Here is a 54,455-nt window from a genome sequence, read left to right on the forward strand (position 1 = left end):
ACTGGCTGATCGAGTCCTTGCGCTGCTTGATCAGCTTGTCGACGATGGCCACCAGGGCGGCATCGTCCACGACGATGCGCTCGTCCACTTCCTTCTGCTTGACGGCAGCCAGCAGCATGCGGATGGTCAGCAGACGGTCGCTTTCCTTGGCGCGCATGGCGGCCTTCATGTCTTCGGTGATGCGGTCTTTCAGGCTCATGGGGAGATCCGGTTCAAAAAGACAAAAACCCGCGACAGCGTCCTGTGGCGGGTTTCGAGTTCAGCCGGAGCGCGAGGCTCCGGATCGCGTCAGAGCCGATCAGTACAGCTTCTTGGGCAGCTGCATGCTGCGCACGCGCTTGTAGTGGCGCTTGACGGCGGCGGCCTTCTTGCGCTTCCTTTCGGCGGTGGGCTTCTCGTAGAACTCGCGGGCGCGGAGTTCGGTCAGCAGGCCCAGCTTTTCGATGGTGCGCTTGAAGCGACGCAGAGCGACGTCGAACGGCTCGTTTTCCTTGACGCGGATGGTGGTCATGTATTTCCTTCAAATTGCGCTCGGTGTTCGCGGCTGGGATCAGCAGCAGGTTCCGGATTACTGCTTCTCACGAGAAGAACAGCGAATCGACGCGCGGGTTTGCTAGCAAAGCCGAGGATTGTAGCCGGGAAATCAAGGACTTGCCAAGATTTGCTCAGGTAGAGGCCGAGGCCGTCGTCGACGCTTGTGCCATAGCTTGCGCGCAGGCGGCCGCACTGGCCCAGGCCCACTGGAAGTTGTAGCCCCCCAGCCAGCCCGTCACGTCGACGACTTCGCCGATGAAATACAGGCCCGGCACGCGCCGGCTCTCCAGCGTCTGCGAGCTCAAGTCGCGCGTGGAAACGCCGCCGCGCATGACCTCGGCCTTGCGCCAGCCTTCGTCGCCGCTGGGCATCAGCTGCCAGTCGTGCACGCTGCGGCCCAGGCGCTGCAGGTCGGCGTCACGGCATTCGGGCAGCGGGCGACTGGCATCGAGCTTCGCCCGCTCCAGCCAGGCTGCGGCCAGACGCTGCGGCAGTCGGGCACCGAATTCGTTGCCAAGCTGGCGGCGCGATGCGGCCTTGGCTTCGATGAGCTCCTTGTCCAGCTGCAGCTCGGGCGCGAGATTGATCTGCAAGGGCTGATCGCTGGCGGTGCGGTAGCTGGAGATCTGCAGGATGGCCGGGCCGCTGAGGCCGCGGTGGGTGAACAGCAGGTCTTCCAGGAAACGCCCGCGCGCCTTGCCGCTGCCGACCGACACCTCGACGGGCAGCGACAGCCCGGCCAGCGCTGCAAACGGTGCCCAGGCGTCGGCGTCGAAGGTCAGAGGCACCAGTGCCGGGCGGGGCTCAACGATGGCGTGGTCGAGGCGCTTGGCCAGGCGCAGGCCCCAGTCGCTGGCGCCGATCTTGGGCACCGGCAGGCCACCGGTCGCGACGACCAGGCGCGGTGTGCGGACCGGGCCATGGCTCGTGTCCAGATCGAAGCCGCCTTCGGGCAGCGGGTGCACGTCCGCCACCGTACAGGGCTGCCAGCGCGTGACGCCGCCCGCCTCGCACTCATTCAGCAGCATCTGGATGATCTGCTCGCTGGAGCCGTCGCAGAACAACTGGCCCTTGTGCTTCTCGTGGAAGGCGATGCCGTGCCCCTGCACGAGCTTGATGAAGTCCGCCGGCGTGTAGCGGGCCAGGGCCGAGCGGCAGAAGGCGGGGTTCTCGGACAGGAAATTCGCCGGGCCGGCCTCGCGATTGGTGAAATTGCAACGCCCTCCGCCCGAAATGCGGATCTTTTCGCCCAGGCGCGCCGCGTGGTCGATCAGCAGTATCCGCAGGCCGCGCTGCCCGGCCTGCCCGGCGCAAAACAGGCCGGCCGCACCCGCACCCACCACCACCGCATCGAAAGCCTGCATATCCCTCCCTTGAATCGGGCGGCATTGTCGCGGGTGACGCGGTTGAAACTCGGTAGGATGCAGCCGTCCTGACTGGCGGGCCTTCTAGGGGGGGAGGCCCGATTCGTGGGGTGAGGCGACCTTGCTGGGCCCGCTGACGCCCCACTACAGTCCCCCGATACCCTCGAAAGTGTTCTGGCTCCGCGCCAGTCCCGCGCGTTCCGATCAAAACGATTTCATGCACATGACAGCTGCCCCGACCGCGATGCAGCCGCAGCCCGGCAGCCTGGCCCAATGGCTGGCAGATCATGCCGAACTCGGAGGGGAGGCGCTCGAGGGCCTGGTGGCGCTGATCGAGCCGCTGGGCAGCCAGGCCGCGATCAAGACGGTGGCCAACGGCCGGTATGTGTTCGCCAGCGCCGGTCTGGCGCAGATGTTCGAGCACGATGCCGTGCTCGGCCACACCGATGCCGAGTTGCTCAGGCCCGATGAGACGACTGCCTTGCGTCGCGTCGAGCAGACCGTCATGGCCCAGCGCCATCCGGTCGTTTCCGAGCACAAGCTCGAGATCAACGGCCGCCGTCGCGAGTTCAGCGTGACGCGCCTGGCCATGGGCCAGGATTTCCTGCTGTCGGTCTGGCATGAGCGCACCGAGGAGCGCCACCGCGAGGCCCATTTGCAGCGGGCGCTGGCCCAGATCGAGCAGCAGCAGAGTTCCATCGAGCAGATCCGCCGCGAGCTGCAGCAGGGCTCGGGCCGCGACGATGTCTCCGGCCTCTATATGCGCGCGCAGTTCGACGACCAGCTGCTGCGTGAGATCGACCTGTCCACGCGCGAGCACCGCGAGTTCGCCCTCGTCGTCATCGCACTCGACACCAGCCAGGCCGTCAACAGTCTCGGCGAGGAGGCCCAGCAGCGCTTGCTCGAAGGCGTGGGCCGCATGCTGCGTGCCAACACGCGGGCCATGGACTCGGCCTGCCGTATCGGCGCGCAACGCTTCGCCGTGTTGCTGTCGGGCGTGGGCTTGGCGACGGCGCATGCGCGCATGGAGCAGTTGCGCCGTCAGTGCGCAGCCCAGATCGTCGTGCTGAATGGCCAGGACCTGGGGCTGTCGATCTCGATGGGCGTGTCCAGCTTCCCGCACACGGCCTCGCGCCAGGACGAACTGATGACGGCCAGCGAAAGCGCCGTACACGAGGCCCAGCGCCGCGGCGGCAACCAGGTCGTGCTGGCGTCGATCGCCTTCGGCTGAGGTTTTTCAGGCGGCGTGCAGCCGCTTCAGCACAGCCTGCCATTCGGCCGGTGTGACCGGCGTGATGGACAGTCGGCTGCCCTTCTCCAGCACCCGCATCGATGCCAGTTCGGGCGCCTCGCGCATTTCCTTCAGGCTCAGCAACCGCGTCGTTTCGCGCCAGCGCACATCGACATGCACCCAGCGCGGCGCTTCGCGTTTGGACTTGGGGTCGAAGTAGTGGTTGGCGGGGTCGAACTGCGTCGCATCCGGATAGGCTGCGCTGCAGACCTCGGCAAGGCCTGCGATGCCGGGCTCGGGGCAGGACGAGTGGTAGAACAGCACGCCGTCGCCGAGCCGCATGTCGTCGCGCATGAAGTTGCGCGCCTGGTAGTTGCGCACGCCCGTCCAGGGCAGGGTGCCGGAGCGCTGCAGATCGAGGATTGAAGCCTCGTCAGGCTCAGACTTCATCAGCCAGTAGTTCATGCGCTGATGCTATCGGGGGAAAAGGTGTCCACCGCAATCCTGGGGGCCGAGATCCTGAACACCCAGGGGTAATCAGGTGGGCAAGGTCAGCCGGACTTCGGGTTCATCTGACGCGAGACGATCACGCCCGTCCGGAATTTTCCAAGCCCTTGCTCATAGAGCATCGGATGAAGGAAATTAAAGCCCCAGAGGAAAGCGATGGACAGGCGGATTCTACGTCTTCATGCCCTCCGCCCCCGCATGGCGGAGGGCCTTCCGCCGGCGTCGAAGCAGCCGCAGCGGTTTGTCCTCCGTCCGGCTTCAGAGCAGTTGCCCGTCGTGTCCGAGCGCTTCGTCCAGACGCTTGATGAGGGCATCCATGTCAGGGCCCGCTGCGGCCGGCGCCACCGCCACCTCGCGCGGTGTTTCGGCGAGTTGGTAGGCCAGGTTCAAAGCCGCCAGCACGGCGATGCGCTCGCGCGCCTTGACCTTGCCGGCGTCCCGGATGGCGCTCATCTCCCGGTCCACCTGGCCCACTGCCGCGGTCAATGCGGCCTCGCCGCCCTCCGGGCAGCCGAGCAGGTAGCTCTGGCCCATGATGGTCACTTCCATCTGCTTCATGGCTGTTCTTCTTCCTTGGGCGTCTCGGCCGGCAGGCGCTCCAGAAGCGCCTCGACGCGGGCGCGCGCTGCGTTCAGGCGCGAGCGCAGGCTGTCGCGCTCCTGCGTGATGGCAGTGAGCTGCACCTGCAGCAGCAGGTTGGTGCGCAGGATTTCGTCGTGACGCAGGAGCAGGCGCTCCACGCGGTCGGTCAGGTCGGTCAGGCTGGCCATGGATGGGCTCGTATCAGGCGGCAGCCGATTTTAGTTGGCGGCCGGTATCGCATTCGCTGGCGACGGCACAGGCGTTGCAAAGCGGCTTGCGCGCCTGGCAGACATAGCGACCGTGCAGGATCAGCCAATGATGGGCATCGACGAGATAGGCCTCGGGCACGCGCTTGAGCAGGCCGAGCTCGACGGCCAGCGGCGTCTTGCCCGGCGCGAGGCCGGTGCGGTTGCTGACGCGAAAGATATGCGTGTCCACGGCCATCGTCGGCTCGCCGAAGGCGACGTTGAGGACGACATTGGCCGTCTTGCGGCCGACGCCAGGCAGGGCCTCGAGCGCCTCGCGCGAGCGCGGCACCTCGCCGTCGTGCTGGTCGATCAGGATCCGGCAGGTCTGCAGCAGGTGCTTGGCCTTGCTGCGGTAAAGGCCGATGGTCTTGATGTAGCTCTCCAGCCCCTCGACGCCGAGCGCGAGAATCCGGGCCGGCGTGTTGGCGACGGCGAACAGCCGCCGGGTGGCCTTGTTCACGCCAATGTCGGTGGCCTGGGCCGACAGCAGTACGGCCGTCAGCAGCTCGAAGACGCTGGAGAACTCCAGCTCGGTCTGCGGCGCCGGGTTGGCAGCCTTCAGGGTGGCGAAGAAGCGTTCGATCTGCACGGCGTTCATGCCGGCATTGTCAGGTCCGTTTGGCGCGGGCACGGGCGAGGGCGGCCTCGATGACGGCGCGCTTGGCTGAGAGCTGGGCAGGGTCGGTGATGGCGGACGCCGCGGGCAGGTCGGCCAGCTTGGCCTCGGCCTTGGCCATCAGCCGGGCCTCGTTCTCCTCGGCCTCGCGGTGGCGGCGGAACTGGCGGAAGGCGTAGCGCTCGCGGGCCTCGTCGGCCTGGGGCTGGCTCCAGGCGGCCCAGCCGGTGGTGCTCGTCACTTCGGGCATCGAGATGCAGTCCACCGGGCAGGCCGGCACGCACAGCTCGCAGCCGGTGCACTGCGCCGCGACGACGACGTGCATGGCCTTGGGCGCTCCGACGATGCAGTCTGCCGGGCAGGCCTTGATGCACAGCGTGCAGCCGATGCACCAGGCCTCGTCGATGACGGCCACGCCGCGCGTGGCTTCGATGCCGTTGGCAGGGTTCAGCGCCGGGGCCGGGCGGCCGGTGAGGGCGGCCAGGCGTGCCACGCCCTCGGCGCCACCGGGTGGACATTGGTTGATCTCGGCCTCACCTGCGGCGACGGCGTCGGCGTAGCGGCGGCAGTCCGGATAGCCGCAGCGGGTGCATTGGGTCTGCGGCAGTGCGGCGTCGATGAGCTCGGCGAGGTTCACGCCTTGCTGCGGCTGCGCCTGGGCGCGGGCTTGGCAGTGGCCTTGAGCGGCGCGGCCTTGGGTGTCTTTTTCAGTGGCGCGGCCTCGTACTTGGCGATGAAGTCGCGCACCTCGGGATAGACCTTCTCGCGCCAGCGACGGCCCGAGAAGATGCCGTAATGGCCGGCGCCGGTCGCGTCGTAGTGGTATTGGTGGACCTTGGGCACGCCGGAGCAGAGGTCGTGGGCGGCGCGGGTCTGGCCGGCGCCCGAGATGTCGTCCAGCTCGCCTTCGACGGTCAGCAGCGCGGTCGTCGTGATGTCCTGCGGGCGCACGAAGGCGCCATCGACTGCCCAAGTGCCGTTGACCAGCGCGAAGTCCTGGAAGACGGTCTTGATGGTGTCGAGGTAGTACTCGGCCGGCATGTCGAGCACGGCGTTGTACTCGTCGTAGAACTTGCGGTGGGCCTCGGCGCTGTCGTCGTCGCCGCGCACCAGGTCCAGGAAGTAGTCGTAATGCGAGGACAGGTGGCGGTCCGGGTTCATCGCGACGAAGCCGGTGTGCTGCAGGAAGCCCGGGTAGACCTCGCGGCCGGCGCCGGGGAAGTTGGTCGGCACGCGGTAGATGACGTTGTTCTCGAACCAGCTGTGACTGCGGTTCATGGCCAGGTTGTTGACGGCCGTCGGGCTCTTGCGGGCGTCGATGGGGCCGCCCATCATCGTCATGCTGCGCGGCGTGGCCTCGCCGGCGCTGGCCATCAGCGAGATGGCGGCCAGCACGGGCACGGTGGGCTGGCAGACCGACATCACATGGCAATCGGCGCCGCCGACGTGGCGGATGAACTCCTGCACGTAGTGGATGTAGTCGTCCAGGTGGAAGGGGCCGACTTCCAGCGGCACCATGCGGGCGTCGGTCCAGTCGGTGATATAGACCTTGTGGTCCTTCAGCAGCTGCTTGACGGTCTCGCGCAGCAGCGTGCTGTGATGGCCGGACAGCGGCGCGACGACCAGCACCGTGGGCTGGTCCTTCATCTTGGCCAGCACGGCCGGGTCATCGGTGTAGCGCTTGAAGCGCAACAGCCGGCAGAAGGGCTTCTCCAGCGCCACCAGCTCCTGCACCGCGACGTCGACGCCATCGACCTCGACCGACTTGATCTCGAACTCGGGCTTCTCGTAGTCCTTGGCCAGGCGGTGCATCAGGTCCAGGCCGGCCGACAGGCGCTGTGACACCGGCGTGTGGGCGAAGGGCGACAGCGGATGGCTGTAGAGCTTGGCCGACGCGGCGGCGAACTCGGAGAAGGGGCTCAGCAGCGCGCGCTGGGTTTCGAAGAACTGATACAGCATGGCAAGCCTTGAACTAGGGGCCGGAATGCCTCGATGGTGCCAGAAAACGCTTTCGTGGTTGTGCGCTGCAACATCGGATTGGCGGTCAAACCGCCAATCCTGCGCATTTCAAAGCGGCGTTTCAGCCCCGGATGACGGCGGCCATGGCGGCAGCCACGGTGGGCAGATTGCCCTCGTTCAGCGCCGCCACACAGATGCGCCCGGAGTCCACGCCGTAGACGCCGAACTCGTTGCGCAGCCGCTGCATCTGGGCCGCAGACAGGCCCGAGTAGCTGAACATGCCCAGCTGCTCGGTGACGAAGCCCAGATCCTGCGTGACGCCGGCGGCCTTCAGCGCGGCGACGAGGGCGGAACGCATGGCCTTGATGCGGGTGCGCATGCCGGCCAGTTCCTCTTCCCACAGCGCGCGCAGCTTGTCGTCGGCCAGCACCTGGGCGACGACCTGGGCGCCGTGGGTCGGCGGGTTGGAGTAGTTGGTGCGGATCATGATCTTCAGCTGCGACAGCACGCGCACGGCCTCTTCGTCGCTGGTGCAGACGACGCTCAGCGCGCCGACGCGTTCGCCATACAGCGAGAAGCTCTTGGAGAAGCTGGTCGATACGAAGAAGCCGACGCCCGCAGCCAGGAACTGGCGCACGGCCTCGCCGTCTTCCTTCAGGCCGAAGCCGAAGCCCTGGTAGGCCATGTCCAGGAAGGGCGTCAGCCCCTTGGTCTTGACGACGGCGACCACCTGAGCCCATTGTGCGGCCGAGATGTCGTAGCCCGTCGGGTTGTGGCAGCAGGCGTGCAGCACGACGACGGTGCCGGCCGCGGCGGCGTTCAGCGCGGCCAGCATGCCGTCGAAGTTCACGCCCTTGTTGGCGGCGTCGTAGTAGGGGTAGGTCTCGACCGTGAAGCCGGCCTGGGTGAACAGCGCGCGGTGGTTTTCCCAGCTCGGGTCGGAGATCAGCACCTTGGCGTTCGGGCTGATGTGCTTCAGGAAGTCGGCGCCGATCTTCAGCGCGCCAGTGCCGCCCAGGGCCTGCACGGTGGCGATGTTCTTCAGTTCGCTGCCGAAGACCAGCTTCTGCACGGCCTTGTCGTAGGCGGCGATGCCGTCGATGGGCAGGTAGCCGCGCGGCTTGGGCGCCGCGGCCATCAGGGCTTCGGCTTCGCGCACGCACTTCAGCAGTGGCAGCTTGCCGGCCTCGTCGTAGTAGACGCCGACGCCGAGGTTGACCTTGCCCGGGCGGGTGTCGGCGTTGAACTGCTCGTTCAGGCCGAGGATGGGATCACGGGGGGCAAGGGCGACATCGGCGAAAAGCGACTGGGACATGGCGGATTCCTGAAAGGGCGTTGGCAGCAGGGGAGCGCGGTCAGCGGGGCGCTGCGCTTAAGCTGACGGGTTGCGCAGAGCAGCAATTTTGCCCGTGAACCCAGGGAATTCCCCATGCAAGAAGCCTTGAACGCCATTCCCGCCCCCGAGGGCGACGCCGCGGAGCGCAAGGGCGAATTCGTGAGTTTCGAAGGCTCGCCGTTCCAGCTGTTCCAGCCTTTCCCGCCGGCGGGGGATCAGCCGACGGCCATCGCCCAGCTTGTCGAAGGCATCAACGACGGCCTCAGCTACCAGACCCTGCTGGGCGTGACCGGTTCGGGCAAGACCTTCACGATGGCCAATGTCATCGCCCGCCTGGGCAGGCCGGCCATCATCTTTGCGCCCAACAAGACGCTGGCGGCCCAGCTCTACAGCGAGTTCCGGGACTTCTTTCCGAACAATGCCGTCGAGTACTTCGTCAGCTACTACGACTACTACCAGCCCGAGGCCTATGTGCCGCAGCGTGACCTTTTCATCGAGAAGGACAGCGCCATCAACGAGCACATCGAGCAGCTGCGCCTGTCCTGCACCAAGAGTCTGCTGGAGCGGCGCGACGTGGTCATCGTCGCGTCCGTGTCCGCCATCTACGGCATCGGCTCGCCCGAGGACTACCACCAGATGGTGATGACGCTGCGCGTGGGCGACAAGATGGGCCAGCGCGACGTCATCGCCCAGCTCATCCGCATGCAGTACACGCGCAACGAGATGGAGTTCGTGCGCGGGCATTTTCGCGTGCGCGGCGACACCATCGACGTGTTTCCGGCCGAGCATTCGGAGCTGGCGATCCGCATCGAGCTGTTCGACGACGAGATCGACGGCCTGGCGCTGTTCGACCCGCTCACGGGCCAGGTCCGCCAGAAGATCCCGCGCTTCACGGTCTACCCAAGCAGCCATTACGTGACGCCGCGCGAGCGCGTGCTGGCCGCGACCGATGCGATCAAGGAGGAGCTGCGCGAGCGCGTCGGCTTCTTCGTCAAGGAAGGCAAGCTCGTCGAGGCCCAGCGCATCGAGCAGCGCACCCGCTTCGACCTCGAAATGCTGCAGGAGGTGGGCCACTGCAAGGGCATCGAGAACTACACGCGCCACCTGTCCGGCGCACAGCCCGGCGACCCGCCGCCGACGCTGGTGGACTACCTGCCCAAGGACGCCATCATGTTCCTGGACGAGAGCCATGTGCTGATCGGCCAGTTCGGTGGCATGTACAACGGCGACCGGGCGCGCAAGACGACACTGGTCGAGTACGGCTTCCGCCTGCCGTCGGCGCTGGACAACCGGCCGCTGAAGTTCGCCGAGTTCGAGCGCAAGATGCGCCAGGCCATCTTCGTGTCGGCCACGCCGGCGCAGTACGAGCAGGACAACGCCGGCCAGGTGGTCGAGCAGGTCGTGCGGCCGACCGGCCTCGTGGACCCACTCGTGGAGGTGCGGCCGGCCACGCACCAGGTGGACGACGTGCTGCAGGAGATCCGCCTGCGCGTCGAGGCCAACGAGCGCGTGCTGATCACGACGCTGACCAAGCGCATGGCCGAGCAACTGACCGACTACCTCAGTGACAACGGCGTCAAGGTGCGCTATCTGCACTCCGACGTCGACACGGTGGAGCGCGTCGAGATCCTGCGCGACCTGCGCCTGGGCGCCTTCGACGTGCTGGTGGGCATCAATCTGTTGCGTGAAGGCCTGGACATCCCCGAGGTGTCGCTGGTCGCCATCCTGGACGCCGACAAGGAAGGCTTCCTGCGCGCCGAGCGCAGCCTGATCCAGACCATTGGCCGAGCCGCGCGCAACCTGAACGGCAAGGCCATCCTCTACGCGGACCGCATCACCGAGTCCATGCGCAAGGCCATCGGCGAGACCGAGCGTCGCCGTGCAAAGCAGATCGCCTTCAACGAGGCCCATGGCATCACGCCGCGCAGCGTGCAAAAGCGCATCAAGGATCTCATCGACGGCGTCTACTCCGAGGAGTCCGGCCGCGACGACGCGAAATTGCTGGCCGCGGCCCGGGTCGAGGACTTGTCGGAGAAGGATCTGGCCAAACGTATGGCCCAGCTCGAAAAGCAGATGCTGGAACATGCCCGCAACCTGGAGTTCGAACAGGCGGCCCGCCTGCGCGACCAGCTGGCCCAGTTGCGCGAGCAGGCCTTTGGCGCGGCCGTGCACGACAACATCGTGCCGCTGGACGTCGCCCGCCGGGCCGGCGCGGCGCGCTGATGCTGCTGCGGCGCAGCAAAAGCCCCGCCTGAGCCTGGGGCTACCGGTCGGTGCTGGGATGCGGTCGATTAGTCGAGTAAAATCATCGGAAATGATTCGCTCGGCTATTGTCCCGGCCGTCCCGGGTTAACCCGAAATCATTTGTTCTGGACAAAACCTGTCCGGTCGCCTCGCAAAGGAGTTTGTATGCGTCTCACCACCAAAGGCCGGTTTGCTGTCACCGCGATGCTGGACCTGGCGCTGCGCGAGAATACGGGCCCCGTGGCCCTGGCGGCGATCAGCCAAAGGCAGCAGATTTCGCTCTCCTACCTGGAGCAGCTTTTCGGCAAGTTGCGCCGCCATGAACTGGTGGAAAGCACCCGCGGGCCGGGTGGCGGTTACTCGCTGGGCCGCAAGGCCGAGGACATCACCGTCGCCGACATCATCGTCGCGGTGGACGAGGCGCTCGACGCCACCGGCTGCGGCGGCAAGGAAAACTGCATGGGCGAGGACAGTGGCCGCTGCATCACCCATGAACTCTGGACCAATCTGAACGCCAAGATGATCGAGTACCTCGACTCCGTGTCTCTGCGCAAGCTGGCCGACGAGCAGCTGGCCAAGGGCTTCGAGGTCGAGGCTGCGCCGGTCAAGCGCGCCATCTCCAGCCAGCCCGTGCTCAAGCCCATCCGCGTGACGGCACCGAATTCGGTGTTCGCCCTGGGTGGAAATATCAGCGGCGCGTTCAGCAAATAAGAAGACGAGCCTTTCCCATGGACATGACCCCGCACTTCCCGATCTACCTCGACTACGGCGCGACGACGCCGTGCGACCCCCGCGTGGTGGACGCGATGATCCCCTGGCTGCGCGAACACTTCGGCAATCCGGCGTCGCGCAGCCACGCCTGGGGCTGGGAGGCGGAGGAGGCGGTCGAGAAGGCGCGCGTGCAGGTGGCCGAGCTGATCGGCGCCGACCCGCGCGAGATCGTCTGGACCTCGGGTGCCACCGAGTCCAACAACCTCGCACTGAAGGGCGCCGCGCAGTTCTACAAGACCCGCGGCAAGCACCTGATCACCGTGAAGACCGAGCACAAGGCCGTGCTCGACACGATGCGCGAGCTGGAGCGCCAAGGTTTCGACGTGACCTACCTCGACGTGCTGGAGAACGGCCTCGTCGACCTGGAGGCCTTCAAGGCCGCCCTGCGCCCGGACACCATCCTGGCCTCGGTCATGTATGTGAACAACGAGATCGGCGTCATCCAGGACATCGTCGCGCTGGGCAATCTCTGCCGCGAGCGCGGCATCATCTTCCATGTCGACGCGGCCCAGGCCACCGGCAAGGTCGAGATCGACCTCGCCAAGCTGCCCATCGACCTGATGAGCCTGGCCTCGCACAAGACCTATGGCCCCAAGGGCATCGGCGCGCTCTACGTGCGCCGCAAGCCGCGCGTGCGCCTGGAAGCCCAGATGCACGGCGGCGGCCACGAGCGTGGCATGCGCTCCGGCACGCTGCCGGTGCATCAGATCGTCGGCATGGGCGAGGCCTTCCGCATCGCACGCGAGGAAATGGGCGACGAGGGCGATCGCATCCGCGCGCTGCACGAGCGCCTGGTGAAGGGTCTGTCGGGCATCGAGCAGACCTTCATCAACGGCGACCTGGAGCGGCGCGTGCCGCACAACCTGAACATCTCGTTCAACTATGTCGAGGGCGAGTCGCTCATCATGGGCGTGAAGGGCCTGGCGGTGTCGTCGGGCTCGGCCTGCACCTCGGCCAGCCTGGAGCCCAGCTATGTGCTGCGCGCGCTGGGCCGCAGCGACGAGCTGGCGCACAGCTCGCTGCGCATGACCATCGGCCGTTTCACGACCGAGGAAGAGATCGACTATGCGATCAGCGTGCTGACCGACCGCGTCGTCAAGCTGCGCGAACTGTCCCCGCTGTGGGACATGTACAAGGACGGCATCGACCTCAGCACGATTCAGTGGGCTGCGCACTGAGCCCCTCAGGAGAACACCATGGCATACAGCGAAAAGGTCGTTGACCACTACGAACACCCCCGCAACGTCGGCAATTTCGACAAGGGCGACGAGGACGTCGGCACCGGCATGGTCGGCGCTCCGGCCTGCGGCGACGTGATGAAGCTGCAGATCAAGGTCAATCCGGCGACCGGCCTCATCGAGGACGCCAAGTTCAAGACCTATGGCTGCGGCTCGGCCATCGCCTCCAGCTCGCTCGTGACCGAATGGGTCAAGGGCAAGAGCCTGGACGAGGCGCTGACGATCAAGAACACGCAGATCGCCGAAGAGCTGGCCCTGCCGCCGGTCAAGATCCACTGCTCCATCCTGGCCGAAGACGCCATCAAGGCCGCCGTGGACGACTACCGCGCCAAGCACTCCAACTGATATGTCGGTCACGCTGACTGAAGCCGCCGCCCGCCATGTCAAGCGCTATATCGCCAAGCGCGGCAAGGGCGTGGGCGTGCGCCTGGGCGTGAAGACGACCGGCTGCTCGGGCCTGGCCTACAAGCTGGAATACGCCGACGAGGTCGCGCCCGAGGACGTCGTCTTCGAGGGGCATGAGGTCAAGATCCTCATCGACCCCAAGAGCCTGCCCTACCTCGACGGCACCGAGCTGGACTTCGTCCGCGAAGGCCTGAACGAAGGCTTCAAGTTCCGCAACCCGCGCGAGAAGGACCGCTGCGGCTGCGGCGAATCCTTCCGTGTCTGACCGACACTGATGTTTTGCTGAGCGCGGCACCGGCCGCGCTTTTTGCTTTTTCACCGCACCATGCGCCTGACCGACAACGACTTCCAGCTCTTCGGCCTGCCCCAGACGCAGGCCCAGGCGCGCGCCGACATCGATGCGCGCTGGAAGGCGCTGCAGGCCGAGGTCCACCCGGATCGTTTCGCGGCCGAAGGCGCCGCGGCCCAGCGCGTGGCCATGCAATGGGCCATGCGCGTGAACGAGGCCTACCAGCGCCTGAAGGACCCTCTGAAGCGCGCCGCCTACCTGTGCGAGCTACGCGGTGCGCCGGTGCAGGCCGAGAACAACACGCGGATGCCGGCGGCCTTCCTGATGCAGCAGATGGAATGGCGCGAGGCGCTGGACGACGCGAGCAGCGAGTCCGCGCTGGAAGCCCTCGACGACGACGCGGCGCAAGCCGAAACCGCGGCGCTGGCCCAGGCCCAGTGCCTGCTCGACGACAACAACGACGCGCCGGCCGCCGCCGCGCAGGTGAGGGCGCTGATGTTCATCCAGCGTTTTCGCTCCGATATCGACCAGCGCCTTGCGACGCAAGAGGACATTGCGGGACAGACCGCCCGAACGAAGTGAGTAGCTCTGTCCCCAACTGACTAGAACATGGCTCTTCTCCAGATTTCCGAACCCGGCGCCTCGCCCGATCCGCACCAGCGCCGCATCGCCGTCGGCATCGACCTCGGCACGACGCATTCCCTCGTCGCCGCGGTACGCCACGGTGTGGCCGAATGCCTGCCCGACGCGCAGGGGCGGGTGATCCTGCCGTCGGCCGTGCGCTACCTGCCCGAAGGCCGCCGCCAGATCGGTGCCGACGCGCTCGCTGCCCAGGCCGAGGACCCCGAGAACACCATCGTTTCGGTGAAGCGCTTCATGGGCCGGGCCATCGCCGACATCGCCAACCGTGAGCGCCTGCCCTACCGCTTCGAAGACCGCCCCGGCATGCTGGCACTGGCGACGCGCGATGGTGTGAAGAGCCCCGTCGAGGTGTCTGCCGAGATCCTGGCCACGCTGCGCTTCCGCGCCGAGGACAGCTTCCTCGACGACCTGTTCGGTGCCGTCATCACGGTGCCGGCCTATTTCGACGACGCCCAGCGCCAGGCCACCAAGGATGCCGCCGAACTGGCCGGCCTCAAGGTGCTGCGCCTCATCAACGAGCCGACGGCCGCGGCCATCGCCTACGGCCTGGACAACGCCAGTGAAGGCCTCTACGCCGTCTACGACCTGGGCGGTGGCACCTTCGACATCTCGCTGCTGCGCCTGACGCGCGGTGTTTTCGAGGTCGTCGCGACCGGTGGCGATGCGGCGCTGGGCGGTGATGACTTCGACCGCGTGCTGGCCGACTGGGCGCTGGGTGGCCGTGTCGTCGAATCGGCCCACGACAAGCGCGCCGTTCTGGTGGCTGCACGCGCCGCCAAGGAAGCCCTATCCGATGCCGACTCGACCGAGCTGGTCGCCGCGCTGGATGCCGGTGAACTGCGCGTGGCCGTCAGCCGCGCTCAATTTGAAGAGCTCGCCCAGCCGCTGATCGCCAAGACCTTGTCCTCCGTGAAGCGCGTGCTGCGCGATGCCAAGGTCAAGGCGGCGGAAGTGCAGGGCACGGTCATGGTGGGGGGCTCCACGCGCATGCCCGTCGTGCGCCGCGCGGTCGGCGAGCTGTTCGGCCGCGAGGTGCTGACGAATCTGAACCCCGACGAGGTCGTCGCGCTGGGCGCGGCCATCCAGGCCAACCAGCTGGCCGGCAACGCGGCCGATGGCGAGATCCTGCTGCTGGACGTGATTCCGCTGTCGCTGGGTTTGGAAACCATGGGCGGCCTGGTCGAGCGCGTCATCGAGCGCAACTCGACCATCCCGGCCGCCAAGGCTCAGGACTTCACGACCTTCAAGGACGGCCAGACTGCGATGGCCGTCCATGTCGTGCAGGGTGAGCGCGAGCTGGTCAGCGAATGCCGCTCACTCGCGCGCTTCGAGCTGCGCGGCATCCCGCCGATGGCGGCCGGCGCGGCGCGTATCCGCGTCAGCTTCCAGGTCGACGCCGACGGGCTGCTCAGCGTCTCGGCCGAGGAGCTGACCTCGGGTGCGCAGGCGGCCATCACCGTCAAGCCCAGCTACGGCCTGTCCGACGAGCAGATCGCCGGCATGCTGAAGGACGGCTTCGCCAGCGCCGAGGGCGACATGGCCGCGCGCAAGCTTCGCGAGGCGCGCGTCGAGGCCGAGCGCATGATCCTCGCCACGCGCAGTGCGCTGGCCGCCGATGGCGACCTGCTGCCCGAGGCCGAGCGCGAGGCGCTGGAGGCTCGCCTGTCGGCCCTGGCCGCGATGGAAGGCGATGCCGATGCCATCGACGCCGCCGTGAAGGCGCTGGCCGAGGCGACCGAAGGCTTTGCCGCCGAACGCATGAACCGCAGCATCGCCCGTGCGCTGACCGGCCGCAATGTCTCGGCTCTCTGAAGGAACACCATGCCCGTCATCAAGATCCTCCCGCATGCCGAATACTGTCCCGAGGGTGCCAGCATCACGACGGCGCCCGGCACGTCGATCTGCGAGGCCCTGCTGGCCAACGACATCCACATCGAGCACGCCTGCGATCAGGTCTGTGCCTGCACGACCTGCCACGTCATCGTGCGCGAAGGCGGCCGCTCGCTGAGCGAGATGGAGGAGGACGAGGAGGACATGCTGGACCGCGCCTGGGGTCTGGAGCCCGACTCGCGCCTGTCCTGCCAGGCGCTGCTGCGCCAGCAGGACATCACGGTCGAGATCCCCAAGTACTCGATCAACCACGCCAAGGAAGGCAAGTGAAACCGGTCCAGCGCGTTCTCGGCTTCGAGTCGTCCTGCGACGAGACCGGGGTCGCGCTTGTCGAGGTCCATGGCGACGCGTCGCCCAAGCTGGTGGCGCAGGCCCTGCATAGCCAGATCGCCATGCACCAGGCCTATGGCGGCGTCGTGCCCGAGCTGGCCTCGCGTGACCACGTGCGCCGCGTGCTGCCACTGACGCGCGAGGTGCTGTCGCAGGCCGGCCTGGCACTGCATGACGTGGACCTGATCGCCTACACACAGGGCCCCGGCCTTGCCGGCGCGCTGCTCGTCGGCGCCGGCGTGGCCGTGTCGCTGGCCGCGGCGCTGGACGTGCCGGCTCTGCCCATCCATCACCTCGAAGGGCATCTGCTGTCGCCCTTCCTGTCGGCCGATCCGCCGGAGTTCCCCTTCGTCGCGCTGCTGGTCAGCGGCGGCCACACGCAGCTGATGCGCGTGGACGATGTGGGCTCGTACGAGATCCTCGGCGAGACCATCGACGACGCGGCCGGCGAGGCCTTCGACAAGAGCGCCAAGCTGCTGGGACTGCCGTATCCGGGCGGTCCGCACCTCGAGCGCATGGCCGAGTTCGGCAACCCGGAGGCCTTCGATCTGCCGCGCCCGCTGCTGCACAGCGGCCGGCCGGATTTCAGCTTCGCCGGCCTGAAGACGGCGGTGCTGACCCAGGTGAAGAAGATCGGCGACAGCCCTTGCGAACAGACGCGTGCGGATCTCGCTGCGTCCACGCAGGCCGCCATCGTCGAGGTGCTGGTGAAGAAGTCGCTGCTGGCATTGAAAGAGACAGGCCTGAAGCGCCTCGTCGTCGCCGGCGGCGTGGGCGCGAACGCCAGGCTGCGCGAGCAACTGAATGCCGTGTGCGCCAAGCGGGGCGTGCGCGTGCACTACCCTGAGCTGTCGCTGTGCACGGACAACGGCGCCATGATCGCGATGGCCGCCGCACTGCGCGTGCAGCGCGGCATGGCCAATGCCAGACTGGACGGCGGCTTCGAGGTCAGCCCGCGCTGGGAGCTTGGCAGCTGACGCACCAGCGTCAGCGAGCGCGGCTCAGTTGATCGTCAGCTGGCCGCCGTTCTCGGCGACGCGCTTGACCAGGTTCAGCGACAGCACGCCGTTCTCGAAGCGTGCCTGCGATTGCCCCTGGTCGATCTCGACGGGGAGCGAGAAGCTGCGGGCATAACGGGCGGCGCGGCGCTCGCGGTAGAGCAGGCGCGAACCGTCGGTCGGTGCGGCGGCCTCTTCGGCGGCGGTCTCGATGTTCACGCGGCGGCCTTCGATGCTGACCTTGACGGCCTCCTTGGCGACGCCGGGCATGTCGACGGTGACGCTATAGGCCTTGTCGTCTTCGCTCACGTCCAGAGCCGGAGTGCGGGTCGTGTCGGTGTCGAACTGGCGCAGCACGCGGGTGACATGGCGGGGGTGGGTCAGGTAGAACATGGAAAAGACTCCGTTGGTTTGCGCTGCTGAACCAGTCGGGAGCAGCACCCGATGACTCGGAGATAAGGCGGTGGCAATGCGCTTCAAGAGCCTTTGTCGTGCCGGTGAAGAGAAGTCACGCATTTGCAGGGCAGGGCGGTCCGGGCTCTTGAAAGCCGGGGTGTCCGGCCCTACGTTGGCCCGCCTGGTGCCTTGCGGTTTGGCCCGTCTCTGGCTTTGCGCTAGAATCCGCAGGTTTTGCGCTTCAGGGCGCAGAGCAATCCAGCACGGCTCGGGGTGGTTTCCCCCGTGTCCGCAAGTCAACCCCGGAAACCGTCTGCGGCAGCGCCATCAGTTGCGTCTCGCCCGGCCGGACTTCCGAAACCCTTTGGAAAACAAAATGTCCGTCGCCGATCTGAACAAGGCCGAAATCGTCAAGGCCAATGCCCGCAGCGCCAACGACACGGGTAGCCCCGAAGTCCAAGTCGCCCTGCTGACCGCCCGTATCAACGAGCTGACCCCCCACTTCAAGCTGCACGCCAAGGACCACCACGGCCGCCGCGGCCTGCTGAAGATGGTCAACACGCGCAAGAGCCTGCTGGCCTACCTGAAGCGCGTGGACTCCGCCCGCTACGTCGCGCTGATCGCCAAGCTCGGCCTGCGCAAGTAAATCGCTGAATCCGACACGGAGCCTGTCTGGTCCTCAAGCCCAGTACAGGCTCTTTGTCCATCTGCCGGAACCGAGCTGACGTGGTGTCGGATCATTCCAAGACGGTTTGCTGAACCGCCCTGGAATGGCATCTGGACCAAACCCAGCCTCGTTCCCGGTTCACTCGAACGCTGAAGCGTTCACAACAACCAGGAGATGAGCATGTCCATGTTCAACAAGGTCACCAAGTCCTTCCAATGGGGCCGCCACAACGTCGTGCTGGAAACGGGCGAGATCGCCCGCCAGTCCAGCGGCGCCGTCCTCGTCAACATCGAAGGCACCGTCGTGCTGGCCACCGTGGTCGCCAAGACCGAAGCCAAGGCCGGCCAGGACTTCTTCCCGCTGACCGTCGATTACCTCGAGAAGACCTATGCCGCGGGCAAGATCCCCGGCAGCTTCTTCAAGCGCGAGGGCCGCCCCTCCGAGCACGAGACGCTGACCAGCCGCCTGATCGACCGCCCGATCCGCCCGCTGTTCCCCGAAGGCTTCTTCAACGAAGTCCAGGTCGTCATCCACGTCGTCAGCCTGAACCCCGAAGTGCAGGCAGACATCGCCGCCATGATCGGCACGTCCGCCGCGCTGGCCGTGTCCGGCATCCCGTTCAACGGCCCGATCGGCGCCGCCCGCGTCGGCTATGTCAACGGCGAGTACCTGCTGAACCCCAGCAAGTCCGAGCTGGCCAACAGCCAGATGGACCTGGTCGTCGCCGGCACGCAAGCCGCTGTGCTGATGGTCGAGTCCGAGGCCTCGGGCCTGTCGGAAGAAGTGATGCTGGGCGCCGTCGTCTACGGCCACGAGCAAGGCAACGTCGCGATCGCCGCGATCAATGACCTGGTCAAGGAAGCCGGCAAGCCTTCCTGGAACTGGGCGGCCCCCGCCAAGGACGAGGCCTTCATCGCCAAGGTCAACAGCCTGGCCGAAGGCCCGCTGCGCGAGGCCTACCAGATCCGCTCCAAGCAGGCCCGCACGCAAGCCTGCCGCAGTGCTGCCGCGAACGTGTTCGCTGCGCTGGCCGCTGAAGGCGTCGCCTTCGACAAGGTCGAGGTCGAGGGCCTGCTGTTCGAGATCGAAGCCCGCATCGTCCGCAGCCAGATCCTGGCCGGCGAGCCGCGCATCGACGGCCGCGACACCCGCACCGTGCGCCCCATCGAGATCAGCAACGGCCTGCTGCCGCGCACCCACGGCTCGGCGCTGTTCACGCGCGGCGAGACGCAGGCCCTCGTGGTTGCCACGCTGGGCACGGACCGCGACGCGCAGCGCATCGACGCGCTGGACGGCGAGTTCGAAGACCGCTTCATGATGCACTACAACATGCCCCCCTTCGCCACCGGCGAGACGGGTCGTGTGGGCTCGCCGAAGCGCCGCGAAATCGGCCATGGCCGCCTGGCCAAGCGCGCGCTGATCGCCGCGCTGCCGAGCAAGGAAGACTTCCCCTACTCGCTGCGCGTCGTCTCCGAGATCACCGAGTCCAACGGTTCCTCGTCGATGGCCTCCGTCTGTGGCGGCTGCCTGGCGCTGATGGACGCCGGCGTGCCGATGAAGGCCCACGTGGCCGGCATCGCGATGGGACTGATCAAGGATGGCAACCGCTTTGCCGTGCTGACCGACATCCTCGGTGACGAGGATCACCTCGGCGACATGGACTTCAAGGTGGCCGGCACGACGACCGGCATCACCGCCCTGCAGATGGACATCAAGATCCAGGGCATCACGAAGGAAATCATGCAGGTCGCGCTGGCTCAGGCCAAAGAGGCCCGCCTGCACATCCTGGGCAAGATGGTCGAGGCCATGGGCACGGCCAACACCGAGGTGTCGCAGTTCGCGCCGCGCCTGTACACGATGAAGATCAACCCGGAGAAGATCCGTGACGTCATCGGCAAGGGCGGCTCCACGATCCGCGCGCTGACCGAAGAGACCGGCACCACCATCGACATCGGCGAAGACGGCACCATCACCATCGCCTCGACCGACGCAGAGAAGGCCGAGATGGCCAAGAAGCGCATCGCCGAGATCACGGCCGAGGTCGAAGTGGGCAAGGTCTACGAAGGCCCGATCGTCAAGATCCTGGACTTCGGCGCCCTCGTGAACCTGCTGCCCGGCAAGGATGGCCTGCTGCACATCAGCCAGATCGCCCACCAGCGCGTCGAGAAGGTCACCGATTTCCTGCAGGAAGGCCAGGTCGTCAAGGTCAAGGTGCTGGAGACCGACGAGAAGGGCCGCATCAAGCTTTCCATGAAGGCCCTGATCGACCGTCCGGAGCGCGAGCCCCGCGAAGCCGCCCCGGCTCCGGCCGCCGAGAACGCCGCGGCGCCCGCCGCGGAGTAAGCCACGCAGCATGCGTGCCGTCGCGATCACCCGCCCCGGCGGGCCCGAGGTGCTGGAACTGGCCGAGCGGCCGGATCCCATCGCGGGCCCGGGTGAGTGCCTGATCCGCGTTGCAGCCTCGGGCATCAACCGCCCGGACGTGCTGCAGCGCAGGGGCGCCTACCCGCCGCCGCCGGGCGCGAGCGAGTTGCCGGGGCTGGAGGTCGCGGGCGAGATCGTCGCCGGCGATGATCAGGCCCTGGCCGCGCATGGCTTCAAGCTGGGCGACAAGGTCTGCGCGCTGGTCAATGGCGGCGGCTATGCAGAGCTGTGCGTGGCGCCCGTCGGCCAATGCCTGCCGGTGCCCAGGGGTTGGACGCCGACGCAGGCGGCCACGCTGCCGGAGACCTGCTTCACCGTCTGGGCCAATGTGTTCGACCGCGCCGGCCTGCAGGCCGGTGAGACGCTGCTGATCCATGGCGGCTCCAGCGGCATCGGCGTGACGGCCATCCAGATGGCCAGGGCGCTCGGCGCACGCGTGCTGGTGACGGTGGGCGGCGCCGACAAGGCCGAGGCCTGCAAGGCGCTGGGCGCGGATGTGGCGATCAACTACCGGGAACAGGACTTCGTCGCCGAGGCCGCGGCCGCGACCGGCGGCCGTGGCGTCGACGTGATCCTGGACATGGTGGGCGGCGACTACATAGCCCGTGGCGTGCAGGCGCTGGCCGAGGATGGCCGCCTGGCGCTGATCGCGGTGCAGGGCGGCGTGAAGTCGGAAATTGATGCCGGCCTCGTGCTGCGCAAGCGCCTGACGATCACCGGCTCGACGCTGCGCCCGCGCTCTGCAGCCTTCAAGGCGACCGTGGCGCGCTCGCTGCGCGACCGGGTCTGGCCGCTGATCGAGGCCGGCCGGATCAAGCCCGTCATTTACCGCGAGCTGCCCGCTGCGCAAGCGGCCGAGGCGCACGCACTGATGGAATCCAACCAGCACATCGGCAAGATCGTGCTGAACTGGTGATGGAGTGGAGATGAGAAAGAAACTCGTCGTGGGCAACTGGAAGATGCATGGCAGCCGCGCTGCCAACGCCCAGCTGCTCGCCGGCCTGAAGGAGGCTGGCCCCTGGAATGCCGACGTCGCCGTCTGCGTGCCCTTCCCCTACATCGCCGAGACGGCGCTCGGGCTGACCGGCACGACGATCGCCTATGGCTCGCAGGACTGCTCCTCGCACGAGCAGGGCGCTTACACCGGCGAGGTGTCCAGTGTGATGCTGGCCGACATCGGTTGCCGCTATGCCATCGTCGGCCACTCCGAGCGTCGGGCCTACCACGCGGAGAGCGACCAGCTCGTCGCCGACAAGGCTAAGGCGGCGCTGGCCCACGGCGTGACGCCCATCGTCTGCGTCGGCGAAACCCGTGCCGAACGCGAGGCCGGCCAGACCGAAGCCATCGTCAAGCGCCAGCTCGCCGCCGTCATCCACACGCTGGGCCACTGTTGCGGCGAGATGGTTGTGGCCTATGAGCCCGTCTGGGCCATCGGCACCGGACTGACCGCGACGCCTGCCGAGGCCCAGGCCGTGCATGCTGTGCTGCGCGCCCAGCTGCACGCGGCGACCGATCGTTCCGGCGTCATGCGCATCCTGTACGGCGGCAGCGTCAAGGCCGACAACGCCGCCGAGCTGTTCGGCCAGCCCGACATCGACGGCGGCCTGATCGGCGGCGCGTCGTTGAAGGCGGCCGACTTCGCCGCCATCTGCCGCGCGGCAGCCCACTGAATTTTCCCGGCGCCCGGCCGCAGGGCAGGGCGCCATCGAGTATTGATGGAGTGTTTGGAATGCAGTTCTTTGCGAATCTGGTGTTGATCGTTCAGTTGCTCTCGGCCCTGGCGATCATCGGTCTGGTGCTGGTGCAGCATGGCAAGGGAGCCGACATGGGTGCCTCCTTCGGCAGCGGTGCGTCGGGTAGCCTGTTCGGCGCCACCGGCAGCGCCAACTTCCTGTCGCGTAGCACGGCCGTCGCGGCGACGCTGTTCTTCGGCTGCACGCTGGGCCTAGCCTATCTGTCCAATGGTCGCACGTCGGCGTCGAGCGCCTCCGACAGCGTGCTGGACCGCGCCGCCGTCGTCGCGCCGGTCCAGGCCGCTTCGGGCGCTGCCGCCATCCCCGGTGCCGCCGTCGTCGCGCCGATCGCTGCGCCTGCCTCTACCGCTGCTTCGGCTGCGGCGAACTGAGGCCCGACCAAAAACCTCGCTTGCTCGCCGGACGTCACCAAAATCCGGTATAGAATGCGAGGCTGTCTGGCAAGCAAACCCTCCCTGGTTGCCAGGCATATTTAAGTACCTGCCGTCGTGGTGAAATTGGTAGACACGCTATCTTGAGGGGGTAGTGGCGAAAGCTGTGCGAGTTCGAGTCTCGCCGACGGCACCAGACAATCGGCTAGCATTCCCGTTGGTCCTGATGCGGGAATCGGCCAACAGCGGCCTGTCGCCAAGGCCATCCAGCCTGAAGCTGGGTGTTCCGGGGCAAGGTTCAAGGCGGGCGCGATCCGCGAGCGATTCATTCGATTCGCTGGTGGCGCGCCTGTTTGCTTTTGTGGTTGGCTTGTGCAGCGATCACGTTGACGAAGACACATAGTCGACCTGAGAAAGCCCAAATGAATCTCGATCAATACCTGCCCGTCATCCTCTTCATTTTGGTCGGCGCAGCGGTCGGGATCGCACCCCAGGTGCTCGGCGCTCTGCTGGGCCCGAACCGGCCGGATCAGGCCAAGAGCTCCCCCTACGAATGCGGCTTCGAGGCCTTTGAAGACGCGCGCATGAAATTCGATGTGCGCTACTACCTCGTCGCCATCCTGTTCATTCTTTTCGACCTGGAAATTGCCTTCCTGTTTCCCTGGGCCGTGGCGCTCAAGGAAATCGGTGCGACGGGCTTTTGGGCGATGATGATCTTCCTCGGCATTCTGGTCGTCGGCTTCGCCTACGAATGGAAAAAAGGCGCCCTCGACTGGGAATAAGCGTCCGCCGACACAAGCTGGGAATTCCAAATGGGTATTGAAGGCGTCTTGAAAGAGGGCTTCGTCACCACGTCGGTCGACAAGCTCATCAACTGGTCCAAGACGGGCTCGCTGTGGCCGATGACGTTCGGCCTGGCCTGCTGCGCCGTCGAGATGATGCACGCGGGCGCTGCGCGCTACGACATCGACCGCTTCGGCATGCTGTTCCGTCCGAGCCCGCGCCAGTCCGACCTGATGATCGTGGCCGGCACGCTGTGCAACAAGATGGCGCCGGCCCTGCGTAAGGTCTACGACCAGATGGCCGAGCCGCGCTGGGTGCTTTCGATGGGCTCCTGCGCCAACGGCGGCGGCTATTACCACTACAGCTATTCCGTCGTGCGCGGCTGCGATCGCATCGTGCCGGTGGACGTCTATGTGCCCGGCTGTCCGCCGACTGCCGAGGCGCTGCTCTACGGCATCCTGCAGCTGCAGGCCAAGATCCGCCGCGAAAACACCATTGCCCGCTGAGCCTAGGCATGAGTCAAAACCTCGAAATCCTGGCCCAGCAGATTGGTGCCATCCTCGGCGAGCGTGTCGTCGAGTTGAAGAATGCCCTCGGCGAGCTCACGCTGACGGTTCGCGCCGCCGACTACCTCGAAGTGGCGACCACGCTGCGCGATCACCCCGAGCTCAAGCTCGAGCAGCTGATCGACCTCTGCGGTGTCGACTACAGCGACTACGGCAATGGCGGCCGTGAAGGTCCGCGCTTCGCGGTCGTCAGCCACCTGCTGTCGGTCAGCAAGAACTGGCGCCTGCGGCTGAAGGTCTTCGCGGCCGATGACGACTTCCCCTGCGTGGCCTCGGTCACGCCGGTGTGGAACTCGGCCAACTGGTTCGAGCGCGAGGCCTTCGACATGTACGGCGTCATCTTCGACGGCCACAACGACTTGCGCCGCATCCTGACGGACTACGGCTTCATCGGCCACCCGATGCGCAAGGACTTCCCGGTGTCGGGCCACGTCGAGATGCGCTACGACGCCGAGCAAAAGCGCGTGGTCTACCAGCCGGTGACCATCGAGCCGCGCGAGATCACGCCGCGCATCATCCGCGAAGACAAGTACGGCGGTCTGTAATGGCAGAAATCAAGAACTACACGCTGAACTTCGGCCCTCAGCACCCGGCCGCGCACGGCGTGCTGCGCCTGGTGCTGGAGCTGGACGGCGAAGTCATCCAGCGCGCCGACCCGCACATCGGCCTGCTGCACCGCGCGACCGAGAAGCTCGCCGAAAGCAAGACCTTCATCCAGTCGCTGCCCTATATGGACCGTCTCGACTACGTGTCGATGATGTCCAACGAGCATGCCTACTGCCTGGCCATCGAGAAGATGCTGGGCATCGAAGTGCCCATCCGCGCGCAGTACATCCGCGTGATGTTCGGCGAGCTGACCCGCATCCTGAACCACCTGCTGTGGCTGGGCGCGCACGGCATCGACTGCGGTGCGATGAACATCCTCATCTACTGCTTCCGCGAGCGTGAGGACATCTTCGACATGTACGAGGCGGTGTCGGGTGCGCGCATGCACGCGGCCTATTTCCGTCCGGGCGGCGTCTACCGCGACCTGCCGGACAGCATGCCGCAGTACCAGGTCAGCAAGATCAAGAACGCGAAGACCATCGCCCAGCTCAACGAAAACCGCCAGGGCTCGCTGCTGGACTTCATCGAGGACTTCTGCCGGCGCTTCCCGAAGAACGTCGACGACTACGAGACGCTGCTGACCGACAACCGCATCTGGAAGCAGCGCACGGTCGGCATCGGCGTCGTGCCGCCCGAGCGCGCGCTCAACCTCGGCTTCAGCGGCCCGATGCTGCGCGGCTCGGGCATCGCCTGGGACCTGCGCAAGAAGCAGCCCTACGACGTCTACGCCAAGATGGACTTCGACGTGCCGGTCGGCACCAACGGCGACACCTACGACCGCTACTGCGTGCGGGTCGAGGAGATGCGCCAGTCCAACCGCATCGTCCAGCAGTGCGTGCAATGGCTGAAGGCCAACCCCGGTCCGGTCATCACCGACAACCACAAGGTGGCGCCGCCGGCGCGCGTGGACATGAAGTCCAACATGGAAGAGCTGATCCACCACTTCAAGCTCTTCACCGAAGGCTTCCATGTGCCCGCGGGCGAGGCCTATGCAGGCGTCGAGCACCCCAAGGGCGAGTTCGGCATCTACATGGTCAGCGATGGCGCCAACAAGCCCTATCGCCTGAAGATCCGCGCGCCGGGCTTCCCGCACCTCGCGGCCCTGGACGAGATGGGCAAGGGCCACATGATCGCGGACGCCGTGGCCATCATCGGCACGATGGACATCGTGTTCGGCGAAATCGATCGTTGACAGGCAGACGATGACGAGCAGCACCGACTACACCCTGAGCGACGCAACCCGCGCTCGCTTCGACCGCGAGGTCGCCAAGTACCCCTACGAACTACGCCAGTCTGCCGTCATGGCCTGCCTGGCCATCGTGCAGCAGGAAGAGGGTTTCGTGTCCCGCGCCGCGGAAGACGCGATCGCCGCCCACCTCGGCATGGCGCCCATCGCCGTGTACGAGGTGACGACCTTCTACAACATGTACAACCAGAAGCCGGTCGGCAAGTTCAAGCTGAACGTCTGCGCGAACCTGCCTTGCCAGCTGCGCGACGGCCAGAAGGCGCTGGACCATCTGTGCAGCAAGCTCGGCATCGAGCAGGGTGGCACGACGGCCGACGGCCTGTTCACCGTGCAGAAGAGCGAATGTCTGGGCGCCTGCGCCGACTCGCCGGTGATGCTCGTCAACGATCGCCAGATGTGCAGCTTCATGACGACCGAGCGCCTCGACGAGCTGGTCGACACGCTGCGTGCGCAAGCGACGAAGGCCTGAGGAAGACGATGCTGGACCTCTCCAAATTCCAAAGCACCGGCGCCGAGACCTGCTTCCACGGCCGCCACATCAGCCCGCAGATCTATGCGGACCTGAACGGCAGGAACTGGTCGATCAAGGACTATGAAGCCCGCGGCGGCTACGCGGCCCTGCGCAAGATCCTTGGCAAGGACGGCGGCGAAGGCCTGACGCCCGACCAGGTCATCGCCGAGGTTAAGACCTCGGCCCTGCGCGGCCGCGGCGGCGCCGGCTTCCCGACCGGCCTGAAGTGGAGCTTCATGCCCCGCCAGTTCCCGGGCCAGAAGTACCTCGTCTGCAACTCCGACGAAGGCGAGCCCGGCACCTGCAAGGACCGCGACATCCTGATGTTCAATCCGCATCAGGTCATCGAGGGCATGGCCATCGCCGCCTACGCGATGGGCATCACGGTCGGCTACAACTACATCCACGGCGAGATCTTCGAGGTCTACGAGCGTTTCGAAGCGGCCCTGGAAGAAGCCCGCGCTGCCGGCTACCTCGGCGACAACATCATGGGCAGCAGCTACAGCTTCCAACTGCATGCCCATCATGGCTTCGGCGCCTACATCTGCGGCGAGGAAACCGCGCTGCTGGAATCGCTGGAAGGCAAGAAGGGCCAGCCGCGCTTCAAGCCGCCGTTCCCGGCCAGCTTCGGCTTGTACGGCAAGCCCACCACCATCAACAACACCGAGACCTTCGCCGCGGTGCCCTGGATCATCCGCAATGGCGGCCAGGCCTATCTCGAGATTGGCAAGCCCAACAACGGTGGCACCAAGCTGTTCTCGGTGTCGGGCGACGTCGAGAAGCCCGGCAACTTCGAGATCCCTCTCGGCACGCCGTTCTCGGTGCTGCTCGAGATGGCGGGCGGCGTGCGCAAGGGCCGCAAGCTCAAGGCCGTCATTCCCGGCGGTTCCTCCGCGCCGGTGCTGACGGCCGAGGTGATGATGCAGTGCACGATGGACTATGACTCCATCGCCAAGGCCGGCTCCATGCTGGGCTCGGGCGCCGTTATCGTCATCGACGACTCGCGCTGCATGGTGCAGAGCCTGCTGCGCCTGTCCTACTTCTATGCCCACGAGTCCTGCGGCCAGTGCACGCCCTGCCGCGAAGGCACGGGCTGGATGCACCGCGTGCTGGAGCGCATCTACCACGGCGAGGGCAGGGCAGAGGACATCGACCTGCTGAACTCGGTGGCTGACAACATCCAGGGCCGCACGATCTGCGCGCTGGGCGACGCTGCCGCGATGCCAGTGCGCGCCATGATCAAGAACTTCAAGCACGAGTTCGTGCACCTGATTGAACACAAGAAGCCCCTGGTGGCTCCGACCTGAGCTGCCTAGGGAAACACCATCATGGTTGAAATCGAACTCGACGGTCAAAAGGTCTCGGTCCAGGAAGGCAGCATGGTCATGCATGCAGCCGAGAAGGCCGGCACCTACATCCCGCACTTCTGCTACCACAAGAAACTCAGCATCGCGGCCAACTGCCGCATGTGCCTGGTAGACGTGGAGAAGGCGCCCAAGCCCATGCCCGCCTGCGCGACCCCGGTCACACAGGGCATGATCGTCCGCACCAAGAGCGACAAGGCGGTCAAGGCCCAGCAGGGCGTCATGGAATTCCTGCTGATCAACCACCCGCTGGACTGCCCCATCTGCGACCAGGGCGGCGAATGCCAGTTGCAGGACCTGGCCGTGGGCTACGGTGCGGGAAAAAGCCGCTACACCGAAGAGAAGCGCGTCGTCTTCCACAAGAGCGTGGGCCCGCTGATCTCGATGGAAGAGATGAGCCGCTGCATCCATTGCACCCGCTGCGTGCGCTTCGGCCAGGAGATCGCCGGCGTCATGGAGCTGGGCATGGCCCATCGCGGCGAGCACAGCGAGATCCAGACCTTCGTCGGCCGCACGGTGGACTCCGAGCTGTCGGGCAACATGATCGACATCTGCCCGGTTGGCGCGCTGACGAGCAAGCCCTTCCGCTACAGCGCCCGCACCTGGGAGCTGTCGCGCCGCAAGAGCGTCAGTCCGCACGACTCGACCGGTGCCAACCTGGTCGTCCAGGTCAAGAACCACCAGGTCATGCGCGTCGTTCCGCTCGAGAACGAGGACGTCAACGAATGCTGGATCGCCGACCGCGACCGCTTCAGCTATGAAGCGCTGAACGGCGACCAGCGCCTGACCGCGCCCATGATCAAGCAGGGCGGCGCCTGGAAGCAGGTCGACTGGACCGTCGCGCTGGAATACATCGCCAACGGCCTGAAGACCATCAAGGCCGATCATGGCGCAGCGTCCATCGGTGCACTGGGCTCGGCCCACAGCACCGTCGAGGAGCTGCATCTGCTCGCGCAGATCGTGCGCGGCCTTGGCAGCGACAACATCGACCACCGCCTGCGCCACAGCGACTTCGGCAATGTCGCCGCGGCGGGCCAGGCCCGCTGGCTGGGCACGAGCATCGCAAGCCTGTCGGACTTGGATCGCGCCCTCGTCGTCGGCTCCAACCTGCGCAAGGACCATCCGCTGTTCGCCGCCCGCCTGCGCCATGCCGCGCGCCGCGGTGCCGCCGTCAGCCGTATCGGCGTCAGCAGCGACGACTGGCTAATGCCGCTCGCCGCGTCACAAGCCATCGCGCCTTCGGGCTGGGTGCAAGCCCTGGCCGATGTGGCCGCCGCCATCGGCGCCGGTGCACCGCTGGCCGGCACGGCTACCGATCAGGCCAAGGCCATCGCCGCCAGCCTGCAGTCGGGCCAGAAGAAGGCCATCCTGCTGGGCAACGCCGCCGCCGAACATCCGCAGGCCACCAGCCTGCTGGCTTTGGCGCAGTGGATCGCCCAGCAGACCGGCGCCAGCGTCGGCTACCTGACGGCCGATGCCAACACCGTTGGCGCGCAGCTCGTGAAAGCCCAGCCCCAGGTCGACGGCCTGAACGCCGGCCAGATGCTGAATGGCATGTCGCTGAAGGCCGTGGTGCTGCTGAACACCGACCCGGTGCTGGACTCCGCCAACGCCGCCGCCGCCGCCAAGGCGCTGGATGCGGCCGAGATGGTCGTCGTGCTGAGCCCCTTCAAGAGCGGCCTCGAGTACGCCGATGTGCTGCTGCCCATCGCCCCCTTCACCGAGACCTCCGGCAGCTTCGTCAACGCCGAGGGGCGCCTGCAGAGCTTCGTCGGCGTCGTGCGCCCGCTGGCCGAGACGCGTCCGGCCTGGAAGGTGCTGCGCGTGCTGGGCAACCTGCTGGGCCTGCCCGGCTTCGACCAGGACAGCTCGGAGCAGGTTCGTGAACAGGCCCTGGGCGGCGACATCGCCGGCCGCCTGTCCAACGCCACCTCGGCCAAGCCGCAAGCCGTGGCCAAGGGCGATGGCATCGAGCGCTTCGCCAACCTGCCCATCTACGCGACCGATGCGCTGGTGCGCAACTCCACGTCGCTGCAGCTGACCACCGACGGCCGCGAGGCCGCCACGGTCGGCCTGCCCGCCGGCCTGTGGCAGCAACTCGGCCTGGCCGAAGGTGACCAGGTCCGCATCGTGCAGGACGGCGGTGCCGCCCAACTGCCCGCCCGCCTCGAAGCCGGCCTGCCGGAGGGCGTTGCCCGCGTGCCCGCCGGCCTGGCCCAAACCGCCACCCTCGGCGCCGCCTTCGGCACGCTGAGCATCGCCAAGGTCTGAGGGAGCTAAACGGAATGATCGACACCCTCTACCAGAACGGCGCCTCGCTGCTGGGGGCCCTGTGGCCCCTGGTCTGGAGCCTGCTGAAGATCGTCGCGGTACTGCTGCCGCTGCTCGGCTGCGTCGCCTACCTGACGCTGTGGGAGCGCAAGGCCATCGGCTGGTCGCAGATCCGCCCGGGCCCGAACCGCGTCGGCCCGTACGGCCTGCTGACCCCCATCGCCGATGCGGTCAAGCTGATCTTCAAGGAGATCATCAAGCCGACCGCCGCGAACAAGGGCCTGTTTTTCCTCGGCCCCGTCATGACCATCATGCCAGCGCTGGCCGCCTGGGCCGTCGTGCCCTTCGGCCCGGATGCCGCGGTGGCCAACGTCAACGCCGGCCTGCTGTTCCTGATGGCGATCACCTCGCTCGAGGTCTACGGCGTCATCATTGCCGGCTGGGCGTCCAACTCGAAATACGCCTTCCTGGGCGCGCTGCGCGCGTCGGCGCAGATGGTCTCGTACGAGATCGCGATGGGCTTCGCGCTGGTCGTCGTGCTGATGGTGACCGGCAGCCTGAACATGACCGAGGTCGTGCAGGTGCAGGAGCGCGGCACCTTCGCGTCCATGGGCGTGAACTTCCTGTCCTGGAACTGGCTGCCGCTGTTCCCGATCTTCATCGTCTACTTCATCTCGGGCCTGGCGGAAACCAACCGCCACCCCTTCGACGTCGTCGAAGGCGAATCCGAGATCGTCGCCGGCCACATGATCGAGTACTCGGGCATGTCGTTCGCGATGTTCTTCCTGGCCGAGTACGCCAACATGATCCTGGTGTCGGCGCTGGCCGTCGTCATGTTCCTGGGCGGCTGGAGCGCACCGATCTCCTGGCATCTGCTGGGCATGGACACGCCGCAGTGGGCCCTGAGCTCGATGGCCTTCTGGAACTGGTTCTGGTTGTTCGCCAAGACCTTCGTCGTCGTCACGATGTTCCTGTGGGTGCGTGCCACGTTCCCCCGCTTCCGCTACGACCAGATCATGCGTCTGGGCTGGAAGATCTTCATTCCCATCACGCTGATCTGGCTGGTCGTTGTCGGTGCCTGGATGCAGACGCCGTTCAACATCTGGAAGTGAGGCGGCGCTCATGACTGCAATCACGAATTTCGCCAAGACCTTTTTCCTCTGGGAACTGCTCAAGGGGATGAAGCTCACCGGGAGGCATTTCCTCTCGCGCAACATCACCATCCAGTTCCCCGAGGAAAAGACGCCGCTGAGCCCGCGCTTCCGCGGCCTGCATGCGCTGCGCCGCTACGAGAACGGTGAAGAACGCTGCATCGCCTGCAAGCTCTGCGAGGCCGTCTGCCCCGCGATGGCCATCACCATCGAGAGCGACGTGCGCGCCGACGGCAGCCGCCGCACGACGCGCTACGACATCGACCTGACCAAGTGCATCTTCTGCGGCTTCTGCGAAGAGAGCTGCCCGGTGGACTCCATCGTCGAGACGAGCATCTTCGAATACCACGGCGAGAAGCGCGGCGACCTCTACTTCACCAAGGACATGCTGCTGGCGGTCGGTGACAAGTACGAGCCGCAAATTGCTGCGCAAAAGGAGGCCGACGCCAAGTACCGCTGATCGCTGCCGCGCCGCCAGGCGCCCAGCGGTCCGGCTCAGCTGGCCTGGATACCCATGGACATCACGACCATCCTCTTCTACGTCTTCTCCGGCATCCTGCTGGTGTCGTCGTTCCGTGTCATCACGGCGCGCAGCACCGTGCATGCCGCGCTGTTCCTGATCCTGTCGTTCTTCACGGCATCCTGTATCTGGATGCTGCTGAAGGCCGAGTTCCTGGCCATCGCGCTGGTGCTCGTCTATATAGGCGCCGTCATGGTGCTGTTCCTGTTCGTCGTGATGATGCTCGACCTGAACACGGACAGCATGCGCGAGGGCTTCTGGAAGCACCTGCCCGTGGCGGCCGTCATCGGCGCGCTGATCGCCTTCGAGATGGGCATCGTGCTGATGGGCGGATTCCAGCTGTCCGACGCCCCGATGGCCACCGCCGCCCAAGTCCAGCTCGGCAACACCAAGCTGCTGGGCATCGAGATCTACACCAGCTACCTCTACCCGCTGCAGATCGCCGCCGTGCTGCTGCTGGTCGCCATCGTCGCCGCTATCGCGCTGACGCTGCGCCGCCGCAAGGATTCGCGTGCCATGGACGCCTCCGAGCAGGTCAAGGTCACCAAGGCCCAACGCCTGAAGATCGTGAAGATGGCGCCCACCGTCGCCGCACCCGCACAAGCACCCCAAGAAGGAGGCCAGGCATGATCGGCGCCGCTGGATTGACCCTGGGCCACTTCCTGACGCTGGGTGCGATGCTGTTCGCGCTGTCGGTGATCGGCATCTTCCTGAACCGCAAGAACCTGATCGTGCTGCTGATGGCCATCGAGCTGATGCTGCTGGCGGTCAACCTGAACTTCGTCGCCTTCTCGCACTATCTGGGCGACATGGGCGGCCAGGTCTTCGTGTTCTTCATCCTGACCGTCGCGGCGGCCGAGTCGGCCATCGGCCTGGCCATCCTGGTCGTGCTGTTCCGCAACCGAGCCAGCATCAACGTCGAGGAACTCGACGCGCTGAAGGGTTGAGAAAAAGATGTCTGCACAACTCTCCCAGAACCTGCTGCTGACGGTGCCGCTGGCGCCGCTCGCGGGCGCCATCGTGGCCGGTTTCTTCGGCAAGACGGTGGGCCGCCGCGGCTCGCACATGGTCACCATCCTCGGCGTGCTCGTCGCCTTCATCATCTCCGCGATGACGCTGTACAGCGTCGCCGTAGACGGCGCCCGCTTCAGCGGCACCGTCTACGAATGGATGACTCTCGGCACGCTGAAGATGGAGGTCGGTTTCCTCATCGACGGCCTGACAGCCATGATGATGTGCGTCGTCACCTTCGTGTCTCTGATGGTGCACATCTACACCATCGGCTACATGGAAGAGGACGACGGCTACCAGCGCTTCTTCTCCTACATCTCGCTGTTCACGTTCAGCATGCTGATGCTGGTCATGAGCAACAACATGCTCCAGCTGTTCTTCGGCTGGGAGGCGGTGGGCCTGGTGTCCTATCTGCTGATCGGCTTCTGGTACAAGAAGCCGACGGCCATCTTCGCCAACATGAAGGCCTTCCTGGTGAACCGGGTCGGCGACTTCGGCTTCATCCTGGGCATCGGCCTGCTGGTGGCCTTCGGCGGCTCGCTGAACTACGCCGAGACCTTCGCCAAGGCGGACGAGTTGTCCAAGATGGTCTTCCCCCTGCCTTTGTGGGGCGGTGACTGGTCGCTGATGACCGTCGCCTGCATCTGCCTGTTCATCGGTGCGATGGGCAAGTCGGCCCAGTTCCCGCTGCACGTCTGGCTGCCGGACTCCATGGAAGGCCCGACCCCCATCTCCGCGCTGATCCACGCCGCGACGATGGTGACGGCCGGCATCTTCATGGTGGCGCGCATGTCGCCGCTGTTCGAGCTGAGCGACACCGCGCTGAACTTCGTCATGGTGATCGGCGCGATCACGGCGCTGTTCATGGGCTTCCTGGGCATCATCCAGAACGACATCAAGCGCGTCGTCGCCTATTCCACGCTGTCCCAGCTCGGCTACATGACCGTGGCCCTGGGCGCCTCGGCCTACTCGGTCGCCGTCTTCCACCTGATGACGCATGCCTTCTTCAAGGCACTGCTCTTCCTCGGCGCGGGCTCGGTCATCATCGGCATGCACCACGACCAGGACATCCGCAACATGGGCGGCCTGCGCAAGTACATGCCCATCACCTGGATCACGTCGCTGCTGGGCTCGCTGGCCCTGATCGGCACGCCGTTCTTCTCGGGCTTCTACTCCAAGGACTCGATCATCGAGGCCGTGCACGCCAGCCATCTGCCGGGTGCAGAGTTCGCCTATGCGGCCGTCATCATCGGCGTGTTCGTGACGGCCTTCTACTCGTTCCGGATGTACTTCCTGGTCTTCCACGGCAAGGAGCGCTTCCATCACAAGCCCTTCCCGCAGGAAGACGCGGCCGAGCACGACGCGCACCACGCCCACGACGAGGACCACACGCCGCACGAGTCGCCCTGGGTTGTCACGGCGCCGCTGGTGCTGCTGGCCATCCCGTCGGTCGTCATCGGCTTCATGACCATCCAGCCGATGCTGTTCGGCGACTTCTTCAAGGACGCCATCGTCGTCAACGAGCACATCCATCCGGCGATGGAGGAACTCACCCAAGAGTTCCACAGTGCTGCCGAGATGGCCCTGCACGGCCTGACGTCGCTGCCGTTCTGGCTGGCCCTGTCCGGCGTCGTCACGGCCTATGTGTTCTACATGGTTGCGCCGGGCATTCCGGCCACGCTGGCCAAGGTGCTGCGTCCCATCGTCGTCATCCTCGAGAACAAGTACTTCATGGACTGGTTCAACGAGAACGTGCTGGCCCGCCTGGCACGTGCCATCGGCATCGGCCTGTGGAAGGGCGGCGACGCCGGCCTGATCGACGGCCTGATCATCAACGGCTCGGCCCGCGCGGTCGGCGGCATCGCGGGCCTCGTGCGCCGCATGCAGACGGGTTATCTCTACTGGTACGCCCTCGTCATGATCCTCGGCGTCATGGGTCTGATGACCTGGAAGCTCTGGCCCTTTATCGAGCCCCAGTTCAAGTCCCTGCTCGGGGCCTGATCGAGAAGGCGGAGAACAAGAATGATGCTGAGTCTTGCGATTTTTCTGCCCATCGTCTGCGGTGCGCTGCTGCTGGCGCTCGGGCGCGACGAACAGGCCAATGCGGTGCGCTGGATGGCGCTCGTCGCGGCGCTGGCGAGTTTCCTCGTCACGCTGCCGGTGGTCACCGGCTTCGACACGACGACCGCCGCGATGCAGTTCGTCGAGAACCTGTCCTGGATCGAACGCTTCAACATCCGCTATCACCTCGGTGTGGATGGCATCTCGATGTGGTTCGTGCCGCTGACGGCCTTCATCACCGTCATCGTCGTCATCTCGGCCTGGGAGGTCATCGAGACGCGCGTGAACCAATACATGGGCGCGTTCCTGATCCTGTCCGGCCTGATGGTGGGCGTGTTCTGCGCGCTGGACGGCATGCTGTTCTACGTGTTCTTCGAGGCCACGCTGATCCCGATGTACATCATCATCGGCGTCTGGGGCGGCCCGAACCGCGTCTACGCGGCCTTCAAGTTCTTCCTTTACACGCTGGCCGGCTCGCTGCTGATGCTGGTCGCGCTGCTCTATCTGTACTACCAGTCGGCCGGCAGCTTCGACATCCAGACCTGGCACAAGCTGCCGCTGACGGGCAGCGCCCAGACCTGGCTGTTCTTCGCCTTCCTGGCCGCCTTCTCGGTCAAGGTGCCGATGTGGCCGGTGCACACCTGGCTGCCGGACGCCCACGTCGAGGCGCCCACGGGCGGCTCCGTCGTGCTGGCCGCCATCATGCTGAAGCTGGGCTGCTATGGCTTCCTGCGCTTCTCGCTGCCGATCGCGCCGGACGCCGCCCACCAGTGGTCCTGGCTCATCATCGCGATGTCGCTGATCGCCGTCGTCTACATCGGCCTCGTGGCCCTGGTGCAGAAGGACATGAAGAAGCTGGTGGCGTACTCGTCCATCGCGCACATGGGCTTCGTCACGCTGGGCTTCTTCATTTTCAACGAGCTCGGCGTCTCCGGCGGCCTCGTGCAGATGATCTCGCACGGCTTCGTGTCGGGCGCGATGTTCCTCTCCATCGGCGTGCTCTACGACCGCGTGCATTCGCGAGAGATCGCGTCCTACGGCGGTGTCGTCAACACCATGCCCAAGTTCGCCGCCTTCGCCGTGTTCTTCGGCATGGCCAATTGCGGCCTGCCCGCCACGGCCGGCTTCGTCGGCGAGTGGATGGTCATCCTCGGCACCGTCAAGGCCAACTTCTGGCTTGGCGGCATCGCGGCGACCGCCCTGGTGTTCGGTGCGGCCTACACGCTGTGGATGGTCAAGCGCGTCTACTTCGGCGACATCGCCAACGACGACGTCCGCGCGCTGAGCGACATCAACCGGCGCGAGTTCGTCATGCTCGCCCTCCTGGCCATTGCCACGCTCTACATGGGCGTCTATCCCAAGCCCTTCACCGATGTGATGCACGCCTCGGTCACCGAACTGCTGCAGCACGTCGCGCTCAGCAAGATCCCGGGTTGACGACGAGCCAAAGGCAAAACAATGAACGACATGAACTGGCTCGCGATCTATCCCGAAATCCTGCTGCTGGCGATGGGCTGCGTCGTCGCCCTGGTGGACCTGTGGGTCACCGACGAGCAGCGCCGCCCGACCTACTGGCTGACCCAGCTGACGCTGGTCGTCGTCGCCGGCCTGCACTTCAGCTATTTCGATGCCGGCCTGACCACCTATGCCATGCAGGGCATGGTCGTCGCCGACCCGATGGGCCATCTGCTCGCAGGCTTCGCCTGCGTCGCCACGCTGGTCACGCTGGTCTATGCGCGCCCCTACGCCGGCGTGCGCGAGATGCTCAAGGGTGAGCTCTTCATCCTCAGCCTGTTCTCGCTGCTGGGCATCAATGTGATGCTGTCGGCCAACAACTTCCTGGTCATCTACCTCGGCCTGGAGTTGATGAGCCTGTCGCTCTACGCTCTCGTCGCGCTGCGCCGCGACAACGCGATCGCGACCGAGGCCGCGATGAAGTACTTCGTGCTCGGCGCTCTGGCCAGCGGCTTCCTGCTCTACGGCCTGTCGATGATGTACGGCGCCACCGGCTCGCTCTCCATCCCGCAGGTCTTCGACGTGATCTCGCAGGGCGTGCCCAACAAGTCGGTGCTGGTCTTCGGCGTCGTCTTCGTCGTGGCCGGCCTGGCCTTCAAGCTGGGCGCCGCCCCCTTCCACATGTGGGTGCCCGACGTCTACCAGGGCGCCCCCACGGCCGTCACGCTGCTGATCGGTGCCGCACCCAAGCTGGCCGCGTTCGCGATCACGGTGCGCCTGCTCGTCGAGGGCATGATCGGCCTGGCGGTGGATTGGCAGCAGATGCTGGTCGTGCTGTCCGTGCTGTCCCTGCTGATCGGCAACCTCGCCGCCATCGCGCAGAGCAACCTCAAGCGCATGCTGGCCTACTCCACCATCGCCAACATGGGCTTCATGCTGCTGGGCATGACGGCCGGCGTCGTCAACAACAACACGCTGTCGGCCGCCAACGCCTACAGCTCGGCGATGTTTTACACCGTCACCTACGTGCTGACGACGCTGGGTACCTTCGGCATGGTCATCCTGCTGTCGCGACAGGGCCATGAGGCCGAGGAGATCAAGGACCTGGCCGGCCTGGCCAGGCGCAGCCCCTGGTTCGCGCTGGTCATGACGATGTTCATGTTCTCGCTCGCCGGCGTGCCGCCGACGGTCGGCTTCCACGCCAAACTGGCCGTGCTGCAGGCCCTGGTGGCGACGGGCGTGGGCTTCTACCTCTGGCTCGCCGTGTTCGCCGTCGTCGTGTCCCTGGTGGGTGCCTTCTACTACCTGCGCGTCGTCAAGGTCATGTTCTTCGACGAGCCGACCGACGCCGCCGCCATCGCCGCGCCGACGGACGTACGCCTCGTCATGACGCTGAACGGCGCCGCGGTGCTGGTGCTCGGCCTGCTGCCGGGTGGCCTGCTCGACCTGTGCAAGGTCGCGATCCGTCAGGCGCTGACGACCTGACGGGCGCTGCAGCGATGGACCAGTCCCTGGCCGTCTGGCTGGTGCTGGCCGCGGCCGTCGTCGCGGCCAACCTGCCTTACTTCAGCGAGCGCGTGCTGCTGGTCGGCCCGCGCCGCGCGCCCAAGGCTGCCTGGTGGCGCTTGCTGGAGCTGGCGCTGATGGCCGTGCTCGTCTTCGGCCTCGGCTCGATGCTGGAGGCCCGCCTCGGCCAGCGCCACGAGCAGGACTGGCAGTTCTATGCCGCCGCGGCCTGCCTCTTCATCACGCTGGGCTTTCCCGGCTTCGTCTGGCGGTATCTGCGTCGTGGCCGGGGCTGACGATCATCTCGTCGAGCTGCCGCTCGACAGCACCCAGGTCTACCGCGGCCACTTCCTCGACGTGCGCCGCGACCGCGTCGCGCTGCCCGATGGCGGCACGGCCCACCGCGAATACATCCGCCATCCCGGGGCCGTGATGGTCGTGCCGCTGCTGGACGACGAGCGCCTGCTGATGGAGCGCCAGTACCGCTACCCGATGGGCCGCGTGATGCTGGAGTTCCCGGCCGGCAAGCTCGACGCCGGCGAGACCCCGCTGCTCTGCGGCAGGCGTGAGCTGCTCGAGGAAACCGGCTACAGCGCCGCCGAATGGGCCTACGCCGGCCTGCTGCACAACGCCATCGCCTACTCGGACGAGGGCATTCACATTTACTTCGCGCGCGGCCTCACGCGGGGCGTGCAGAAACTCGACGAGGGCGAGTTTCTCGAACTCGTCACACACACGGCCGCCGAGCTGGACGCGTTCGCCGCCCGCGGCGAGCTCACCGACGCGAAGACGCTGATCGGCCTGCTGTGGCTGCAGCGCTGGCGCCAGGGCGCCTGGCCGCTGGAGTGGCAGGCGCCGGCCTGAACACAAGGCCTGTCGGCCAACTCTGCGGCCCGTCGGCCGGAACGGCATTCCGGCGCCGCAATCTGCAGCTCGTCACAGGACTTCCAGCACCCTGGGGCGATGTCGTTATGCTTCGCCCGTTTTTGTTTCAGGCCGTTTGCGGATCCAACCCGGCTGCCCGTTTCAGAAAGCGGCGACAACGCTGCCAGTGCGGGGCCGATGCCCTGATCCAGGCCGGCCCCACCGGCCGTCGCCGCCCGTTGTGTTCCATCACCCTTTCATCGACTTTCCGGCGCCAGCCGTCCTCAGGATGACTCACCGTCCCCAACTGCAGACTCCGACCGCGCCCCGTCTCCTGTCCCTGCTCGCACTGGCGGCGCTGCTGGCACTGTCCGGCTGCCAAAAGCCGGGTGCCGAAGCCGCCGAGGCCAAGGCGCAACCCCCGCTGCGACTCGCCATGGAAGACCGGCTGGTGCTGGGCCAGAGCGAGCACAGCAGCGGCCCGCTGATCACCGGCGCGGTGCAGCCCGAGCGCCGTGCCGACCTGCGCTCCGAGCTCTCGGCCATCGTGCTGCAGGTGCTCAAGGAGAACGGCGAGCTGGTGCACAAGGGTGACCTGCTGGTGCGCCTGGACGCGACGTCCATCCGCGACAGCCTGACCTCGGCCGAGGAGGCCGCGCGCGCCGCCCACGAGGCCTTCGAGCAGTCCGACCGCCAGTGGCAGCGCCAGAAGGCACTGCAGGCCCAGGGCATGATCTCCCAGCAGGCCCTCGAGGATGCCCAGAACCGCCGCGCCGCGGCGATGAGCGAGAAGGTCGCGGCCGAGGCCAGGCTCGTGGCCGCCCGCCAGCAGATGGCCCGCACCGAGGTGCGCGCGCCCTTCGACGGCGTCGTCAGCGAGCGCCAGGTCTCGCCCGGTGACACGGCCCAGGTCGGCAAAGCCCTGCTCAAGGTGCTCGACCCGGCCAGCATGCGCTTCGAGGGCTATGTCTCGGCCGACCGCCGCGCGGAGCTGAAGGTGGGGCAGGCGGTGGACCTGCGCATCAACGGCGCCGCCAACCCGCATGCCGAGGGGCGCATCCGCCGCATCGACGTGGCGGCCGACCCGGTGACGCGCCAGGTCGCGCTGCTGGTCGATTTCGTCGACCCCAGGCAGGCGGCCGTTGCCGGCCTGTATGGCGAGGGCCATGTGCGCACGACCAGCGTGGCGGCTCTGATGCTGGGCGAGGCCGACCTGCAGCGCGACGGCGACCGCGTGTTCGCCTGGGTCGTCAAGGACGCCAAGCTCCGCCGCCAGCCCATCGTGCTCGGCGAGCGCGACGAGCGCAGCGGCGAATTCGTCATCAAGAGCGGCCTGGCCAGCGGCGACATGATCATCCGCAACCCCAGCCGTACCCTGGTCGAGGGCACGGCGGTGCAGCAGGCCGCCGCCCAGGCGGCGTCGGCGGCGAGCGCAGGAGGCTGAGGTGCTGATTTCCGACTTCGCCATCAAGAAGCCGATCGCCACGATCGTCTGCATCATCGGCATCATGGCCCTGGGGCTGCTGGCCCTGACCAAGCTCAAGGTCAACCAGAACCCCGACGTCGAGATCCCCATCCTCGTCGTCAGCATCCCGTATCCGGGCGCCTCGCCCGACACCAGCGAGCGCGAGATCGTCAACCGCGTCGAGCGGCCGCTATTGGCCGTGCCGGGCGTGACCGAGGTGCGCTCGACGGCCGGCGAGGGCCAGGCCACCTTCGTGCTGCAGTTCGACTTCAAGAAGAACCTCATTGAGGCCGCCGACGACGTACGCAACGCCATCGCCTCGGTGCGCTACAACCTGCCTCAGGAGATGCGCGAGCCCATCCTGCAGCGCGTCGACCCCTCGGCCCAGCCGGTCATGCAGGTCTCGCTCGAGTCCAAGACGCTCAGCCATGCCGAGATGTCGCGCATCGCCGAGGACCAGCTGGCCGACAAGTTCCGCGCCATCCCCGGCGTCGGCAAGGTCGACGTCTTCGGCTCGCTGAACCGCGAGCTGTCGGTGCTGCTGCACGGCCAGAAGCTGCGCGAGTTCAATGTCTCGGTCAGCGACGTCGTCAACGCGCTGCGCAACCAGAACATGTCGGCCCCGGTCGGCAAGGTGCGCGGCGAGTACGAGGACCAGAGCATCCGCCTGATCGGCCGCATCGAGTCGCCGGCCGACTTCGACCGGATCGTCGTCAAACGCACGGGGGGTGAACTGGTGCGCCTGGCCCAGGTCGCCAGCATCGAGGACGGTTTCGCAGAGCGCACGACGCTGAGCGTGCGCAACGGCAAGAACAACGTCGGCCTGTCCATCACCCGCTCGCGCGAGGCCTCCACGGTCACGGTCGCCAAGGAGGTGCGCAAGATCGTCGAGGAGAGCAACAAGACGCTGCCCGACGGCACCAAGCTCGAGATCACGCAGGACGGCGGCAAGGACGCACAGGACAGCCTCGACAACGTCATCCATGCGCTGGTGTTCGGTGCCGGCCTGACCATCTTCGTCGTCTACGCCTTCCTGAACTCCTGGCGCTCGACGCTGATCACGGCCACCTCGCTGCCGACCTCGGTCATCGCCGCCTTCATCGCGGTCTGGCTGTTCGGCTTCTCGCTGAACTTCATGAGCCTACTGGGCCTGTCCCTGGCCATTGGCGTGCTGATCGACGACGCCATCGTCGTGCGCGAGAACATCGTGCGGCATATGGAGCGCGGCGCCGACCGGCGCACGGCGGCTTTCCGCGGCACGGCCGAGATCGGCCTGGCGGTGGCCGCGACCACCTTTTCCATCGTCGCCGTCTTCGTGCCCGTGGCCTTCATCTCCGGCGTGGCCGGCGAATGGTTCCGCCCCTTCGCGCTGACCGTCGTCGCCTCGGTGCTGGTGAGCCTGCTGATCTCGTTCACGCTCGACCCGATGCTGTCGGCCTTCTGGGGCGACCCGCCGGGCCATCACGAAGCGCCCAAGACCGGCTTCTCGAAGCTGCTGCAGAGGTTCAACCACTGGTTCGACCACCAGGCCGACCGCTACGGCCTCGTCATTGCCTGGGCGCTGCACCACCGCCGCTGGATGGCGAGCATCGCCTTCCTGAGCTTTGCAGCGGCCATCGCGCTGCAGGCCACCATCGGCGGCACCAGCTTCCTGCCCAGTTCCGACTTCGGCACCATCGCCGTGGACATCCGCACGCCGCCCAGCGCCAGCCTCGAGTATTCGCGGCGCAAGCTGGCCGCTGCGGCCGACGTGGCCAGGCTTCTGCCCGAGACCAAGGCTACCGACAGCTTCGTGCAGACCACCGGCGGCAAGCTCTACATCGACCTCGGCAAGAGCACGCAGCGCAAGCGCAATGCCCAGGAGATCGCCGCTGATCTGCGCGAGCGCCTCAAGGTGCTGACCGGCGCCGAATACGTCGTGCTGGACGACCTGAACAACGGCGGCCAGAAGCCGGTGCAGATCCGCTTCTACGGCACGGACACGCGCCGGCTGATGGCGATGACCGAGGACTTCATGGCCAAGCTGCGCAAGGTGCCGGGCGCCGTGGACGTGGGCCTGTCGCAACAGGACTCGCAGGACGAACTGCGCATCGAGCTGCACCGCGGCCTGGCCAATGCGATGGGCATCTCGGTGGGCGACGCGGCCAATGCGCTGCGCGTGGCCTTCGCCGGCATCCAGGTCGGCGACTGGATCGACCCCACCGGCCAGACCCGCGACGTGTCGGTGCGCCTGCACCCGTCCGACCGGGTGGACGCCGGCAATATCGAGCGCCTGCCGATCGCCGTATCCGGGACGGGCACCATGGTGCCGCTGGAGCAGATCGCCACCGTGACGACGGGCAAGGGCCCGGCCACCATCCAGCATGTCGACGGCAAGCGCGTCGTCACCGTGTCGGCCAATGCGCAGGGGCGCTCGTCGGGCGAAGTCTCGGCCGACGCGCAGAAGCTCGCCGAGAGCATGAACTTCCCGCCGGGCTATGGCATCAAGCTGGCCGGTGCGTCCAAGGATCAGCAGGAAGTGTTCGGCGCGATGGGCATGGCCCTGGTGTCGGGCATCGGCCTGATGTACCTCATCCTCGTCATCCAGTTTAACTCCTTCACCGCGCCGCTGGGGGTCATGCTGTCGCAGCCGCTGTCGCTGATCGGCGTCGTCGTCGCGCTGCTGCTGACCCACGGCACGCTGAACCTGATGAGCTTCATCGGCATCATCATGCTGGCCGGCCTGGTGGCCAAGAACGCCATCCTGCTGCTGGACGCCGCGCGCCAGGAGGAGGCCAACGGCGTGCCGCGCGAGGAGGCGCTGATGCATGCGGGCCGCAAGCGCTTCCGCCCCATCCTGATGACGACCTTCGCGCTGATCGCCGGCATGCTGCCCGTGGCCATCGGCATCGGCGAGGGCGGCGAGTTCTACCGCCCGATGGCCGTCGCCATCATCGGCGGCACGATCACGTCAACCTTCCTGACGCTGCTGATGGTGCCCAGTTTCTACGACAGCATCGAGATCATGCGCGATCACCTGGGGCAGAAGTTCCAGCGCCGCGCCGCCCGCTGGGGTGCGGCCGTGTCGGGCGTGCTTTGCTTCCTGGAAGTCATCGCCTTCCTGACGCTGAGCCGCTTCGTGTTTCGCGTGCTGCGTGCGCTGGTGCGCTGGATCGGCCGCCGCGGCGGCCAGGTGCAGGCCGCGTAGCGAGCGCTGAGGTTCAGAGCAGCCGGCCCGGATTGAGCAGGCCCTGGGGATCCAGGGCCTTTTTTATGGCCCGCATCAGGCCCAGCGCGACCGGGTCCTTGCGGCGGCCGAGTTCCTCGCGCTTGAGACGGCCGATGCCATGCTCGGCCGAGATCGAGCCGCCGCGCCGCTGCACGGCGTCGTAGACCTTGGCGTTGATCGCCGCCTCGTGCGCCGCCAGGAACTCCGCCGGCGCGACACCGGCCGGCGCCTGCACGTTGTAGTGCAGGTTGCCGTCGCCGAGGTGGCCGAAGTTGATGACCGCGATGCCGGGCAGGTAGGCGGCCAGCGCGGCGTCCATCTCGGCCACGAAGGAGGAAACAGCCGACACCGGCAGCGAGATGTCGTGCTTGATGTTCAGCCCCGCCTGGGCCTGTGCCAGCGGGATGGACTCGCGCAGATGCCAGAAGGCCAGGGCCTGCTGCAGGCTCTGTGCGATGGCCGCGTCCTGCACGCAGCCGCCCTCGATGGCGGCCCCCAGCAGGCCCTCGAAGGCGGCGCGAGCATGCTCGACGCTCTCGGCATCGGACAACTCCAACAACACGGTCCAGGCCGCCGCGCCCAGCGGTTGCTGCAGCTGCGGCAGCTCGCGCGCCAGCAGCGCCAGCGAGGCCTGGCTCATGACCTCGAAGCCGGTCAGCGCATCGCCGGCGCGTGCGCGGGCGAGGCCCAGCAGTGCCACCGCATCATCGAGCGACGCGCAGGCCGCCAGCGCGGTCAGGCGGTCCCTGGGCTGCGGATACAGCTTCATCGTCGCCGCGGTGATGATGCCGAGCGTACCCTCGCTGCCGATGAAGAGGTCGCGCAGGTCGTAGCCGGTGTTGTCCTTGCGCAGGCCCGACAGGCCCTGCCAGACCTCGCCGGCCGCCGTGACGACCTCCAGCCCCAGGCACAGCTCGCGCGCATTGCCATAACGCAGCACCTGCGTGCCGCCGGCGTTCGTCGCCAGGTTGCCGCCCAGCGTGCACGAGCCCTCCGCCGCGAGGCTGAGCGGGAAGAGCAGGCCGGCGCCGGCCGCGGCGGCCTGCACGTCGGCCAGCACGCAGCCGGCCTCGGCGGTGAGACTGGCGTTGGCGGCGTCGATGCTGCGCACGCGCTTCATGCGCGCCAGGCTCAGCACCAACTGGCCGCCGCTGTCGTCCGGCGTTGAGCCACCGACCAGGCCGGTGTTGCCGCCCTGGGGCACGACCGGCACGCGGTGCTCTTGGCAGAGCCTGAGCACGGCCGCAACCTCCGCTGTCGAGGCCGGCCGCGCAACGGCCAGCGCACGGCCGGGGTAGCGCTTGCGCCAGTCGCTTTCATAGGCGGACAGGTCGCCGCCGATCAGCAGCCCGGCTTCGCCGAGCCGCTGACGCAGCGCGTCCAGGAAGGGCGTCATGCCGCCTTCGCCGCCGCCAGCCGCTGGCGGATCTGCACCGTGCAGGCCACGAAGACGATGCCGCCGAGCAGCACCTCGGCCAGGGCCAGCCACTGGCCGCGCCCGCCCTCGCTGGTCGAGCGCACCAGGCCTTCAAGCACATAGAGCCAGATGAACAGGGCCAGCGTGCGGTAGGTATACATGCGATAGCGCCACAGCCCCGCCAGCGGCAGCAGCAGCGGCAGGGCCTTCACGGCCAGCGTGCCGCGACCCGTGGGCGCCAGCCACAGCTCCCAGGCCAGGCACAGCAGCAGCAGAGCGACGGTGGCGGCCAGCGCGACATTGCGCGACAGGCGTTCGGTGGCCGTCGGTTCGGTTCTTTCAGAGGCAGGGGACATAGCTGCGGCATCATAGAAGCCATGCCCACGACTCCACCGCCGGCGGCCAACCCCGACGCGCCGCTCGCCCGCAACCCCATTGCCTTCGCGGGCAACTTCATCACCGAACTGCTGGCCTGGCCCTGGCTGCAGACCCTGCACACCTTCCGCCAGCGTTTCCGCGAGGAGAAGCTCGGCCTCACGGCTGGCAGCCTGACCTTCACGACGCTGATCTCGTTGGTGCCGCTGCTGACGGTGATGCTGGCCATCTTCACGGCCTTCCCGATCTTCTCCAGCTTCCAGTCGTCGCTGGAGCAGTATTTCCTGAAGAGCCTGATCCCGCCCAACATCGCCAAGCCGGTGCTGGGCGCACTGACACAGTTCGCGGCCAAGGCCAGCAAGCTCGGCGCCGTCGGCCTGGTGGCCCTCGGCGTCACGGCATTGACGCTGATGCTCACCATCGACCGCACGCTCAATGCCATCTGGCGCGTGCAGCGCCCGCGGCCCATGGCCCAGCGCGTGCTCGTCTACTGGGCCGCCATGACGCTGGGCCCCTTGCTGCTCGGCGGCAGCCTGACGCTGACGAGCTATGCCATCAGTGCGAGCCAGGGCTTTCTGACCGCGATGCCGGCCAGCATCTCCGCGGCCCTCGGCAGCGCCGACGTGCTGCTGTTCGGCCTCGCGATGGCCGGGCTCTTCCACTATGTGCCCAACACCCATGTGCGCTGGCGCCACGCGCTGCTGGGCGGGGCCTTCGTGTCCATCGGCTTCTCGCTCGCGAAGTCGCTGCTGGCCTGGTATGTGAAGCAGGTGCCGACCTATTCGACGCTGTACGGCGCCTTCGCGACCGTGCCGGTCTTCCTGATCTGGGTCTATCTCGGCTGGGTCATCGTGCTGCTGGGCGCCATCCTGGCGGCCAACACGCCGGCCCTGACGGGCCGCCTGCATCTGCGCCCCGACACGCCGGGCCAGCCCATGGCGCTGGCGCTGGAGGTGCTGCGCGAGCTGTGGCGGGTGCGGGAGGCGGGGCAGCGAGGGCTGTCGCATCTGGCATTGGCGGGCGCCCTGCGCGTCGACCCGCTGCAGCTGGCGCCCATCATCGACAAGCTGGTGGGCATGGACTGGGTCGGCCTGCTGGAGGAAGAGGGCGCCCAGCGCCTGGTGCTGCTGTGCGCACCGGAGAAGGCCTCTGTTCAGCCCCTGCTTGGCGCCTTCCTGGCCCAGCGCCAGGGCCTGCTGGCCAATCTGTGGACCCAGGGCGACTGGGAGAGGCTGACGCTGGACCGCCTGCTCGTCACTGAGGCTGGAAGCCCCCGGCCTTGATGATGCGGGCCCAGGCCGCCGAATAGGCGTGCTCGCGGGCCGCGAGCTGGGCCGAATTCATCATGCCGACCGACAGGCCCAGCTCCGTGAGCCGCGCCTTCATGCCCGGCTGAGCGATGACGCCGGTCAGCGCGTTCGAGAAGCGCTCCAGCGCCGCGCGCGGCGTGCCGGCCGGCGCGAACACGCCGTAATAGGGCAGGTCCTCGAAGCCGGCGAGGCCCAGCTCCGCGAAGGTCGGCACCTCGGGCAGCACGCCCTGACGCTGCTGGCCCATGACGGCGACGATGCGCAGCTTCTTCTGCTGGTGGTTGACGATGAGGTCGGGAACCGAGCCGATGCCGGCGGCGATCTGGTTGCCCAGCATGTCGGCGATCATCGGCGCGCTGCCGCGGTAGGGCACGCTGAGCAGGTTCAGGCCGTTCTTCTCGCCCAGCAGCTTGACGAGGAACTCCGGCACCGAGGCCGGCGCCGGCACGCCGACGCTGCCCTGGCCGCCCTGCTTCTTCACCCACGCGACGTAGTCAGCCAGGCTGGTGGCCGGCGTGCCACCCGACAGGGCCAGAGCGTTCGCGAAGGTCGCGAAGCCAGCCACCGGCACGAAGTCCCGGGCGGGCTCGAAACCCGGGTTCTTCAGCACCAGGGGCAGGATGGAGATGGTGTGGTCGTGGCTGACGAAGAAGGTCGTGCCGTCGGGCGCCGCCGTCTTCAGGGCCTGGGCCGCGATCTGGCCGCCGGCACCGGGCTTGTTCTCGACGATGACCGTCGTGCCCAGCGACGCCTGCAGGGCCTCGGCCAGCAGGCGGGCGATCGCATCGGTGCCGCCGCCGGGCGGGAAGCCGACGAGCAGCTTGATGGGCCTGTCCTGCGCCTGCGCCGCGAAGGGCAGGGCGGCCAGCGTGGCCAGGGTCGCGCGACGGGTGATGTGCATGCATGCCTCCTTTGAGCGGAGGCTGCAGTCTACGGATGAAGCACCACCAGCAACGCCGTCGCCGCGGACTTGCCCGTGTTGCGGATGGCGTGCGGTCCGTCCGCCGCATAGCGCGCCGTCTCGCCGGCCTTGAGCTTGCTCGTCACGCCCTGGGCGCTGACCTCCAGGCTGCCGGTCAGCACGCTGAGGTGCTCGCGTGAGCCGGGCTCGTGGGCCTGGCTGTCCAGCACACCGCCGAGCTGCACGCTGAGTTCGTACCACTCGAACTGGCCGGCCAGCTCGATGGGGCCGAGGATGCGCAGCTTGCACAGCCCGTCCGGGCTGGTCAGCCCCGGAGTCGCGTGGGCGGGCACCGTCTCGATGGCCGGCATCGCGCTGCGCTCGCCACCCAGCAACTCGCCCATGTCCACGCCCAGAGCATTGGCCAGCCGCCAGACCACGGCGACCGTGGGGTTGGCCTGGTTGCGCTCGATCTGCGACAACATCGACTTGCTGACCCCCGCGCGCTTGGACAGGTCGTCCAGCGACAGGCCGCGGCTGGTGCGCAACGCCTGCAGGGCGGCGCCGACGCGGGGAGGTTCGAGATCGACGGCAGGCTTGTTCATGCTTGACCTGGATAGACGTTTTTCGGATACTGCACGAAAGTTCGATATATCGAACAAGTTCAATTTACTGAATTGTGCATCAGGAGCGACGCCATGAGCCAAGCCTTCTACCAACATCTGCAGTCCGAACTCGACGGCATCCGCGCCGCCGGCCTGTTCAAGGCCGAACGCATCATCACCAGCCCGCAGGGCGCCGTCGTGACGACGGCCGATGGCCGCGAGGTCATCAACCTCTGTGCCAACAACTACCTGGGCCTGTCGTCCCACCCCAAGGTCATCGAGGCCGCGCACGAGGCGCTGCGCACGCATGGCTTCGGCCTGTCGTCGGTGCGCTTCATCTGTGGCACCCAGGACCTGCACAAGACGCTGGAGCAACGCATCGCGCGCTTCGTCGGCTGTGAGGACGCCATCCTCTACGCCGCAGCCTTCGACGCCAATGGCGGCCTGTTCGAGCCGCTGCTGGGTGAGCAGGACGCCATCATCAGCGACGCGCTGAACCACGCCTCCATCATCGACGGCATCCGCCTGTGCAAGGCCCAGCGCTGGCGCTACGAGCACAACGACCTGGCCGACCTCGAGCGTTGCCTGAAGGAGGCCAAGGAGAAGGGCGCGCGCTTCACGCTGGTCTTCACCGACGGCGTGTTCTCGATGGACGGCACCATCGCCCAGCTCGACAAGATCCGCGCGCTCTGCGACCGCTACGACGCGCTGCTGGGCATCGACGAATGCCATGCCTCGGGCTTCATGGGCAAGACCGGCCGCGGCACGGCCGAGTACCGCGGCGTGTTCGGCAAGATCGACATCATCACCGGCACCTTCGGCAAGGCGCTTGGGGGTGCTTCCGGCGGCTTCACGGCGGCGCGCAAGGAAGTCGTCGAGCTGCTGCGTCAGCGCTCGCGGCCCTATCTGTTCAGCAACACGCTGGCCCCGGCCATTGCCGGCGCATCGCTGGCTGTGCTGGACCTGCTGGAAGCCTCGACCGCGTTGCGCGACAAGCTCGAGGCCAACACGGTCTATTTCCGCGAGGCCATCCAGGCCGCCGGCTTCGAGATCAAGCCCGGCACCCACCCCATCGTGCCCATCATGGTCTACGACGCGGTGAAAGCGCAGGAACTGAGCAAGCGCATCCTGGAACTGGGCATCTACGCCGTCGGCTTCTTCTTCCCCGTCGTGCCCAAGGGCCAGGCGCGCATCCGCGTGCAGATCTCGGCCGTGCACGAGCGCGAACACCTGGAGAAGGCCGTCGCCGCCTTCACGCAAGCCGGCAAGGAACTGGGCATCCTGAAATGAGCACTCCCCGCATCCTCATCATCGGCGCCAACGGCCAGATCGGCACCGAACTGGCCAGCGAACTCGCGAAGCTGCACGGCGACGACGCCGTCATCACCAGCGACCTCAGCCCCCAGGGCCGCGTGCCCACGCTCAAGCACGAGATGCTGGACGTGACCGACGCCGGCGCGCTGACGACCATCGTCAAGCGCCACAAGATCACGCAGATCTACCACCTCGCCGCAGCCCTGTCGGCCAATGGCGAGAAGCATCCGATGTGGGCCTGGGACCTGAACATGAAGGGCCTGCTCAATGTGCTGGAGCTGGCCCGCCACGAGAAGCTGGACAAGATCTTCTGGCCCAGCTCCATCGCCGCCTTCGGCCCGAACACACCGGCCGTGGACACGCCGCAGACGACCGTGATGGACCCGACGACGGTCTACGGCATCAGCAAGCTGGCCGGCGAGCGCTGGTGCGCCTGGTACCACGCCAAGCACGGCGTGGACGTGCGCAGCCTGCGCTATCCCGGCCTGATCAGCTGGAAGACGCCGCCCGGCGGCGGCACGACGGACTACGCCGTCGAGATCTTCCATTCGGCACTGAAGGACGGCCGCTACACCTGCTTCCTCGAAGCCGGTCAGGCCCTGCCGATGATGTACATGCCCGATGCGCTGCGCGCGACCATCGAGCTGATGAACGCGCCGGCCGACGCTGTTCTGCAGCGCGGCAGCTACAACCTCGCCGGCGTCAGCTTCACGCCGGAAGGCATCGCGGCCAGCATCCGCCGCCGCCTGCCCGGCTTCACGATGGACTGTGTGCCCGACTTCCGCCAGGCCATCGCCGCCAGCTGGCCGCAGCGCATCGACGACGGCGCCGCCCAGGCCGACTGGGGCTGGCAGCTGCGCTACGACCTCGACGCGATGGTCGACGACATGCTGTCGAATCTGGCACGCGAACTGAAGCTGGGCTGACGCAAGGGGCTGCTAGGCTGGCGGCATGAAAGCCGCCTCCCTCCTGCTGCTCGCCTGCGCGGCCGCTCCGCTTGCCCAGGCCCAGCAACAGGAGCAAGAGCCCGAAAGCCAGCCGGCGCGCTACCTGATCGGCGTCTCGGTCTCGAGCCGGCCCGAGTACGACGGTGCCGCCTCGCGCCAGACCCGGCTCAACGCCCTGTGGGCCTTGCAGGTCGGCCGCTGGCGCCTCAGCACCTCGGGCGGCAGCGCGCTGCTCGGCTTCGGCCGGGAAAGCGCCGGCCCGGGCGCCAGCACCCAGCTCATCGAGACTGCCAGGCTGCGCCTCGGGCTGGCGCTGCGCGTGGACAACGGGCGCAGCAGCAACGACGCGAGCACGACGCGCGGCCTGCCCGACGTGAAGCGCACGCTGCGCGCGCGCCTCTACGCGAACTACAGCCTGGCCCCCGACCTCAACCTCGGCGCCGCGCTGTCCCAGGACCTGCTGGGCCACCAGGGCGGCCTGAACGCCGATGTGAACCTGGGCTGGCGCTTCTACCGCAGCCCGACGCTGGAGTGGACCAGCGGCATCGGCTTCTCCGCGGCCGACGCGCAGAACATGCGCAGCTATTTCGGCGTGCCCGAGAGGGCCATGGCGGCGAGCGGCAGGCCGGCCTATGTGCCCGGCTCCGGCCTGCGCGACCTGCATGCCGGCGTCGGCTTCACGCGGCCCTTCGCCAGGCACTGGTTCGTGTTCGGTTCGGCCGGCGCCAGCCGCCTGCTCGGCCCGGCGGCCGCCAGCCCGCTGGTCGAGAAGCGCGACGGCAGCTACGCGGCCATCGGCCTGGCCTGGCGAAATTAGCCCACTGCGTCGGGGAAATGACACCCCCGCCGGGGCGTGCCGGCAGGCAGACAAGGCGCGAGGAGGCAGCGGGCTTGCGCCCGCAACGACGAGCAACGCCGCATGCCTGCCGGCACGCCCCGGCCCGCAGGGTGAGGACCAAAGCGGGCCACTCAGCGTTGCTCGGCATGGCCGGGGCCCAACCCCGGCGGCGTCTCGCGCCTTGATTGGGCCCGCTTTGGTCCTCGCGGGGGTGCCATTTCCCCGACGCAGTGGACTAGAACTTGATCCGGCCCCGCCAGATGTCGGCGTACATGAGCCAGTCGCCCATCAGGCTGTAGATCGGGTACTTGAAGGTGGCCGGGCGGTTCTTCTCGAAGAAGAAATGCCCGACCCACGCAAAGCCGTAGCCGCAGAGCAGGCTGTAGAGCAGCCAGACGAGGGCGCCCGTCGTCACCAGCTCGAACAGGCAGGCCAGCACCAGCGTCGAGCCGATGAAGTGCAGACGCCGGCAGGTCGTGTTGCTGTGCTCGCCCAGGTAGAAGGGATAGAAATCGGCGAAGCGGGTGTAGCGGGTGGCGCTCATGCCGGCCATTCAAGCGCAGGCCCGGCCGCAGCGGCAAGCGGGCTTGCCCTTGCAGATGTGGCTTACGCCCCGGTCTGAAGCGCCGCCCTGAGGGCCGCCAGCATCGCGTCCGGCGCCTCGGCCATCAGCGCGTGGCCGGCCGGCACCGTGTGGATGCGCGGCTTCAGCAGGCCGCCGAGCACGGCGTTCTGCTTGGGTGAAGTCATCTGGTCCAGCGAGCCCAGAATGAAGTGCACCGGGCAGGCCACGCGCGCCGTGGCCGCCTCGCCGCCCGCGTAGCGGTCGCAGACCTGGAAGTCGTTCTCGAAAAGGTTCACCGCCGTCTGGCGCGACTGCAGCCGGCGCATCAGCGCCATCGAGCCGCCTCGCAGCCAGGCGCCGGGGCCGGGGTAGCCCGGCTTGGCGCTGGCCAGCGAATGCGAGAACGTGTTGACCATGGCCATCGCGGCCTCGGGCCGGTCGCGTGCCGTCGTCAGCAGGGCTTCCGAGACCTTCATCGGGTAGGCGGTGCCCACCATCACCAGCGTGGACGCCCGCTGCGCCGCCTCCAGCGCGATCAGCGAACCCATGCTGTGGCCCACCAGCGCGGCCTTGGCCACGCCGGCCGCATCCAGCAGCCGGTGCAGCCAGGCGGCGATGGCCTCGACGCTGGTCAGTGGCGCGCCGCCGCTGCGGCCATGGCCGGGCAGGTCGGGCGCCAGCACGCCGTAGCCATGGTGGGCGCACCAGCGGGCCAGCAGGGTCCAGACGCTGTGGTCGTTCAACGCGCCGTGGATGAAGACGACGCAGGGCAGGGCAGGGTCGAAGGGCTTGCCGCCGGTGTAGGCATAGGCCTCGTGGTTGTCGACGATGAACTTCATGCCTTGCTCGCTGCTTTGAGCGCCCGCTTCAGGTCGTCGATGAGGTCGGCCGGGTCTTCCAGGCCGATGGACAGGCGGATGGTGCCGGGGCCGATGCCGGCCTGGCGCAGCGCCGCGTCGTCCATGCGGAAATGCGTCGTGCTGGCCGGGTGGATGACGAGGGACTTGGCGTCGCCGACGTTGGCGAGGTGGGAGAACAGCTTCAGCGACTCGATGAAGGCGCGGCCCTGCTCCCGCGTGCCCTTCAGGTCGAAGGAGAACACGGCGCCGGCGCCGCGCGGCAGCAGCTTTTGCGCGAGGGTATGGTCGGGGTGAGAGGCCAGGCCCGGGTAGCCGACCCTGTCCACCAGCGGCTGGGCGGCCAGGAACTCGGCCACGGCCTGGGCATTGGCCACATGCCGCGCCATGCGCAGCGGCAGCGTCTCCAGCCCCTGCAGCATCAGCCAGGCCGTGTGCGGGCTCATGCAGGCGCCGAAGTCGCGCAGGCCCTCGCGGCGGGCGCGCAGCAGGAAGGCGCCGACGGTGCTCTCCTCGGCGAACACCATGCCGTGGAAACCGTCGTAGGGCTCGCAGAGCGTCGCGAACCTGCCGTGGCGATCGTGGGCGGCTTGCCAGTCGAAGCTGCCCGTGTCGACCAGCACGCCGCCGACGACGGTGCCGTGGCCGCACAGGAACTTGGTGGCCGAGTGGTAGACGAGGTCGGCGCCCAGCTCGGCCGGGCGCTGCAGATAGGGCGTCGTGAAGGTCGCGTCCACCAGCAGCGGCAGGCCGGCCTCATGGGCTATTGAACTGACGGCCGGGATGTCCAGCACATCGAGACCGGGGTTGCCCAGGCTCTCGCCGAACAGCAGCCGCGTCTCGGGCCGTATGGCGGCGCGCCAGGCGTCGAGGTCGCGCGGGTTCACGAAGCTGGTCTCGATGCCGAAACGGCGCAGCGTGTAGTGCAACAGGTTGTGGCTGCCGCCATACAGCGCCGTGCTCGCAACGATGTGGCCGCCGGCACCCATCAGCGTGCAGATGGCCAGGTGCAGTGCCGCCTGGCCGCTGGCCGTGGCTACTGAGCCGATGCCGCCGTCCAGCGCGGCCATGCGCTCCTCGAAGACGGCCGTCGTCGGGTTGGAGAGCCGGCTGTAGACGTGGCCGGAGCGCTCCATGTTGAACAGCGAGGCGGCATGCTCGCTGTTCTCGAAGACGAAGGAGGTGCTGAGGTGCAGCGGCGTAGCCCGCGCGCCGGTGCCCGGGTCGGGCAGGGCGCCGGCATGCAGGGCAAGCGTATCGAAGCCGGGCATGGTGTTTTCTATGGTGTGGATGCGCGAGGATTGTGTGCTATGTTGATCACGAAATTTCCCATGGAGGCCCCTATGAAAGTCGTCGATATCCTGCGTGTCAAAGGCGGCACCCTGTTCACCGTCACGCCCGACGAGCCGCTGAAGGATTCCCTCGCCGTCATGGCCGAGCGCGACATCGGTTCCCTGGTCGTCATGGAGCATGGCGAACTGGTCGGCATGCTGACCTTCCGCGAGGTCATCCAGGCCGTCGTGAAGAACGCCGGTGCCGTCGGCACGACCATCGTGCGCACGGTCATGGACGACCATCCGCTGACCTGCACGCCCGAGACCGAGATCGACGAGGTGCGCCGCATGATGCTGGGCCGGCACGCGCGCTATATGCCCGTCATGAACGGCCGCACGCTGATGGGCGTGATCTCCTTCTACGACGTGGCCAAGGCCGTCGTGGACAGCCAGGACTTCGAGAACCGCATGCTCAAGGCCTATATCCGCGACTGGCCGGTCGAAGAGAACCCCGCAGAGGCCGAGCCCAAACTGTGAGGCCGGACTGAGAACAGCGCCTGCGCTGTGCGACGCCTGCCGAACGACACCCGGCTTGCAAGCCGGACGGCATGAAGTTCGCAACGCATGAAGGCGGCCTTGCGGGGCCGCCTTTGCTTTTCGGGCCCACC

The 54,455-nt window shown here is 67.1% G+C and carries 56 protein-coding genes and 1 tRNA gene (1 of these 57 only partly in view); 39 read left to right on the plus strand and 18 right to left on the minus strand.

What is annotated here, in order from left to right:
- The 3 genes from EV671_RS05370 to EV671_RS05380 form a co-directional block, all read right to left on the minus strand.
- Nucleotides 1-199 carry the start of a GatB/YqeY domain-containing protein gene (locus EV671_RS05370; RefSeq protein WP_132570265.1) on the minus strand. 248 nt of this gene lie to the left of the window's left edge, so the window shows 199 of its 447 coding nt (coding positions 1-199); its start codon is at nucleotides 197-199; its stop codon lies beyond the left edge, outside the window.
- 99 nt (nucleotides 200-298) lie between these two features.
- A complete protein-coding gene (gene rpsU / locus EV671_RS05375; RefSeq protein ID WP_012346814.1) occupies nucleotides 299-511 on the minus strand; it encodes a 30S ribosomal protein S21 in 213 nt (70 codons plus the stop codon).
- A gap of 154 nt (nucleotides 512-665) precedes the next feature.
- Nucleotides 666-1,898 (minus strand): BaiN/RdsA family NAD(P)/FAD-dependent oxidoreductase, encoded by a 1,233-nt coding sequence (locus EV671_RS05380; protein ID WP_132570266.1) that lies wholly within the window; start codon nucleotides 1,896-1,898, stop codon nucleotides 666-668.
- A 223-nt stretch (nucleotides 1,899-2,121) separates the two neighbouring features.
- Here EV671_RS05380 and EV671_RS05385 point away from each other — a divergent pair, with 223 nt between their 5' ends.
- Entirely contained in the window at nucleotides 2,122-3,129 is a 1,008-nt protein-coding gene (locus tag EV671_RS05385; protein ID WP_243655590.1) for a GGDEF domain-containing protein, read from the plus strand.
- 6 nt (nucleotides 3,130-3,135) lie between these two features.
- Here the strand turns inward: EV671_RS05385 and EV671_RS05390 are convergent, their stop codons facing one another.
- The 7 genes from EV671_RS05390 to EV671_RS05420 form a co-directional block, all read right to left on the minus strand.
- Nucleotides 3,136-3,594 carry an EVE domain-containing protein gene (locus tag EV671_RS05390; RefSeq protein ID WP_132570267.1) on the minus strand — a complete coding sequence of 153 codons (459 nt, stop codon included), beginning with the start codon at nucleotides 3,592-3,594 and terminating at the stop codon, nucleotides 3,136-3,138.
- A gap of 300 nt (nucleotides 3,595-3,894) precedes the next feature.
- Entirely contained in the window at nucleotides 3,895-4,194 is a 300-nt protein-coding gene (locus tag EV671_RS05395; RefSeq protein ID WP_132570268.1) for a cell division protein ZapA, read from the minus strand.
- On the minus strand, nucleotides 4,191-4,406 hold the full coding sequence (locus EV671_RS05400; RefSeq protein ID WP_132570269.1) for a DUF904 domain-containing protein: 216 nt from the start codon (nucleotides 4,404-4,406) through the stop codon (nucleotides 4,191-4,193). The genes EV671_RS05395 and EV671_RS05400 overlap by 4 nt, the downstream gene beginning before the upstream one ends.
- Nucleotides 4,407-4,419: 13 nt before the next feature.
- Nucleotides 4,420-5,064 carry an endonuclease III gene (nth, locus tag EV671_RS05405; protein WP_132570270.1) on the minus strand — a complete coding sequence of 215 codons (645 nt, stop codon included), beginning with the start codon at nucleotides 5,062-5,064 and terminating at the stop codon, nucleotides 4,420-4,422.
- A gap of 10 nt (nucleotides 5,065-5,074) precedes the next feature.
- On the minus strand, nucleotides 5,075-5,719 hold the full coding sequence (gene rsxB / locus EV671_RS05410) for an electron transport complex subunit RsxB (RefSeq protein WP_132570271.1): 645 nt from the start codon (nucleotides 5,717-5,719) through the stop codon (nucleotides 5,075-5,077).
- Nucleotides 5,716-7,041, minus strand: a complete 1,326-nt coding sequence (locus EV671_RS05415; RefSeq protein ID WP_132570272.1) for a polyhydroxyalkanoate depolymerase — start codon at nucleotides 7,039-7,041, stop codon at nucleotides 5,716-5,718. The genes rsxB and EV671_RS05415 overlap by 4 nt, the downstream gene beginning before the upstream one ends.
- A 121-nt stretch (nucleotides 7,042-7,162) precedes the next feature.
- Nucleotides 7,163-8,356 (minus strand): amino acid aminotransferase, encoded by a 1,194-nt coding sequence (locus EV671_RS05420; RefSeq protein WP_132570273.1) that lies wholly within the window; start codon nucleotides 8,354-8,356, stop codon nucleotides 7,163-7,165.
- 114 nt (nucleotides 8,357-8,470) lie between these two features.
- On the opposite strand from EV671_RS05420, the gene uvrB reads away from it, so the two are divergent.
- The 9 genes from uvrB (at nucleotide 8,471) to tsaD (ending at nucleotide 17,163) form a co-directional block, all read left to right on the plus strand.
- On the plus strand, nucleotides 8,471-10,600 hold the full coding sequence (uvrB, locus tag EV671_RS05425; protein WP_132570274.1) for an excinuclease ABC subunit UvrB: 2,130 nt from the start codon (nucleotides 8,471-8,473) through the stop codon (nucleotides 10,598-10,600).
- Nucleotides 10,601-10,786: 186 nt separating this feature from the next.
- Complete coding sequence (gene iscR, locus EV671_RS05430) at nucleotides 10,787-11,332, plus strand: Fe-S cluster assembly transcriptional regulator IscR (protein ID WP_132570275.1); 546 nt, start codon at nucleotides 10,787-10,789, stop codon at nucleotides 11,330-11,332.
- Between the two features lie 17 nt (nucleotides 11,333-11,349).
- Nucleotides 11,350-12,570, plus strand: coding sequence for an IscS subfamily cysteine desulfurase (locus EV671_RS05435; protein WP_132570276.1), 1,221 nt, complete (start codon nucleotides 11,350-11,352; stop codon nucleotides 12,568-12,570).
- Nucleotides 12,571-12,588: 18 nt separating this feature from the next.
- On the plus strand, nucleotides 12,589-12,975 hold the full coding sequence (gene iscU, locus EV671_RS05440) for a Fe-S cluster assembly scaffold IscU (RefSeq protein ID WP_132570277.1): 387 nt from the start codon (nucleotides 12,589-12,591) through the stop codon (nucleotides 12,973-12,975).
- Between the two features lies 1 nt (nucleotide 12,976).
- Nucleotides 12,977-13,300: an iron-sulfur cluster assembly protein IscA gene (gene iscA, locus EV671_RS05445; RefSeq protein ID WP_088481289.1), complete on the plus strand. Its 324-nt coding sequence runs from the start codon at nucleotides 12,977-12,979 to the stop codon at nucleotides 13,298-13,300.
- Nucleotides 13,301-13,360: 60 nt separating this feature from the next.
- Nucleotides 13,361-13,906, plus strand: coding sequence for a Fe-S protein assembly co-chaperone HscB (gene hscB / locus EV671_RS05450; protein WP_132570278.1), 546 nt, complete (start codon nucleotides 13,361-13,363; stop codon nucleotides 13,904-13,906).
- Between the two features lie 27 nt (nucleotides 13,907-13,933).
- Entirely contained in the window at nucleotides 13,934-15,778 is a 1,845-nt protein-coding gene (gene hscA, locus EV671_RS05455; RefSeq protein WP_132570279.1) for a Fe-S protein assembly chaperone HscA, read from the plus strand.
- Nucleotides 15,779-15,787: 9 nt separating this feature from the next.
- Nucleotides 15,788-16,126 (plus strand): ISC system 2Fe-2S type ferredoxin, encoded by a 339-nt coding sequence (gene fdx, locus EV671_RS05460; protein ID WP_132570280.1) that lies wholly within the window; start codon nucleotides 15,788-15,790, stop codon nucleotides 16,124-16,126.
- Nucleotides 16,123-17,163: a tRNA (adenosine(37)-N6)-threonylcarbamoyltransferase complex transferase subunit TsaD gene (gene tsaD, locus EV671_RS05465; RefSeq protein ID WP_132570281.1), complete on the plus strand. Its 1,041-nt coding sequence runs from the start codon at nucleotides 16,123-16,125 to the stop codon at nucleotides 17,161-17,163. Before fdx ends, tsaD begins: the two co-directional genes overlap by 4 nt.
- A 24-nt stretch (nucleotides 17,164-17,187) precedes the next feature.
- Here the strand turns inward: tsaD and EV671_RS05470 are convergent, their stop codons facing one another.
- The gene (locus EV671_RS05470; protein ID WP_165917477.1) at nucleotides 17,188-17,577 is read right to left on the minus strand and encodes an Hsp20/alpha crystallin family protein; all 390 of its coding nucleotides are present in this window, start codon (nucleotides 17,575-17,577) and stop codon (nucleotides 17,188-17,190) included.
- 379 nt (nucleotides 17,578-17,956) lie between these two features.
- On the opposite strand from EV671_RS05470, the gene rpsO reads away from it, so the two are divergent.
- The 24 genes from rpsO (at nucleotide 17,957) to EV671_RS05590 (ending at nucleotide 43,363) form a co-directional block, all read left to right on the plus strand.
- A complete protein-coding gene (rpsO, locus tag EV671_RS05475) occupies nucleotides 17,957-18,226 on the plus strand; it encodes a 30S ribosomal protein S15 (RefSeq protein ID WP_132570283.1) in 270 nt (89 codons plus the stop codon).
- A 201-nt stretch (nucleotides 18,227-18,427) separates the two neighbouring features.
- Complete coding sequence (gene pnp / locus EV671_RS05480; RefSeq protein WP_132570284.1) at nucleotides 18,428-20,590, plus strand: polyribonucleotide nucleotidyltransferase; 2,163 nt, start codon at nucleotides 18,428-18,430, stop codon at nucleotides 20,588-20,590.
- A gap of 10 nt (nucleotides 20,591-20,600) precedes the next feature.
- Nucleotides 20,601-21,587, plus strand: a complete 987-nt coding sequence (locus EV671_RS05485) for an NAD(P)H-quinone oxidoreductase (protein WP_132570285.1) — start codon at nucleotides 20,601-20,603, stop codon at nucleotides 21,585-21,587.
- A 10-nt stretch (nucleotides 21,588-21,597) separates the two neighbouring features.
- A complete protein-coding gene (gene tpiA, locus EV671_RS05490; RefSeq protein ID WP_132570286.1) occupies nucleotides 21,598-22,341 on the plus strand; it encodes a triose-phosphate isomerase in 744 nt (247 codons plus the stop codon).
- A 59-nt stretch (nucleotides 22,342-22,400) separates the two neighbouring features.
- Nucleotides 22,401-22,796, plus strand: a complete 396-nt coding sequence (gene secG, locus EV671_RS05495; RefSeq protein ID WP_132570287.1) for a preprotein translocase subunit SecG — start codon at nucleotides 22,401-22,403, stop codon at nucleotides 22,794-22,796.
- A 111-nt stretch (nucleotides 22,797-22,907) separates the two neighbouring features.
- Nucleotides 22,908-22,992, plus strand: a tRNA-Leu gene (locus EV671_RS05500).
- Between the two features lie 226 nt (nucleotides 22,993-23,218).
- Nucleotides 23,219-23,578 carry an NADH-quinone oxidoreductase subunit A gene (locus EV671_RS05505; protein ID WP_132570288.1) on the plus strand — a complete coding sequence of 120 codons (360 nt, stop codon included), beginning with the start codon at nucleotides 23,219-23,221 and terminating at the stop codon, nucleotides 23,576-23,578.
- A gap of 30 nt (nucleotides 23,579-23,608) precedes the next feature.
- Nucleotides 23,609-24,085 carry a NuoB/complex I 20 kDa subunit family protein gene (locus tag EV671_RS05510; RefSeq protein WP_046113908.1) on the plus strand — a complete coding sequence of 159 codons (477 nt, stop codon included), beginning with the start codon at nucleotides 23,609-23,611 and terminating at the stop codon, nucleotides 24,083-24,085.
- Between the two features lie 8 nt (nucleotides 24,086-24,093).
- Nucleotides 24,094-24,690, plus strand: coding sequence for an NADH-quinone oxidoreductase subunit C (locus EV671_RS05515; protein WP_132570289.1), 597 nt, complete (start codon nucleotides 24,094-24,096; stop codon nucleotides 24,688-24,690).
- Nucleotides 24,690-25,943 carry an NADH-quinone oxidoreductase subunit D gene (locus EV671_RS05520; RefSeq protein WP_132570290.1) on the plus strand — a complete coding sequence of 418 codons (1,254 nt, stop codon included), beginning with the start codon at nucleotides 24,690-24,692 and terminating at the stop codon, nucleotides 25,941-25,943. Before EV671_RS05515 ends, EV671_RS05520 begins: the two co-directional genes overlap by 1 nt.
- Nucleotides 25,944-25,953: 10 nt before the next feature.
- Nucleotides 25,954-26,466 (plus strand): NADH-quinone oxidoreductase subunit NuoE family protein, encoded by a 513-nt coding sequence (locus EV671_RS05525; protein WP_132570291.1) that lies wholly within the window; start codon nucleotides 25,954-25,956, stop codon nucleotides 26,464-26,466.
- An 8-nt stretch (nucleotides 26,467-26,474) separates the two neighbouring features.
- The gene (gene nuoF, locus EV671_RS05530; RefSeq protein ID WP_132570292.1) at nucleotides 26,475-27,815 is read left to right on the plus strand and encodes an NADH-quinone oxidoreductase subunit NuoF; all 1,341 of its coding nucleotides are present in this window, start codon (nucleotides 26,475-26,477) and stop codon (nucleotides 27,813-27,815) included.
- Nucleotides 27,816-27,836: 21 nt separating this feature from the next.
- Nucleotides 27,837-30,143 carry an NADH-quinone oxidoreductase subunit NuoG gene (gene nuoG / locus EV671_RS05535; protein ID WP_132570293.1) on the plus strand — a complete coding sequence of 769 codons (2,307 nt, stop codon included), beginning with the start codon at nucleotides 27,837-27,839 and terminating at the stop codon, nucleotides 30,141-30,143.
- 14 nt (nucleotides 30,144-30,157) lie between these two features.
- Complete coding sequence (nuoH, locus tag EV671_RS05540) at nucleotides 30,158-31,255, plus strand: NADH-quinone oxidoreductase subunit NuoH (RefSeq protein ID WP_132570294.1); 1,098 nt, start codon at nucleotides 30,158-30,160, stop codon at nucleotides 31,253-31,255.
- 10 nt (nucleotides 31,256-31,265) lie between these two features.
- Nucleotides 31,266-31,754 (plus strand): NADH-quinone oxidoreductase subunit NuoI, encoded by a 489-nt coding sequence (gene nuoI, locus EV671_RS05545; RefSeq protein WP_119046407.1) that lies wholly within the window; start codon nucleotides 31,266-31,268, stop codon nucleotides 31,752-31,754.
- A gap of 54 nt (nucleotides 31,755-31,808) precedes the next feature.
- On the plus strand, nucleotides 31,809-32,444 hold the full coding sequence (locus tag EV671_RS05550) for an NADH-quinone oxidoreductase subunit J (RefSeq protein ID WP_132570295.1): 636 nt from the start codon (nucleotides 31,809-31,811) through the stop codon (nucleotides 32,442-32,444).
- Nucleotides 32,441-32,761 (plus strand): NADH-quinone oxidoreductase subunit NuoK, encoded by a 321-nt coding sequence (gene nuoK / locus EV671_RS05555; RefSeq protein ID WP_088481271.1) that lies wholly within the window; start codon nucleotides 32,441-32,443, stop codon nucleotides 32,759-32,761. Before EV671_RS05550 ends, nuoK begins: the two co-directional genes overlap by 4 nt.
- Before the next feature lie 7 nt (nucleotides 32,762-32,768).
- A complete protein-coding gene (nuoL, locus tag EV671_RS05560) occupies nucleotides 32,769-34,826 on the plus strand; it encodes an NADH-quinone oxidoreductase subunit L (protein ID WP_132570296.1) in 2,058 nt (685 codons plus the stop codon).
- Nucleotides 34,827-34,850: 24 nt separating this feature from the next.
- On the plus strand, nucleotides 34,851-36,323 hold the full coding sequence (locus EV671_RS05565; protein WP_132570343.1) for an NADH-quinone oxidoreductase subunit M: 1,473 nt from the start codon (nucleotides 34,851-34,853) through the stop codon (nucleotides 36,321-36,323).
- 21 nt (nucleotides 36,324-36,344) lie between these two features.
- Nucleotides 36,345-37,826 carry an NADH-quinone oxidoreductase subunit NuoN gene (nuoN, locus tag EV671_RS05570; protein ID WP_132570297.1) on the plus strand — a complete coding sequence of 494 codons (1,482 nt, stop codon included), beginning with the start codon at nucleotides 36,345-36,347 and terminating at the stop codon, nucleotides 37,824-37,826.
- A 14-nt stretch (nucleotides 37,827-37,840) separates the two neighbouring features.
- Nucleotides 37,841-38,143, plus strand: coding sequence for a DUF2818 family protein (locus tag EV671_RS05575; RefSeq protein WP_132570298.1), 303 nt, complete (start codon nucleotides 37,841-37,843; stop codon nucleotides 38,141-38,143).
- Entirely contained in the window at nucleotides 38,130-38,711 is a 582-nt protein-coding gene (locus EV671_RS05580) for an NUDIX domain-containing protein (protein WP_243655591.1), read from the plus strand. The genes EV671_RS05575 and EV671_RS05580 overlap by 14 nt, the downstream gene beginning before the upstream one ends.
- 289 nt (nucleotides 38,712-39,000) lie before the next feature.
- Nucleotides 39,001-40,155: an efflux RND transporter periplasmic adaptor subunit gene (locus EV671_RS05585; RefSeq protein ID WP_132570300.1), complete on the plus strand. Its 1,155-nt coding sequence runs from the start codon at nucleotides 39,001-39,003 to the stop codon at nucleotides 40,153-40,155.
- A 1-nt stretch (nucleotide 40,156) separates the two neighbouring features.
- Complete coding sequence (locus EV671_RS05590; protein ID WP_132570301.1) at nucleotides 40,157-43,363, plus strand: efflux RND transporter permease subunit; 3,207 nt, start codon at nucleotides 40,157-40,159, stop codon at nucleotides 43,361-43,363.
- Between the two features lie 13 nt (nucleotides 43,364-43,376).
- Here the strand turns inward: EV671_RS05590 and EV671_RS05595 are convergent, their stop codons facing one another.
- Nucleotides 43,377-44,780: an FAD-binding oxidoreductase gene (locus tag EV671_RS05595; RefSeq protein WP_132570302.1), complete on the minus strand. Its 1,404-nt coding sequence runs from the start codon at nucleotides 44,778-44,780 to the stop codon at nucleotides 43,377-43,379.
- The gene (locus tag EV671_RS05600) at nucleotides 44,777-45,157 is read right to left on the minus strand and encodes a DUF2069 domain-containing protein (protein WP_132570303.1); all 381 of its coding nucleotides are present in this window, start codon (nucleotides 45,155-45,157) and stop codon (nucleotides 44,777-44,779) included. The genes EV671_RS05595 and EV671_RS05600 overlap by 4 nt, the downstream gene beginning before the upstream one ends.
- Nucleotides 45,158-45,178: 21 nt before the next feature.
- On the opposite strand from EV671_RS05600, the gene EV671_RS05605 reads away from it, so the two are divergent.
- Nucleotides 45,179-46,459, plus strand: coding sequence for a YihY family inner membrane protein (locus EV671_RS05605; protein WP_132570304.1), 1,281 nt, complete (start codon nucleotides 45,179-45,181; stop codon nucleotides 46,457-46,459).
- Here EV671_RS05605 and EV671_RS05610 read toward each other — a convergent pair.
- Both EV671_RS05610 and EV671_RS05615 read right to left on the minus strand, forming a co-directional pair.
- Complete coding sequence (locus tag EV671_RS05610; RefSeq protein ID WP_132570305.1) at nucleotides 46,431-47,387, minus strand: Bug family tripartite tricarboxylate transporter substrate binding protein; 957 nt, start codon at nucleotides 47,385-47,387, stop codon at nucleotides 46,431-46,433. The genes EV671_RS05605 and EV671_RS05610 overlap by 29 nt on opposite strands.
- Nucleotides 47,388-47,416: 29 nt before the next feature.
- Nucleotides 47,417-47,992 (minus strand): helix-turn-helix domain-containing protein, encoded by a 576-nt coding sequence (locus EV671_RS05615; RefSeq protein ID WP_132570306.1) that lies wholly within the window; start codon nucleotides 47,990-47,992, stop codon nucleotides 47,417-47,419.
- A gap of 93 nt (nucleotides 47,993-48,085) precedes the next feature.
- Here EV671_RS05615 and kbl point away from each other — a divergent pair, with 93 nt between their 5' ends.
- Genes kbl through EV671_RS05630 form a run of 3 tightly spaced genes read left to right on the plus strand, consistent with a single transcriptional unit; the run spans nucleotide 48,086 to nucleotide 51,070 of the window.
- Entirely contained in the window at nucleotides 48,086-49,282 is a 1,197-nt protein-coding gene (kbl, locus tag EV671_RS05620) for a glycine C-acetyltransferase (protein WP_132570307.1), read from the plus strand.
- On the plus strand, nucleotides 49,279-50,232 hold the full coding sequence (locus EV671_RS05625) for an NAD-dependent epimerase/dehydratase family protein (protein ID WP_132570308.1): 954 nt from the start codon (nucleotides 49,279-49,281) through the stop codon (nucleotides 50,230-50,232). Before kbl ends, EV671_RS05625 begins: the two co-directional genes overlap by 4 nt.
- A 25-nt stretch (nucleotides 50,233-50,257) precedes the next feature.
- On the plus strand, nucleotides 50,258-51,070 hold the full coding sequence (locus tag EV671_RS05630) for a MipA/OmpV family protein (protein ID WP_132570309.1): 813 nt from the start codon (nucleotides 50,258-50,260) through the stop codon (nucleotides 51,068-51,070).
- A gap of 256 nt (nucleotides 51,071-51,326) precedes the next feature.
- Here the strand turns inward: EV671_RS05630 and EV671_RS05635 are convergent, their stop codons facing one another.
- Genes EV671_RS05635 through EV671_RS05645 form a run of 3 tightly spaced genes read right to left on the minus strand, consistent with a single transcriptional unit; the run spans nucleotide 51,327 to nucleotide 53,784 of the window.
- Nucleotides 51,327-51,644, minus strand: coding sequence for an Mpo1-like protein (locus tag EV671_RS05635; protein WP_132570310.1), 318 nt, complete (start codon nucleotides 51,642-51,644; stop codon nucleotides 51,327-51,329).
- Nucleotides 51,645-51,697: 53 nt separating this feature from the next.
- Nucleotides 51,698-52,495 carry an alpha/beta fold hydrolase gene (locus EV671_RS05640; protein ID WP_132570311.1) on the minus strand — a complete coding sequence of 266 codons (798 nt, stop codon included), beginning with the start codon at nucleotides 52,493-52,495 and terminating at the stop codon, nucleotides 51,698-51,700.
- A complete protein-coding gene (locus EV671_RS05645; protein WP_132570312.1) occupies nucleotides 52,492-53,784 on the minus strand; it encodes an O-acetylhomoserine aminocarboxypropyltransferase in 1,293 nt (430 codons plus the stop codon). Before EV671_RS05645 ends, EV671_RS05640 begins: the two co-directional genes overlap by 4 nt.
- A gap of 72 nt (nucleotides 53,785-53,856) precedes the next feature.
- Between EV671_RS05645 and EV671_RS05650 the strand changes: the two genes are divergently transcribed.
- On the plus strand, nucleotides 53,857-54,324 hold the full coding sequence (locus EV671_RS05650; protein ID WP_132570313.1) for a CBS domain-containing protein: 468 nt from the start codon (nucleotides 53,857-53,859) through the stop codon (nucleotides 54,322-54,324).
- The last annotated feature ends 131 nt before the right edge of the window (nucleotides 54,325-54,455 follow it).

The organism is Roseateles saccharophilus (genome assembly GCF_004342485.1).
Classification (GTDB): Bacteria; Pseudomonadota; Gammaproteobacteria; order Burkholderiales; family Burkholderiaceae_C; genus Pelomonas; species Pelomonas saccharophila.

What these genes read in the sequence shown, in the direction of transcription:
- EV671_RS05420 (WP_132570273.1), bottom strand. Translation starts at nt 8,356, where the DNA reads ATGTCCCAGTCGCTTTTCGCCGATGTCGCCCTTGCCCCCCGTGATCCC.
- EV671_RS05385 (WP_243655590.1), top strand. Translation starts at nt 2,122, where the DNA reads ATGACAGCTGCCCCGACCGCGATGCAGCCGCAGCCCGGCAGCCTGGCC.
- secG (WP_132570287.1), top strand. Translation starts at nt 22,401, where the DNA reads ATGCAGTTCTTTGCGAATCTGGTGTTGATCGTTCAGTTGCTCTCGGCC.
- EV671_RS05565 (WP_132570343.1), top strand. Translation starts at nt 34,851, where the DNA reads ATGCTGAGTCTTGCGATTTTTCTGCCCATCGTCTGCGGTGCGCTGCTG.
- EV671_RS05390 (WP_132570267.1), bottom strand. Translation starts at nt 3,594, where the DNA reads ATGAACTACTGGCTGATGAAGTCTGAGCCTGACGAGGCTTCAATCCTC.
- EV671_RS05615 (WP_132570306.1), bottom strand. Translation starts at nt 47,992, where the DNA reads ATGAACAAGCCTGCCGTCGATCTCGAACCTCCCCGCGTCGGCGCCGCC.
- EV671_RS05415 (WP_132570272.1), bottom strand. Translation starts at nt 7,041, where the DNA reads ATGCTGTATCAGTTCTTCGAAACCCAGCGCGCGCTGCTGAGCCCCTTC.
- EV671_RS05595 (WP_132570302.1), bottom strand. Translation starts at nt 44,780, where the DNA reads ATGACGCCCTTCCTGGACGCGCTGCGTCAGCGGCTCGGCGAAGCCGGG.
- EV671_RS05635 (WP_132570310.1), bottom strand. Translation starts at nt 51,644, where the DNA reads ATGGCCGGCATGAGCGCCACCCGCTACACCCGCTTCGCCGATTTCTAT.
- EV671_RS05585 (WP_132570300.1), top strand. Translation starts at nt 39,001, where the DNA reads ATGACTCACCGTCCCCAACTGCAGACTCCGACCGCGCCCCGTCTCCTG.
- EV671_RS05510 (WP_046113908.1), top strand. Translation starts at nt 23,609, where the DNA reads ATGGGTATTGAAGGCGTCTTGAAAGAGGGCTTCGTCACCACGTCGGTC.
- kbl (WP_132570307.1), top strand. Translation starts at nt 48,086, where the DNA reads ATGAGCCAAGCCTTCTACCAACATCTGCAGTCCGAACTCGACGGCATC.
- nuoK (WP_088481271.1), top strand. Translation starts at nt 32,441, where the DNA reads ATGATCGGCGCCGCTGGATTGACCCTGGGCCACTTCCTGACGCTGGGT.
- nuoG (WP_132570293.1), top strand. Translation starts at nt 27,837, where the DNA reads ATGGTTGAAATCGAACTCGACGGTCAAAAGGTCTCGGTCCAGGAAGGC.
- hscA (WP_132570279.1), top strand. Translation starts at nt 13,934, where the DNA reads ATGGCTCTTCTCCAGATTTCCGAACCCGGCGCCTCGCCCGATCCGCAC.
- EV671_RS05520 (WP_132570290.1), top strand. Translation starts at nt 24,690, where the DNA reads ATGGCAGAAATCAAGAACTACACGCTGAACTTCGGCCCTCAGCACCCG.
- EV671_RS05650 (WP_132570313.1), top strand. Translation starts at nt 53,857, where the DNA reads ATGAAAGTCGTCGATATCCTGCGTGTCAAAGGCGGCACCCTGTTCACC.
- nuoN (WP_132570297.1), top strand. Translation starts at nt 36,345, where the DNA reads ATGAACGACATGAACTGGCTCGCGATCTATCCCGAAATCCTGCTGCTG.
- nuoI (WP_119046407.1), top strand. Translation starts at nt 31,266, where the DNA reads ATGACTGCAATCACGAATTTCGCCAAGACCTTTTTCCTCTGGGAACTG.
- EV671_RS05630 (WP_132570309.1), top strand. Translation starts at nt 50,258, where the DNA reads ATGAAAGCCGCCTCCCTCCTGCTGCTCGCCTGCGCGGCCGCTCCGCTT.
- EV671_RS05380 (WP_132570266.1), bottom strand. Translation starts at nt 1,898, where the DNA reads ATGCAGGCTTTCGATGCGGTGGTGGTGGGTGCGGGTGCGGCCGGCCTG.
- fdx (WP_132570280.1), top strand. Translation starts at nt 15,788, where the DNA reads ATGCCCGTCATCAAGATCCTCCCGCATGCCGAATACTGTCCCGAGGGT.
- rpsU (WP_012346814.1), bottom strand. Translation starts at nt 511, where the DNA reads ATGACCACCATCCGCGTCAAGGAAAACGAGCCGTTCGACGTCGCTCTG.
- EV671_RS05395 (WP_132570268.1), bottom strand. Translation starts at nt 4,194, where the DNA reads ATGAAGCAGATGGAAGTGACCATCATGGGCCAGAGCTACCTGCTCGGC.
- EV671_RS05550 (WP_132570295.1), top strand. Translation starts at nt 31,809, where the DNA reads ATGGACATCACGACCATCCTCTTCTACGTCTTCTCCGGCATCCTGCTG.
- nth (WP_132570270.1), bottom strand. Translation starts at nt 5,064, where the DNA reads ATGAACGCCGTGCAGATCGAACGCTTCTTCGCCACCCTGAAGGCTGCC.
- EV671_RS05605 (WP_132570304.1), top strand. Translation starts at nt 45,179, where the DNA reads ATGCCCACGACTCCACCGCCGGCGGCCAACCCCGACGCGCCGCTCGCC.
- EV671_RS05515 (WP_132570289.1), top strand. Translation starts at nt 24,094, where the DNA reads ATGAGTCAAAACCTCGAAATCCTGGCCCAGCAGATTGGTGCCATCCTC.
- EV671_RS05640 (WP_132570311.1), bottom strand. Translation starts at nt 52,495, where the DNA reads ATGAAGTTCATCGTCGACAACCACGAGGCCTATGCCTACACCGGCGGC.
- uvrB (WP_132570274.1), top strand. Translation starts at nt 8,471, where the DNA reads ATGCAAGAAGCCTTGAACGCCATTCCCGCCCCCGAGGGCGACGCCGCG.
- nuoH (WP_132570294.1), top strand. Translation starts at nt 30,158, where the DNA reads ATGATCGACACCCTCTACCAGAACGGCGCCTCGCTGCTGGGGGCCCTG.
- EV671_RS05400 (WP_132570269.1), bottom strand. Translation starts at nt 4,406, where the DNA reads ATGGCCAGCCTGACCGACCTGACCGACCGCGTGGAGCGCCTGCTCCTG.
- EV671_RS05525 (WP_132570291.1), top strand. Translation starts at nt 25,954, where the DNA reads ATGACGAGCAGCACCGACTACACCCTGAGCGACGCAACCCGCGCTCGC.
- EV671_RS05600 (WP_132570303.1), bottom strand. Translation starts at nt 45,157, where the DNA reads ATGTCCCCTGCCTCTGAAAGAACCGAACCGACGGCCACCGAACGCCTG.
- pnp (WP_132570284.1), top strand. Translation starts at nt 18,428, where the DNA reads ATGTCCATGTTCAACAAGGTCACCAAGTCCTTCCAATGGGGCCGCCAC.
- EV671_RS05435 (WP_132570276.1), top strand. Translation starts at nt 11,350, where the DNA reads ATGGACATGACCCCGCACTTCCCGATCTACCTCGACTACGGCGCGACG.
- EV671_RS05485 (WP_132570285.1), top strand. Translation starts at nt 20,601, where the DNA reads ATGCGTGCCGTCGCGATCACCCGCCCCGGCGGGCCCGAGGTGCTGGAA.
- iscR (WP_132570275.1), top strand. Translation starts at nt 10,787, where the DNA reads ATGCGTCTCACCACCAAAGGCCGGTTTGCTGTCACCGCGATGCTGGAC.
- EV671_RS05505 (WP_132570288.1), top strand. Translation starts at nt 23,219, where the DNA reads ATGAATCTCGATCAATACCTGCCCGTCATCCTCTTCATTTTGGTCGGC.
- iscU (WP_132570277.1), top strand. Translation starts at nt 12,589, where the DNA reads ATGGCATACAGCGAAAAGGTCGTTGACCACTACGAACACCCCCGCAAC.
- iscA (WP_088481289.1), top strand. Translation starts at nt 12,977, where the DNA reads ATGTCGGTCACGCTGACTGAAGCCGCCGCCCGCCATGTCAAGCGCTAT.
- EV671_RS05575 (WP_132570298.1), top strand. Translation starts at nt 37,841, where the DNA reads ATGGACCAGTCCCTGGCCGTCTGGCTGGTGCTGGCCGCGGCCGTCGTC.
- EV671_RS05610 (WP_132570305.1), bottom strand. Translation starts at nt 47,387, where the DNA reads ATGCACATCACCCGTCGCGCGACCCTGGCCACGCTGGCCGCCCTGCCC.
- EV671_RS05645 (WP_132570312.1), bottom strand. Translation starts at nt 53,784, where the DNA reads ATGCCCGGCTTCGATACGCTTGCCCTGCATGCCGGCGCCCTGCCCGAC.
- nuoL (WP_132570296.1), top strand. Translation starts at nt 32,769, where the DNA reads ATGTCTGCACAACTCTCCCAGAACCTGCTGCTGACGGTGCCGCTGGCG.
- tpiA (WP_132570286.1), top strand. Translation starts at nt 21,598, where the DNA reads ATGAGAAAGAAACTCGTCGTGGGCAACTGGAAGATGCATGGCAGCCGC.
- hscB (WP_132570278.1), top strand. Translation starts at nt 13,361, where the DNA reads ATGCGCCTGACCGACAACGACTTCCAGCTCTTCGGCCTGCCCCAGACG.
- EV671_RS05470 (WP_165917477.1), bottom strand. Translation starts at nt 17,577, where the DNA reads ATGTTCTACCTGACCCACCCCCGCCATGTCACCCGCGTGCTGCGCCAG.
- rpsO (WP_132570283.1), top strand. Translation starts at nt 17,957, where the DNA reads ATGTCCGTCGCCGATCTGAACAAGGCCGAAATCGTCAAGGCCAATGCC.
- nuoF (WP_132570292.1), top strand. Translation starts at nt 26,475, where the DNA reads ATGCTGGACCTCTCCAAATTCCAAAGCACCGGCGCCGAGACCTGCTTC.
- EV671_RS05625 (WP_132570308.1), top strand. Translation starts at nt 49,279, where the DNA reads ATGAGCACTCCCCGCATCCTCATCATCGGCGCCAACGGCCAGATCGGC.